The following is a 44,645-nucleotide window of genomic DNA, read 5'->3' on the forward strand; positions in this document are numbered from 1 at the left end:
GTCAGCCTCGGGGTGGGGGTCAGGATAGGCGCCGACGCGCTGGGTGAACTTGCCGGTTTCGGCCAAGGCCTCGATCAGCTCGATGGAATTGGCAAAGCCGTCGGGATGCGCCTCAAACCCGGCAGACCCTTTGGGCGGATCGCCACGCAGGGACACGATGTCAGTCACACCAGCCTCGGCAAAGCCATCGGCAATCGCGAGGGTTTCGGCACGGGTGGCGTTCACGCAGGTCAGATGTGCCGCCGTGCGCAGGCCGGAATGTTTGTGCAGCGTCGCAACCACATCACGGGTCAGATCACGGGTTGTGCCGCCCGCGCCATAGGTGACAGAGACAAAGCGCGGCGCCAGCGGTGACAGAACCTGCACCGCGTCCCAAAGGCGAAAGGTCGCCTCGATGTTTTTCGGAGGGAAAAATTCGAATGAAATCTCTGGGCGCTGCATGATGGACGAGTCCTGTGTTGAGTTGCCGCCCTTGTCGCACATACTGCATTGTGAGACAAACTCATAAATCTCAAGATCAACATGAGGCGGACACTGGTTTCCCATGCATATCGAATTCCGGCACCTCCGGACCATCAAGGCGATTCATGACGCGGGCGGTGTCGCGCGCGCAGCGGAGCAGCTGAACATCACGCAATCCGCGCTCAGCCATCAGATCAAGGGGCTGGAAGATCAGGCGGGGGTCGAGCTGTTTGTGCGGCGCTCAAAACCGATGAAACTGTCGGCTGCGGGCAAGCGCCTGTTGCGGCTGGCCGAACAGGTTCTGCCCCAGGTCGAGGCCTTGCAGGATGAATTTGAGGGGTTGCGGTCGGGCAAGGCAGGGCGGCTGCACATCGCCATCGAATGCCACGCCTGTTTCGAGTGGCTGTTCCCGGTGTTGGAAGGGTTTCGCAAGAAATTCGGCGATGTGGACGTGGACATCCGCCCCGGACTTGCCTTTGACGCGCTGCCCGCGTTGATGAAGGAAGAGGTGGATGTGGTGATCTCCTCTGACCCGGAGGATCTGGCGGGCGTGACCTTTGTGCCGCTGTTTGAGTACAGCCCGGTGTTTGTGGCCTCGGCTTCGCACCCGTTGGCGGAAAAGCCATTTATCGAGGCCGAGGATTTTCGCGGTCAAACCCTGATCACCTACCCGGTGGAACGGTCGCGATTGGATATTTTCAGCCAGCTTTTGACCCCCGCCAAGGTGGAACCGGCGGCGATTCGGCAGGTCGAACTGACGGCAGTGATCCTGCTGCTGGTCGCCTCGAACCGGGGGGTGTCAGTGTTGCCGGATTGGGTTGTGCGCGAGGTCAAATACAGTTCTGACTATGTGACGCGCCCGCTGACGGAACAGGGACTGACACGGCGGCTGTACGCGGCGGTGCGCACCGAAGACCTTGAAAAACCCTATATGCAATTGCTGGTCCGGCTGGCGGGCGAAGAGGCGCGACGCCTGCAAGAGGCGTGATCAGCAGCTTTCCCCGGCCTGCGCGCGGGCCAGATCCCAACGGTCGGCATAGGCCATGCCCGGCACAGGATTGTGCGGTGCGCTCATGACCTCGGCCGTTTTCTGGGCAAAGCAGGCGCAATTGACGCCGCTCAGGGTCGCCCGGCAAAACGCCGCCGGATCAGCCGGGGCCGACGCCGCGCCATAGGGCGGTGGCCCGCTGGGGGTCAGGCCGCCCTCTGTCAGCGGCGGCAACGTGCTGACCCCGGCCACCAGCAAGGCGACGGTGGCCAGAATCGCAGCATAGGTGATCCACTTGAACGGCATGTCGGTCTCCGGAAAAACCAACGCAATACGCAGGCCTGCCGTCAGGGTACAGCGATCAGCCCCGGCGGCGAAGCGCCGAGTCCTTCGGTTTTTCCACAAATGCCGTGGACACAGCGGGCGGGGGTGCAAGTCCGACATTACGTCCCCGCACCGCACGCGACCCGCCGGTCAGAGCAGTTGCAAATCCGCCGCCATGGAGCGCCCGTCGCGGCCTTCTCGCAGTTCAAAGCTGACCTTCTGGTTGTCCGCAAGCCCGGTCAAACCGGACCTTTCCACCGCAGAGATGTGGACAAAGACGTCTTGGCCGCCGTCGTCCGGTGCGATGAACCCAAATCCCTTGGTGGTGTTGAACCACTTCACGGTGCCCGTTGGCATGTGTCCCGTGCTCCTGTTCCTGTTCTTTCACACATCCCGACAAATCGGTCAGGACGGTCACATCCGGCGGTCAAGGTCGCGAAAACTGCACGCCCCCGACATCTGGCGGCCGAAAGTCACGCGTTCCAGACTAACGCGGATGGGTGGAATACCAGAGTCCCACCCTCGCATTTCGCCGAAAGGTGGCCTATCTCACCACAAATTGAGAGAAACTGCCAAAGGAATACGCATGATCATCTACGGGTTGAAGACCTGCGATACTTGCAGAAAGGCGCGCAAAGCCTTGCCGGGGGCGGCTTTTGTCGATGTCCGCGATGAGGGGCTGCCGGGCGACGTCTTGGACGACGCGATGGCGCAGTTCGGCGAAAAATTGCTCAACACACGGTCAGCAACTTGGCGTGGACTGGATGATGAGGCTCGCGCGTTGCTGCCCGCCGAGTTGATCAGGCGGCATCCGACGGTCATGAAGCGGCCTTTGGTCGTGGACGGGGCGCGCATGGTGCTGGGCTGGGACAAAGCTGCGCAGGCCGCACTGGGCGTGACGGGGCAGGAGACAGGAACATGAGAAATGCGGCATTGACGCTGGGCATCATCGCCGGTGTGATTGGCATGATCGTGGGTTTTTTCGGGTTCGGCTATACCGAATTGGTCAAGAATGTCGGCGAGGTCGAAGAGATGTTCGGCATGTTTGATGACCCGGCGACGGTGCGTACGGTGTCGATCCTTGCACCGCTTTTGGCCATCGCGGGTGGGGCCATGGCCAAGGCGCGCGCGCTGTGGGGCGGGTTGTTGCTGCTGGCCTCGGCGGCGGCGATGTTTCACGCCTTCGGGTTCAACGTCTTTACCATGTTTCCCATCGCCTTTGCCGGTCTGGCCGGGGTGCTGGCGCTGGCCGCGGGCAAACCGGACGAACCAAAGGCGCATTTCTGAGACGTGCCCTGACGAAGGAAAGATGGGGGCGCCCCTGGTTGCCATCGGCAACGGCGCCCAGTCCACCGTCCCCCTCAGACCACCGTGACGGCGCGCGGTCCCGCGTTAAGACCCAGTAGCCGGTCGATGGACAGCGCGCCTGCGCCCTTGATGACCAGAATGGCAAGGCCAAAGATCCAGAGCGTCCGCTCGTCAATCAGCTCATACCGCGTGTCGAAAAGTATTCCCGGTTTGCCGCCATGCCCGGTCACGTCGACAAAGGTCTGCACCACGACAAAGCCGATCATGCCCAATGCCGCCAGCCGGGTGAACAGCCCGATCACGATCAACAGCGGCAGCAGCCATTCGGTATAGGTTCCGGCATAGGCCACCAGATCATACACAAAGCCAAGCTTGGCCGTGTTATATCCCGCCGCCTCAAAGGCTTTTGGGAACATCTGCGCATAGGTGCCCGATTCCAGAGTGAAGAAATCAAAGATGCCTTCCTCTCCTTTGCGGTCCCAAACCTTGGTCCCGGCGGAATTCCAGTAGTAGCGCAACAAGGTCGCGGCAAAAACCAACCGCGCCAGCAGAGGGATCAGGTGATCGCCCATACGCTCGACAGGGGCAAAGATTGTGGCGTGAAGGGAGGTCAGGCGGTCCATGTCAGGTCTCCTCAAGCAGTGCAAAAGTCGGAAATCGCGCCCTGCTGCAACAGCAGCGTCAGGGTCGCGGGCAAGTCGAAATCGGCACCGGCAGACGTGACTGCCGCACCAAAGGTCAGCCCGCGCAACAGCGCGTCGACAAAATCCGCACCACCTTGCGGCAGCAGGTGCGGCGTGGGGTCATACTCAGCGCGGGTGATCAACACATCCTCGGCGCGCGCCTGTGGTTTCGGCTGATCCGGCCTCAGGGTGAACCGATAGACAGACAGAACCGGCCAACGCGACCGCACCACCTGCACCGAAGGCGCAAGGACCAGACGCGCTGCCATCAGCGCGGCCTCATCCAATAATGCCAACCGCCCGCTCTCAAAGACCGCCGCATCTGCGGCGTGATAGCTGCGCCGCATGGCCAGCTCTAACCGCGCCACATCACCCAGATAGCCGATGCCACGCAGCGCCTCGATCCCTTCAAGAAAGGCCGGAAAGCCCGCGCCATAGTGCATCATCAACGGTGTCACAGGCGGATCGCTGCGCAAATACATCCCCGCCGAGCGCGCAAAGTTCTCTGGCCCGATCAGCTTGGCAACCGCCGGAAAACCGGCCTCCAACGCCTCTCGCAACGCCACCGCCACGTTGTTTCGATACACATCATAGCGTCGGCCGGCGGGGCGGCCCGCACCATCGGTCAAACCGCCGGGGATCGCCACATCGGCGCGCAGCAATCCCATACGAAACGCCGCCTCAGCTGTGCTCGCCTCAGCCATTTGGACAGCCGCCGGGTTTCTTCTGTCCAAAAATATCCCGGGGGAGTCGACCGAAGGGAGACGGGGGCAGCGCCCCCTTGACGCGGTTCATCAAGCAACTCACGCCGACACCTGCGATAGAGCAACTTGGGCTCGCGCGGCCTCAGCCGCCAGAACGGACCAGTCGGGCACATCATTGTCCCATTCTATCAACAAAGGGTGCGGTCCCGACAGGTCCAGCACCTTATCCAGCAGCGCCCAAACCGGCTCGGCCACTTCGCGCCCGTGGCTGTCGATCAGCAGCGGCGCGCCAAAATCGTCCTCATCTTCGTCGTGCCCCGCCAAATGGATCTCGCCAACGGCGTCCATCGGGAAGGCGTCGATATACGCCTGCGGGCTGTCGCCAAGGTTCACCGCCGAGACGAAGACATTGTTGACGTCCAGCAGCAGGCCACAGCCGGTGCGGCGGACCACGTCGCGTAGGAAATCGGTCTCTGACATGGTGCTTTCGGCAAAGGTCAGATAGCTGGACGGATTTTCCAGCAGCATCTGCCGTCCCAATGTCTCTTGAACCTCATCGACGTGATCGCAGATGCGGTTCAGCGTGGCTGGCGTATAGGGCAAGGGCAGCAGGTCGTTCAGGAAATGGCTGTCATGGGTCGACCAGGCGAGGTGTTCGGAAAAGCTCGCCGGGTTCAGCCAGCCAACCAAATGCTTGAGCCGCGCCAGATGATCGGGGTCCAGCCGCTCGGGCCCGCCGATGGACAGGCCGACGCCGTGGACGGAAATCGGAAATCGGTCGGCCAGCGCGCGCAACTGTGCCAGCGGCCTGCCGCCATCGCCCATGTAATTCTCGGCGTGCACCTCAAGCCAGCCCACCGGGGCGGGATCGTTCAGGATGGCCGAATAGTGCTGCGGCTTGTAGCCGACACCGGGCAAGGGGGGGAGAGAGCTGGCTGAGTCGAACATTGGTTTTTGCATCCGCCATCAATAAGACGCGGGGCGAACGGTCCGCCCCGCGAAATAATATAAATCAGGCCTCGGGCAGATCGCGCTCAAGCGCCTCGAGCGAGCCCATCCGCGCGTCACCGTCTGCCATTGCGGGCAGTTCGATGTCGGCGCAGGTGCCGGCTTCGACGAGGGTCCAGGCGTTGCCTTGGTAGTCTACGGTCGAGGTGCCGGCGCAGGTGGTGCCGGGGCCTGCGGCGCAATCGTTTTCACCGGCGAGGCTGACGCCAAAGCATTTTTCCTGTTCCATGGCCTGAACGCCCGATGCGGACACTGCTGCGGCGACGATGCCAACAAGGGCGGCGGTCTTGAGAGTGGTGGACATGTGAAATTTCCTCCGGGTTTCTGATTTGAAACTTGTCCGAGGGCCGATCTGCCCTGCGGTGACACCAGAGTGCGCCGAGACTTGGTTTCGGACCATTCACGGGCCCGTGCATCACGGGGGCGTCAGGCCGCGTGTCGCGGGCGTGAACCTTCCAGTGCGGGAGGGTGCGATTTCGGCCCGGGAAAAGGGCGTATTGAAATGATTGTTGCGATTCAAACCATGCTGCAGGGCAGAATGTTACAGGTTTCCCGTCCGGTCCGGCGGGGCCGACACGGCGTATCACGCAATTTGTCAGGCTTGTAACGCAGCAGCCCGGCGTTTCCGTCGCAGGTTTTGCAAAAAAAGTCGGCCGCCCCGATTGGGACGGCCGGAATGGCTTTAATTTGGTGTCTGTGGATCAGTCGCGCAGGTCTGGCGCAGTTGCGTCCGCTGACAAAAGCGCCACGATCTCGTCCAGTGCCGCCACCTGCGTCTGCTTTTCGCCAAGGCGGCGGACGGTCACGGTGCGTTCTTCAACTTCGCGGTGGCCGACGGCAAGGATCACGGGCACCTTGCCGACCGAATGCTCACGCACCTTGTAGTTGATCTTTTCGTTGCGCACATCCGCCTCGGCGCGGACACCGGCGGCGGTTAGTTGGGCGACTACCTCTGCCACATAATCATCCGCCTCCGATGTGATCGAGGCCACAACGACCTGACGCGGGGCCAGCCAGAAGGGCAGCTTGCCGGCATGTTCCTCGATCAGGATGCCGATGAAGCGCTCGAAACTACCCAGCGTCGCGCGGTGCAACATGAAGGGCCGTGTCTTGTCGCCGCTTTGCGAGATGTAGGAGGCGCCCAGACGTTCCGGCAGGTTCGGGTCTACTTGGAAGGTGCCGCATTGCCAGACCCGCCCGATCGCGTCGGTCAGGTAGAAGTCCAGCTTGGGCCCGTAGAACGCGCCGTCGCCCGGTTCCAGCACATAGTCGCGGCCCACGGCCTTGATCGCGTTCTCCAGCGCGTTTTCAACATAGTCCCAGCTTTCCTCGGTGCCGACGCGCTTTTCAGGACGGGTGGCAAAGCGAATTTCGAACTCGGGGAAGCCCAGCTCGCGGTAGATGTCGGCGAGAAAGTCGATGAACCGCGCGCATTCCTCCTGAATCTGATCCTCGGTGCAGAAGATATGCGCATCGTCCTGCGTGAACCCGCGCACCCGCATGATGCCATGCAGCGCGCCCGAAGGCTCGAACCGCGAGCACGATCCGAATTCGGCCAGACGCAAGGGCAGGTCGCGATACGATTTCAGACCCTGATTGAACACCTGCACGTGGCAGGGACAGTTCATCGGCTTCAGCGCATTGATGCGGGTATGGCCCTTGTCCTTGACCACGGCGTCGTCGTTTTCACCGTCGCGGGATTCATCCACCTCGACGATGAACATGTGGTGCTGGTACTTGTCCCAGTGGCCAGAGGCCTCCCACAATTTACGGTCGACGACCTGCGGGGTGTTGATTTCCCGATAGCCACCTGCGCGCTGTTTGCGGCGCATGTAGTCCTGCAGCTGGGTGTAAATGGTCCAGCCGTTGGGATGCCAGAACACCTGACCGGGCGCCTCTTCCTGCATGTGGAACAGGTCCATCTCGCGGCCCAGCTTGCGGTGGTCGCGTTTGGCGGCCTCCTCCAGCATGTGCAGGTGCTTTTTCAGGTCTTCCTTGTTCTTAAAGGCGACGCCGTAGATCCGCTGTAGCATCTGGCGCTTGCTGTCGCCGCGCCAATAGGCCCCCGCCACGCTCATTAGTTTGAAGGCGTCGCCGGGAACCTGTCCGGTGTGTTGCAGGTGCGGGCCACGGCAGAGGTCTTGCCAGTGGCCGTGCCAATACATGCGCAGCGGCTCATCGCCGGGGATCGCCTCGATCAACTCGACTTTATAAGGTTCATTGTTGGCCTCGTAGAAGGCCACCGCGCGGGCGCGTTCCCAGATCTCGGTGGTGACGGGGTCGCGGCGGTTGATGATCTCTTTCATCTTCTTTTCGATCGCGCCGAGATCTTCGGGGGTGAACGGCTCTTCGCGGTCAAAGTCGTAGTACCAGCCGTTGTCGATCACCGGACCGATGGTGACTTTGACGCCGGGCCACAGTTCCTGCACCGCGCGCGCCATAATGTGCGCAAGGTCGTGCCGGATCAATTCCAGCGCGGGTGCCTCATCGGCCAAAGTGTTGATCGCGATATGTGCGTCAGCCTCGATCGGCCATTGCAGGTCCCAGTGCGCATCGCCCACGGTGGCGGAAATCGCCTTCTTGCCAAGCGATTTGGAAATGCTCGCAGCCACTTCGGCAGGGGTCACGCCCTTGTCGAAGTCACGTTTTGAGCCATCGGGAAAGGTCAGGGAAATCTGGGCCATCAGCCTCAACTCCTCGTCAGTTTGGCGCCCACGGAACGCCCGGTTGCGGGTTATGTTTTGCGGGCCTGCTTTTGCGCCTGTCGAGTGGAGCTGTCAAGCTGTGTCGGGTCCGGCGTCACAGCCCGGCTTTCAGGAAATGCTGGCGGATCTCTTCCAACACGTCGCCCGGGGTTTGGGGATCTTCTGCAAAGAACCAGTATTCGCCGTAGGGGTCGTGAATGGCGATCTCCCAGCCCCGCCAGGAAAAGGTGATCCACGCGTCGGTGACGGATTGAACGTTTGCCTTGCGCTTGACGTGTTTGAGACGCCACAGGCTGCGCCAAAGCTGGCCGGGCGATTTCACGATCGGTAGGGTCAGAAAGTTCCGCGACCCGTCGCGCATCCTGAAATCCGTCAGTGAGGTGTCCGGGTCCATCTGCCAGTGCCCTTCCGTGATTGTGGTGTAAGCGTAGCGCCGGGCGCAGCCCCGCTCAATGAGGGCTTTCATGACCTGACGGGCTCTGCCACTGTCTGGCCGGTCACACCCGGAGGGAACCATGCAGACATATCAAGAGATCCTGAACATCGCGGCGGACCGCAAGGGCGGTAAGGACGCGGTACTGGCGGATATGCCCAAGGTGCTGAGCGCGGATGATCTTGCCGCCATTCCGGACAACCTCTGGCTGGCGCAAATGGCGCGCGGGATTTTTCAGGCCGGGATCAGTTGGCAGGTTGTGGAAAACAAGTGGGTCGGCATCGAAGAGGCCTTCTACAACTTTGATGTCGGGCGTGTGGCCGTGATGTCCGAAGACTGGTTCGACGAATTGCTGGACGATCCGCGCATCGTGCGCAGCCCGCCCAAGGTCGAGGCGATCCAGCACAACGCCGCCTTTATTCAGGAGGTCGCCGCCGAGGCAGGCAGTTTCGGGCGCAAGATCGGCGATTGGCCGGCTGAGGATTTCGCCGGGCTGCTGGAGTGGTTGAAAAAGAACGGTTCGCGTCTGGGCGGGGCCACAGGAGCCTATGCGCTGCGGTATCTGGGCAAGGAAAGTTATGTGCTGTCGCCGTCCGTGGTGGCGCGGCTGGAGGCAGAGGGCGTGATCGACAAGGAGCCGACCTCGAAAAAGGCGATGGCGGCGGTGCAGGCTGCGTTCAATGCGTGGAAGGCGGAAAGTGGCGAGAGCCTGACGGTGATCAGCCGCGTATTGGCGCAAAGCATCGACGGCTAGAGGCACGCTCGCCCGACGGTTGCGGTGCGCAGCGATCCGGAGCCGATGTGCGCTGCGCTCTTGACGCGGAACTGGATGCGATTGGCCTTGCGGCCAAACGCTTATGCGCCGGTAACGCGCCAGATGATGTCACCCACATCATCCGCCATCAGGAGCGACTTCTTGTCCGCGCCGAGAGTTACGCCGACGGGGCGTCCGTAGGCGATCTTTTCATCGTCGGACAGGAAGCCGCTGAGAATGTCCCGCGGCGCACCGCTGGGTGCGCCGTTCTCAAAGGGTACAAAGATCAGCTTGTAGCCGCTCAGTTTGGAGCGGTTCCATGATCCGTGCTGCCCGATCACCATGCCGTCGCCGAATCCCGGCAGAGTTCCTGCTGGCATCCAGCACAGACCAAGCGACGCCGTATGCCCGCCCAATGCATAATCCGGCTTGATCGCGCGTGCGACCAATGCGGCGTCCTGTGTGACCCGGTCGTCTACCGTGTCTCCCCAATAGCAATAGGGCCAACCGTAGAAGCCGCCCTCTTGCACCGAGGTCAGGTAATCCGGCGGCGTTTCGTCCCCCAGTCCGTCGCGTTCGTTGACAACCGTCCAAAGCGCGCCGGTTGTCGGTTCCCACGCCATGCCGACCGCATTGCGCAGCCCCGAAGCAAAGATACGGGCTGCGCCGGTCTCGACATCCAGTTCCCAGATTGCGGCGCGCCCCTGTTCTGCCTCCATGCCCTGATCGCCGATATTCGACAACGACCCGACACCAGCGTAGATCTTGGTGCCATCGGGTGACACGATCAGGCTGCGGGTCCAGTGGCCATGCGGTTTGAAATCGACCAGCTTTTGCCCGGTCCCGGTCAGCGACGTCGCATCAGGCGTATAGTCAAAAACCACGATGCCATCGGTGTTGCCGAGGTAAAACCGGCTCCCGATCAGCGCCATGCCAAAGGGCTGGTTCTGGTTCTCGACAAACACCTCGCGGATTTCGGCCACCCCGTCGCCGTCTGCATCCCGCCACAGGGTCACGCGGTTGGCGCTGACGCCGATCGCCTTGGCCCGTCGCATTGTCGCCTGTGCCGCGTGGTCCATCAGTGTCTTGGGCGGCCCCGCCTGTTCTTTCGATTCCGCGACGAGGACATCGCCGTTCGGCAGGACCTCGATCCAACGGGGGTGCTCCAGTCCGGATGCAAAGGCGTTGACCTTGAGCCCGGGCGCGCAGGTGGGGACGTGGCCGTTTTTCCAGCCTTGGGCGACGGGCATTTTTAGCGTCATGATGCCCTGTTTGCGGGCATCGGGGATCTGCGGGCTGGCGCCCATGGCCTGATGTGACGGCGCGCCAACGCGACGCAGCAGCGCCACGGCCCCCCCCACCACAGCAGTCGCCTTTGCGATAAATTCCATGTCCGGCCTCCGTTCTGATCGATGACCATCCTTGCCAGTGTCCACGACACGCAACAACTGTTTTCCCGTACAGGGGCGGTGTGCCGTGCAAACTGTGCGCGACGTAGGTTCGGACATCTCGGGCAAAGTCGCGTGGCAGTTCTTTGTTCACATAACTGACAAGAACATCGCCCATAAGGCCGAGGCTCGTCAAAAAAGTTTGACCATTCGGTAAACGCTGCGCATCCTGTGGCAAAACACGATCCGAACAAAAACAGGGGAAGACCATGACCAAGACATTGCTAACCACGACCTGCCTCGCCCTACTGGGCCTGGCACAGGCGGCGTCGGCCGACACGCTTCGGCTGCTGACTTGGGGCGGCTATGCCCCCGACGAGGTCATCGAGATGTTTGAGGCCGAGACTGGCCACACCGTCGAAGTGACCAAATCCAACAACGAAGAAATGATTGCCAAGCTGCGTGCCACGGGCGGCGGCGGCTTTGACCTTGTGCAGCCTTCGCAGGACCGGGTCATGGGTCCGCAGATGGAATTCGGAATCTACAAACCCATTGATGTTTCCAAGCTGGACCAGTCCCTGTTCATCCCGTCGATGTTGATGGCCACCATGGCCAACACCACCGTTGGCGACGAGGTCTACGGTGTACCGCATGTCTGGGGCACCTCCGGTCTGGTGATGAACACTGCCTTGGCGGGTGAAGTGGTCAAGGACTACACCGACCTGTGTGATCCTGCTGTCGCGGGCAAGGTGTCCTACCGCCTGAAGCGTCCGACGCTGATCGGATTTGCCTTCGCAATGGGCGAAGATCCCTTTGCCGCCTACGGCGACGAAGAGAAGTACAAAGAGATCATGGGCAAGGTCGAGGCCAAGTTGACCGAGTGCAAGGCCAACGTCAAAACCTACTGGGGTGGCGGCGATGAACTGATGAACCTCGTGCGTTCGGGCGAAGTGACCGCGTCGATGGCATGGGACACCGGCGGCTGGAAGCTGAACGAAGACAACGCTGACATCACCTTTGTCGCGCCCGCATCGGGTGCGCTGGGCTGGATCGATACCTTTGTTCTGCCCGCCAAGGGGCAGGCCGATGATGCCGCCTATGCTTGGATCAACTTTGTGATGCAGCCGGAAATTGCGGCCAAAATCACGGCTGTGGCTGGCAACTTCACCGCTTCTGCCGGGGCGGATGAATTTGCCGAGGAAGCGCTGAAAGCCAAGTATCAGGCCAGCTTTCCGCAGGAGGCCATCGACAACATCAAGTGGTATCCGCCGGTTCCCGCCGGTCTGGAAGCCATCGAAGGTGACGTCCTAGACCGTGTCCAAGCCGCCAACTAATCACTTGTGACAGGGGCGGCATCGGTAGTCCCGGTGCCGCCCATTTCGTTTCGGACAGACCCTGAAACGCCTTGAACGGACCTCTGCATGACCCCTGATCTGGAATGCGCTGACCTGGTGAAGCAGTTCGGCCAAACAACAGCCGTAGACAACGTCTCTTTCTCGGTGCCGCCGGGTAGTTTCTTTTCGATCCTCGGACCGTCGGGCTGTGGCAAGACGACAATCATGCGGATGATCGCGGGGTTTCTTGATCCAACATCCGGCGACATTCGGATCAAGGGCGGATCGGTTCTGGACACGCCGCCCAACAAGCGCCCGGTGAACATGGTGTTCCAGCATCTGGCACTGTTCCCGATGATGACCATTGCGGAAAACATCGGTTATGGGTTGCGGCGGCAGAAGATGCCAAGGGATCAGATCGGCCGTAAGGTCGATGAGGCGCTGGACCGGATCGGCCTGCCGGGCATCGGCGGACGCAAGGTGGATGAACTGTCGGGCGGGCAAAAACAGCGCGTCGCCATCGCCCGCTGCATGGTTTTGGAGCCGGATGTCCTCTTGCTGGACGAGCCACTGGGCGCGCTGGATCTGAAGCTGCGCGAACATATGAAAGTGGAACTGAAGGCGCTTCAAGCGGCCTTTGATACCACGTTTGTCTATATCACCCATGACCAGTCCGAGGCGCTGGTGATGTCCGACCAGATCGCCGTGATGAACGCCGGACGGTTTGAGCAGGTCGGCACCGGGCAGGATCTGTACTATCGCCCGGACACGCCCTTTGTGGCCGGGTTCATCGGTGAAGCGAACCGCTGGAAAGGCCGGATTGAGCGCGCAGAAGGCTCTTCGCTGGAAATGCGCACAGAGACGGGTCTTGCGATGCGCGCGACGGCTACCGGCACCCTGGCCCCCGGCGACACCGCTGAGATTTTCGTGCGGCCCGAGTCGATTCGCCTTGCCGCCACTGCCGAGGCGCTCAGCGCCTTTGACAACCAGTTGCAAGGCACTGTCACCAGTATCTTGTTCAACGGCGCGGCCTCTCGGGTGCTGGTACAGGACAGCGTGGGCGAAACGCTGGAGGTCACCTTGCCCCAGTCGGGGGAGTTTGCGACCCTAAAGCGCGGTGACACGCTGCACATCGGTTGGGGGGCTGCGCAAGCCACCTGCTTTGCGGTGGCGGCCTGATGCGCCTGCATGCCCGGATCGGATTCATCTTGTTATTGACACCGCTGGTGTTGTGGCTGGGTATGCTGATCGTCATTCCGCATATCGACATGTTGCTGATCAGCTTGCGCGAACGTATCAGTTTTGGCGTCTATGAAACCAACCTGTCCCAGTACGAAAAGGCGCTGACAGAGCCGCTGTATCTTCGGACATTCTGGCGCACGGCCGTCATGTCGGTGCTGGCCACGGCCATCACGCTACTGATCGCCTTTCCTGTGGCCTACTACATCGCCAAGATGGCCAAGGGCCGGTTGCAACAGGTGCTGTTCATGCTGTGCCTGATCCCGTTCTACGTCTCTGAACTGGTGCGTACCTTTGGCTGGATGATCCTGCTGCGGGAAACCGGACTGATTTCGAACCTGTTGCAATGGGCCGGACTGGCGGACCAGCCGGTCGAGATGCTGTATAACGATGCGGCGATGATGGTCGGCCTTGTCTACACCTCCATGCTGTTCATGGTGGTGCCGCTGGTCACGACGTTGGAAAGTCTGGACGATAGCGTGATCGAAGCGGGCTATGATTTAGGTGGCAACGGTGTGTCCGTACTGCGCGAGATCATTATCCCCCACGCCATGCCGGGCATTGTTTCCGGCTGTATCGTGGTGTTCATGCTATCGTTGGGCAACTACCTGACGCCGACGATGCTGGGCGGCAAGGACAGCCTGTGGTTCACCGAGATGATCTATAACCAGTTCATCGTACGTTCGAACTGGGAGCTGGGGGCGACCTTTGGCTTTATGCTGCTGGTGCTGTCGTCGGTGATCGTCTGGGGCATGTTGCGCCTGACCGGCCGCACGCTGCAAGAAACGATGGGATAAGGTCATGATCCCCACAATTCCCCAGTCCCGCAGCTTTCGCCTGATCTACGGCAGTTACGTCCTGTTGTTCTTTCTCTACCTCGCGCTGCCGCTGACCGTTGTCGCAGTCTTTGCGTTCAACGACAGTCAGTTTCCCTCTCTTCCGTGGGAAGGGTTCACCTGGAACTGGTTCTTCGGCGATACCCGCCCACAGATCGGTGTCTTTCATGAACGCGGCATTCTGCGCGCGGTTGGCACTTCGGGTTTTGTTGCCGCTTGCGTGGCGGTGATGTCGGTGGCTGTTGGCACAACCAATGCTTTCCTTTTCAACCGCTATGAGTTCCGCGGCAAGGGCGCGCTGTATGTTCTGATGCTGCTGCCGCTGGTCGTCCCCGGCATCGTTCTGGGTATCTCGATCCTTGTGTTTTCCTCGACCCTTGCGAATGGTGTGTGGGATCTGGCGCAGATGGACATTCAGGCGCTGCGACCCGGCCTGTTGCTGGTGATCCTTGGCCAGTTCTCATTCATCACCACCATTGCCACGCTGGTCATCACCGCGCGTTTGCAAAAATTCGACCGCACATTGGAAGACGCGGCGCTGAACCTGGGCGCCACGCGCCTGACGGCGGTGCGGACCATCACCATCCCGTTTCTGATGCCCGCCATGATCGGCGCGGTCGTCGTGGCCTTTTTGATGAGCTTTGAGAACTTCAACACCACGCTGATGCTGGTGGGGTCGGATGCGCCACTGACGATTGCCATGTTCGACCGCCTGAAAGAGGGATCTACACCGTTGCTGAACGCGGTGTCGCTGTTGCTGATGTTGGGCTCATCGCTGTTGGCGCTTGTGGTGATCCTGTTCCAGCGCCGCTAGGCGTTAACGATCAGGCAGCTCGTCGTTATCTGTCCGGGGATATGACGATGTCCGTGCCCCAACCGCTGCACAGCGATGGCAGGTCGGGTGGCGGGGTGGCGTCGGTAAAGAAGACATCGACATCGGCGAGCGAGGCGATCCGTGCCGGTGCGCTGCGCGCGAATTTGGTGTGATCGGCCACAAGGTATGTCTTGCGCGACTGCCGCAGGATTGTCCGGCTGACACTGACCTCACGGATGTCGAAATCCAGCAGATCGCCGTCGCGGTCCAATGCGGAACAGCCGATGACCGCCAGATCGAACTTGAACTGCCGGATCGTCTCTGCCGCCAGATTGCCGATCAGGCCGCCATCGGAGCGGCGCAATTGCCCGCCGGTCACAAGGATTTCGCAGGTTGGGTTGGCGACCAGAATATTGGCGACGTTCATGTTGTTGGTCACCACCATGAGATGTTCATGATGCAGGAGTTCGCGCGCCACCGCTTCGGTCGAGGTGCCGATATTGAGGAACAGCGAAATGCCGTTCGGGATCTGCGCGGCGCAGGCCTGCGCGATGGATTGTTTGGCCCCGGCGTTCAGCGAGCGGCGCTCTTCGTACCCGATATTGGTGGTTCCCGAAGGCAGAACAGCGCCACCATGAACACGTTCCAGCCGTCCGGCTTCGGCTAGGTCGGTCAGATCGCGGCGGATGGTCTGGAGCGTGACGCCGAAATGTTCGGCCAGATCATCGACCGAAACCTTGCCATCGCGGCGGGCGATTTCAAGGATCTCGGGGTGACGGAAGGTTTGTGACATCAGTGAGTGGGGTCCGGCAGGTTACGGGCTTTCACGGCCTTGGCGAGAGATACGGTCCCGATACAGTCGCGGCCGCGGTTCAGGATGGCAACCAGAAACACAAACCCAAGGTCGCCGTGGTGCCAATTGTGCCGGATTCGCACATGGAAGAGGTGCGAAATGTTCGAGGGTGACGGAAAAGCGAAAGAAAACGAAAAAAATCATCTTGCGTCACGACGTGGCGAGAGTCATAAGTCTGGTACTGCGAACTTGGAGGAGATTCGCGTGGCAGACCCGACAAACAGCAGGACGCTCGATCTCTTCATCATTGGTGGGGGGATCAATGGGTGCGGCATCGCGCGGGACGCTGCGGGGCGTGGCGCAAGCGTAGCTCTGGCAGAGATGAGCGATCTGGCCTCTGCCACGTCGTCGTCTTCGACCAAGCTATTTCACGGTGGTTTGCGCTATCTCGAATACTTTGAATTCCGCCTTGTCCGCGAGGCGTTGATAGAACGCGAAGTCCTGCTGCGGGCCATGCCGCACATCAGTTGGCCTATGCGTTTTGTTCTTCCTTATCATAAAGATATGAGGTTCGAGTCAGATACGCCGACGTCCAAGCTGTTGAACGTGTTCATGCCCTGGATGAAAGGGCGCAGGCCCGCGTGGCTGATCCGTCTGGGCCTGTTCATGTATGACCACCTTGGGGGGCGCAAAATCCTGCCCGGCACCACGACCCTTGATCTGGTGGGCTCGCCAGAGGGGGCGCCCCTGCAGGATCGGTTTGCCAAGGCCTATGAGTATTCCGACTGCTGGGTAGAGGATTCCCGCCTTGTGGTGCTGAACGCCCGCGACGCCGAGTCTCGTGGTGCGCAGATCATGACCCGGACCAAGGTTTTGAACGCGTCCAGTGAAAACGGCCTTTGGCGCGTCGAAACGCAAAATACCGAAAGCGGTGAGAAGAAAGCCTTTCACGCCCGGATGCTGATCAATGCTGGCGGGCCTTGGGTGGGGGACATTATCCAGACCAAGGTGCGGCTGAATTCGCGCGAAGGTGTTCGGTTGGTGCGTGGCAGCCATATCGTGACCCGCAAGCTGTATGATCACGGCAAGTGTTATTTCTTTCAGGGCACCGACGGACGGATCATCTTTGCCATTCCTTATGAGACGGATTTCACCCTGATCGGGACCACTGATGCCGATCATGCCGACCCGTCGCAAAAACCCGAATGCACGCCAGAAGAGCAGGACTACCTGCTGAACTTCGCCAACCAGTATTTCAGTGAGCAGTTGGATCGTGACGACATCGTCTGGACCTATTCCGGGGTGCGTCCGCTGTATGACGACGGCGCTAGCAGTGCGACAGCGGCCACGCGGGACTACACGCTCAAGGTTGATACCAGCGGCGGTGCGCCCGTGTTGAACATTTTTGGCGGCAAGATCACCACCTATCGCCGCCTTGCAGAAAGCGCGCTGGAACTCGTGGGCGAGCATCTGGACATGAAAAAGGGCAAATGGACCGCGGGCGTCGCCTTGCCGGGCGGCGACTTTCCGGTGGACGGCGTTGCGGCGCTGGTCGCCGATCTCAAGGCGGGTTTTCCGTTCCTGACGGATTTCTGGGCCATCCGGCTGGTCCGCGCCTATGGTACACAGGCGGCAGGCATCCTTGGCGATGCAAGGGAGGCCGCCGATCTGGGGCAGGATTTCGGCGCGACCCTGACCGAGACAGAGATCACTTGGCTAATGAACAACGAATACGCGTGCACGGCACAGGACGTCGTTTGGCGGCGCAGCAAACTTGGCCTGCGACTGACGGACGACCAGATCGGCGTGCTGGACAACTGGATGGCGCGTCGTCGCCAATCCGCCGCTGCGGCCGCGGAATAAGGAGGAGGACGCGATGACGCTGGACCTGAGGGGCGTTTCAAAGATCGTTGACGGGGTGACGCATATCCACCCTACCGATCTTACGCTGGAGAACGGCACGATGAACGTGCTGCTGGGGCCGACCCTGTCGGGCAAGACATCCCTGATGCGTCTGATGGCGGGGCTGGATGCACCCAATACTGGGAAGGTATTCTGGCAGGGCGAGGACGTCACCGGGATGCGCGTTCAAGACCGAAAGGTCGCGATGGTGTATCAGCAGTTCATTAACTACCCGTCCATGACCGTTTACGAGAACATCGCGTCGCCGATGAAACTCATGGGCATCGACAAGGCCGAGATCGACCGCCGCGTGCGCGAAAGCGCCGAGTTGATGAAGCTGTCGCCGATGCTGGATCGCAAGCCGCTGGAATTGTCCGGAGGACAGCAGCAACGCTGCGCGCTGGCGCGCGCGCTGGTCAAGAACGCCGGTCTGGTGTTGTTGGATGAGCCGCTGGCCAACCTCGACTATAAGCTGCGTGAGGAGCTTCGGGTCGAGATCCCGAAGATCTTTGAGGCCTCCGGCGCGATCTTTGTCTATGCCACGACCGAGCCGGAAGAGGCGCTGCTGCTGGGAGGCAATACGGCGGCGTTGTGGGAAGGGCGGGTGACCCAGTTCGATCTGACACCGCGTGTTTATCGCCAGCCGGTGGATGCGACCACGGCGCGGGTGTTCAGCGATCCGCCGATGAACTTTCTGCCCATCTCCAAGACCGGAAACCGGATCATGTTCGGTGAAGGCCAGAGCGCCCAGGCGACCGGCAAGCTGGCTGAACTCGCGGATGGCCGCTATACGGCGGGGTTTCGTCCGAACCATCTTGAGATTGGCAAACACGCTGCCGACGCGATGGAGTTCAAATCCACTCTGAACGTGACAGAGCTGACCGGGTCGGAGACCTTTGTCCACCTCGACCACCACGGCGAACGCTGGGTCGGTCTGATCCACGGGGTTCACGACCTGACGCTGGGCGCAGAGCTGGCAGTCTGGCTGGACCCGCGCCACGTCTACATTTTCGGCGAAGACGGCAAGCTGGTTGCACCAGCCGCCTACGCGCTGGCCGCCTGAGGGGGAGCCGATGGCCAAGATCACACTCGACAACCTTGCACATTCCTATTTGCCCGCGCCGAAGTCAGAAGACGATTTCGCGCTGAAAGAGCTGAACCACGTCTGGGACGATGGCGCGGCCTATGCGCTGCTCGGCTCTTCCGGCTGTGGGAAATCCACGCTGCTCAACATCATCTCGGGGCTGCTGCATCCCAGTCAGGGACGTATCCTGTTTGGCGACAAGGACGTGACCGACGCGCCGACGGCGGAACGCAACATCGCGCAGGTGTTCCAGTTTCCGGTGGTCTACGACACTATGACGGTGCACGACAATCTGGCCTTTCCGCTGCGCAACCGGGGCCGGGATGAGTCCTATGTGGCGGAACGTGTGCAGGAAATCGCCCGCATGATCGGCATGGAGGAGATGCTGAGCAAAAAGGCGCGCGGCCTGACGGCGGATGCCAAGCAGAAGATCAGCCTTGGTCGCGGCATGGTTCGCAAGGACGTGAACGCGCTGCTGTTTGATGAACCGCTGACCGTGATCGACCCCCACATGAAGTGGGAGCTGCGCACACAGCTGAAAAAGCTGCACCATGATTTCGGCCACACCATGATTTACGTCACCCATGACCAGACAGAGGCGCTGACCTTTGCCGACAAGGTGGTGGTGATGTACGATGGCCGCGTTGTGCAGATCGGCACACCCGAAGAGTTGTTCGAACGGCCCGAACATACCTTTGTGGGCTATTTCATCGGCTCGCCCGGCATGAACGTAATCCCGGCGCAGGTTGACGGCAACAAGGCCATCATCAGTGGCGCGCATGTCGATCTGGCGCAGGCGTACCAGCCGCTTGACGGTAAGGTCGAGATCGGGGTGAGGCCGGAATTCGTGCGGCTGAGCCAGACCGAGGGCCTACCAGTCAAGGTCCGCCGGGTCGAGGACGTGGGCCGCCACAAGATCATCCGTGCCGAATTTTTCGGACATGACATCAATATCATCGCCGGCGAAGACGATCACATCAGTGCGGACATGAACCGTGTCGCCTTTGATGCCAATCACGTCAACGTCTACGCCAACGACTGGCGTGTTCAGGGAGCGGCTGCGTAATGGAAAAGACAGTCAACCAAAAGGCATGGTTCCTTGTGCTGCCGGTCTTGCTGTTGGTGGCCTTTTCGGCGGTGATCCCGCTGATGACGGTGGTCAATTATTCCGTTCAGGACACGTTCGGCCAGAACGTCTTCTTCTGGGAGGGGCTGACCTGGTTTGAGGAAATGCTGAGCTCGGAACGGATGTGGGATGCGCTGGGCCGTCAAATGATGTTCTCGCTTATCATCCTCGCGATTGAGGTGCCGCTGGGTATCTTCGTGGCGCTCAATATGCCCAAGTCGGGCTTTTGGTCATCCCTTTGCCTCGTGTTGATGTCGCTGCCGTTGCTGATCCCGTGGAACGTGGTCGGCACGATCTGGCAGATCTTTGGTCGCGTCGACATTGGCCTGCTGGGCTATACGCTGGACGCGCTGGGGATCAACTACAACTATACACAGGACACCGTGGCCGCGTGGATCACCATCGTTGTCATGGACGTCTGGCACTGGACCTCTCTGGTGGCGTTGCTTGCCTTTGCGGGCCTCAAATCGATCCCCGACGCCTATTATCAGGCGGCCAAGATCGATCAGGCCAGCCGCTGGAAGGTGTTCCGCTACATCGAACTGCCCAAGATGGCGGGTGTGCTGATGATCGCCATTCTGTTGCGGTTCATGGACAGCTTTATGATCTACACAGAGCCGTTCGTCGTCACCGGCGGTGGGCCGGGCAACGCAACCACCCTGTTGTCGATCGACCTTGTGAAGATGGCGTTGGGGCAGTTCGACCTTGGACCGGCGGCGGCGTTCTCGCTGATGTATTTCCTGGTGATCCTGCTGGTGAGTTGGGTGTTCTACACCGTGATGACCACCCTAGAAAAGCGGGACTCCTGAGCCATGGCGCATACCAATTACGATCTCTCGGGCGGGCTGGACATGTACACTAAAAAGAACCGCAAACCTTTGGTGAAATTCAACAGCCGCGCCGTGGTCATGACTCTGTACCTGCTGTTTCTGCTGTTGCCGATCTACTGGCTGCTGAACATGAGCCTGAAGACCAACACGGAGATCCTGAACTCCTTCACCCTTTGGCCGCGCGATCTGACCTTTGCGAACTACGCCACCATCCTCACCGATCCGGCGTGGTACATGGGCTATGTAAACTCGCTGATCTATGTGGTGATGAACACGGTGATTTCCCTGGCTGTGGCCCTGCCTGCGGCCTATGCCTTCAGCCGCTATCACTTTATGGGCGATAAGCACCTGTTCTTCTGGCTGCTGACCAACCGGATGGCGCCGCCTGCTGTTTTCGCCTTGCCGTTCTTTCAGCTGTATTCGTCGGTCGGCCTGTTCGATACGCATATCGCAGTGGCACTGGCGCATTGCCTATTCAATGTGCCGCTGGCGGTCTGGATCCTAGAGGGGTTCATGCGTGGGGTGCCCAAGGAAATCGACGAGACGGCTTATATCGACGGCTACGGATTTGGCCGGTTCTTCGTCAAGATCTTCATGCCGCTGATCGCCAGCGGCATCGGGGTCGCGGCCTTTTTCTGCTTTATGTTCTCATGGGTCGAACTGCTGCTGAGCCGCACGCTGACCACGGTTGACGCAAAGCCCATCGCCGCGATCATGACCCGCACACAGGGCGCCAGCGGCATCGACTGGGGCGTGCTGGCGGCGGCGGGCATCCTGACCATCGTGCCCGGCGCGCTCGTGATCTACTTTGTCCGCAACTACATCGCCAAGGGCTTTGCCCTCGGGCGGGTTTAATCCGGGAAAAGGGAGGACTTCCAATGGACTGGATGGCATGGACCTGGCCAACCGCGATCTTTTTCGCCGTCATCGCCACGCTGCTGATCACCTTCACCTTTCTGGCGATCAAGTTTCCGGAGACGCCCCGGACGGGCATTCTGCGGATTGAAACCACGCGGGGGGATCGCCTGTTCATCACGCTGCTCGGCTCGGCTTTTATTAATCTTGCCTGGCTTGGACTTGTGGGTGTGCAACAGCCGCTCGCTCTTGTCGTTTGCCTGATCTACGCCGCCGCGGTGTTCCGCTGGGTGTAGATCAGTCCGTGTGTCCGGGAAGGGAGGAGCCCGGCCACCGTACCGAACGTCCTCAACGAAAAATGGTACCAATGGGAGGATACCAATGAAACACAACCTCAGATCCACAACAGCGGCGCTGCTGATCCTTGCGGGTCCGGCATTCGCCGACATGGACGCGGCCCGCGCGTTCCTTGACGCGGAGATCGGCGATCTGTCGTCGCTTCCGCGCGCTGCGCAAGAGGCGGAGATGCAGTTCTTCGTCGACGCGGCCAAGCCCTTTGAGGGCATGGAAATCAAGGTCGTCTCAGAAACGATCACGACGCATGAGTATGAAGCGCAAGTTCTGGCACCGGCGTTCACTGCAATCACCGGCATCAAGGTCACGCATGACCTGATCGGCGAAGGCGACGTGGTCGAAAAGCTGCAAACGCAAATGCAGTCCGGTCAGAACATCTATGACGCCTACATCAACGACTCCGACCTGATCGGCACCCACTGGCGGTATCAGCAGGTGCGCAACCTGACCGACTGGATCGCAAACGAAGGCGCGGACGTGACCTCGCCGACGCTGGATCTCGACGATTTCATCGGCCTCAGCTTTACCACCGGACCGGATGACAAGGTCTACCAGTTGCCGACCCAGCAGTTCGCGAACCTCTACTGGTTCCGCTATGACTGGTTCAACGACGAAAAGAACAAGGCCGACTTCATGGACCAGTTCGGCTATGAGTTGGGCGTTCCGGTCAACTGGTCGGCCTATGAGGATATCGCCGAGTTCTTTACCGGTCGAGACCTCAGCCATATGGGCGTGGATGGCGACATCTTCGGCAACATGGACTACGGCAAGAAAGACCCTAGCCTGGGCTGGCGCTATACCGATGCGTGGATGTCCATGGCTGGCATGGGCGACGTGGGTGAACCCAACGGCCTGCCGGTCGATGAATGGGGCATTCGCGTCAACGACCAGAGCCAGCCTGTCGGCTCCTGTGTCGCGCGCGGCGGGGCCACTAACGCCCCGGCGGCGGTTTATGCCGTGACCAAGGCGATCGAGTGGCTGGAGAAATACACGCCGCCCGCTGCCGCAGGCATGACCTTCTCTGAGGCGGGTCCGATCCCGGCGCAGGGCAATATCGCCCAGCAGATGTTCTGGTACACTGCGTTCACCGCCGACACGGTCAAGCCCGGCCTGCCGGTCATGAACGAGGACGGCACGCCCAAGTGGCGCATGGCGCCCAGCCCGCACGGTGTCTACTGGAAAGAAGGCCAGAAGGTCGGCTATCAGGATGCCGGGTCGTGGACGCTGATGAAATCCACGCCCGAGGATCGTGCCAAGGCGGCTTGGCTCTATGCCCAGTTCGTCACCTCCAAAACCGTGGATGTGAAGAAGTCCCATGTGGGCCTGACCTTCATCCGCGAATCTACCGTGCAGCACGACAGCTTTACCGAGCGTGCGGACAAGCTGGGTGGCTTGGTCGAGTTCTACCGCTCGCCGGCCCGCGTGGCATGGTCGCCGACCGGCACCAACGTGCCTGACTACCCCAAGCTGGCGCAGCTGTGGTGGCAGAACATCGGCGATGCCATGTCTGGTGCCAAGACCCCGCAAGAGGCGTTGGATGCGCTGTGCGCGGACCAAGAGCGTGTGCTTGAGCGTCTGGAGCGCGCAGGCGTTCAAGGCGACATCGGTCCCAAGTTGAACGAAGAGCGTGACGCCGAATACTGGTTCGCCCAGCCCGGTGCGCCCTTTGCCAAGCTGGCCGAAGAAGACGAAGAGCCCAAGACCGTCAGCTACGATGAGCTGATCAAGTCCTGGCAATAAGCCTTCCTCCCCGGCCGGGGCCCTTCGGGGCCTCGGCCACCTTCTTCATTCATCATGACATGTCAGGCTCCTATTGGGGCACACCACACATCGCTCTGAGGAGACGCGGTCCATGACTCATGTTCTGGCCATTGATCAGGGAACCACATCCACCCGTGCGCTTATGTTTGATGGGTCCATGACGGTTGTTGGCAGCGCTCAGGAAGAATTCGATCAACATTTCCCCGCCAGCGGCTGGGTAGAGCACGACCCGGTCGATTTGTGGTCCACAACCGCCGCGACCTGTCGCGCCGCCATCGAAAAAGCCGGGATCAGTGCGGGGGACATCGCCGCCATCGGCATCACCAATCAGCGCGAAACGACACTGGTCTGGGACCGCAAGACTGGCAAACCCATTCACAACGCAATCGTCTGGCAGGATCGGCGCACTGCCTCCCTGTGCAAGGCGCTAAAGGATGACGGGTTCGAACCCGCCGTGACCGACCGCACCGGGTTGCTTCTGGATCCGTATTTCTCGGGGACAAAGCTGGCCTGGCTGCTGGACAACGTCGAAGGGGCTCGGGCGCGGGCAGAATCTGGAGACTTGGTGTTCGGTACTGTCGACAGCTGGCTGGTATGGAACCTGACCGGCGGGGCCGTGCATGTCACAGACGCCACCAACGCCGCCCGCACAATGCTGTTCGATATCCGAAAGGGGCGCTGGTCCCGGACAATCTGTGATCGCCTTGGCATTCCAATGGCGATGCTGCCAGAGGTCCGCGACTGCGCCGCTGACTTCGGAATGACCCGGCCGGATCTTTTTGGCCGTGCGATCCCGATCCTTGGCATCGCGGGCGACCAGCAGGCCGCCGCCATCGGGCAGGCCTGTTTCCAGCCCGGCATGATGAAATCGACCTATGGCACCGGGTGCTTTGCGCTGCTGAACACCGGCGACACGCCGGTGGTGTCGCAAAACCGACTTCTGACCACCATCGCCTATCAACTGGATGGCAGGCCAACCTATGCGCTTGAAGGGTCAATCTTTATCGCGGGGGCGGTGGTGCAATGGCTGCGCGACGGGTTGCGGATCATCCGTGACGCAAGTGAGACGCAGCCATTGGCCGAGGCGGCGGATGCCGGGCAAAACCTGATCTTGGTCCCCGCTTTTACCGGTTTGGGAGCGCCGTATTGGCAGCCCGATTGCCGGGGGGCCGTCTTTGGCTTGACCCGCAACTCTGGCCCGGCCGAATTGGCGCGCGCGGCGCTGGAAAGCGTGGGTTTCCAAACCCGCGACCTGCTGGCGGCGATGCAAGCCGACATGGGTAGCGCGGGTAAGGCGCTGGCGCGCCAAGCCCGTGCCGCTACGCTGCGTGTGGATGGCGGGATGAGCGCGTCAGACTGGGCCATGCAGTTTCTCGCCGATATTGTTGGTGCCCGTGTCGATCGTCCCTTGGTGCAGGAAACCACGGCCATGGGCGCGGCATGGCTTGCCGGACAAAGAGCGGGTCTTTACCCTGATCAGGCCGCGTTCGCAGCGCAATGGGCCTTGGACCGCAGCTTTGTGCCCGACATGCAGGAAGACAGCCGTCGCGCCAAATACGCGGCCTGGCAGCGGGCGGTTCAGGCGACGATGACGTTCTGAGTCTAGGTTGATGTCGGCCACCCGCATCGTTCGACCTGTCGCCTTGGAGCGCGCCTTTGCTGCTGCGGAAGGGCGGATAACGGACGGCCCCAGTTTCCAGAAAAGCGCTGGCCTCGGCAACGATGGGCATGTCCCGCAAGTGCGGGAAAGCCCCGAAATCCGCAAGGGGCAGGGATTTATCGCGGCGTCGGTTTCACCTACCAATTGCAGCGCCGTGACCAGATTGGAGCCAGAAAACGCCAACCGACGCTGAAAGATCGGAATGCTGATAATCTCGGCCTCTTGCGCCTCTGACCAGCCCGCCCCGTTGGGCAACCCGTTCCGCCAGACCGCCGATGGACAGGCCCTCTTGCATTTTAGTTCGTGTGGCACAGGGTGCCGATAGCGACAGGTTTTCGACCACAATCCTCAAGATCACAACAGGGCGATGTGGTACATAGTCAACCGCGCCGCGCAGGTCCTAACGTGACAGGCTGCGCACGTCGCACCCGGCCAACAGGATGCATCCTTGTTTGGGATCCCAACGGTGTTGGAGCAGCGCGAGGAGTGAGGACTTCCCAATGCCGCTGGATTCTGTCAGGCGCAGTTTCGTGCCGGCGGGGATGTCGAAAGTGACGCCTGTTGCGATTTCTCGCCGTTCTACCGGACGAACCAGGGTCAAACGACCTGTAGCGTCGCGGTGCCCATTTCGCCGCCCGAGGGCACCAGCTTCTCGCCGGTGCGCATCAGTGCCTCGGCGTCGTAAATGCCGATGTCGTCATTGGCTCCGGCCACATAAATCTTCTTGGCATCGGTTGAGATATTTATGACGCAATAGGTGCGCGGCAGGTCCACGCGTTGAGCAACTCTCTGGTGTCCACGTCATGTTGCGACAGTTGGGTGTAGACGCCGTACAGCAGGCCATCCGCGTTCGGATCGCGCACGCCACAGAACATCAACACGTCAAGCGAGGCAAAACCCTGTACCTCTGGTTCTCCGGTTTCCAGGTCGACCGCGGAATAGCCTTAGATGAAATCCGCAAGTTCTGTCTGCGTGTCGTCGCTGAAGACTGCGGCGGTGTACATCAGCATGAACCCAGCGTTCTGGATGCCTATGGGCCGAAAGGCCAAAACAGTCGGCGGGCTGTGCAGGGGGCGGTCCCCAGCTGGATTGGGGAATGGCGACCTCTCGTGTGCCGGTTGCGGGGTCCATGTCGTAGATCTCATGCGCGCCGATATCGATCGTGCCGTCATCGCCGGTCTACATCACGGTTGACCGGCGCGGGCAGGATAAGTGCGGACCGGCTCTGTCTCTAACCCGCCACTGGCGGCGTAGACTGCGAATTCCGGCTCCACTACCTTATTGCAGTCGATCAGCTTTTTGGTGGGGGAGTTTTCTGACCCATCCGCTGCGACTGCCAAAGAGCCGATGGACCGGCGCGAGATCTCGTCCGTGGGCCGGGCGACGTAGAACACCTTTTCACAGGTTTTGATGTCGATCCCGATCACCTCCTGCCAGCGGTTGACCGGCACATAGGCCGGATTGTCGTCAGGTGTCATCTGGATCAAGCTCGGGCTCATTTCCGTGCCCTTAGGGCGCTCCTTGATCACGGCAGGTTCGGACGTGTCAAAAACATAGAGGTTGCCGGGTTCGGCCACGACGACTAGCAGATCCTTCGCGGCGGCGGGTGCGGTCGCCACATAAAGAGCGGTTAGTGGAAATGCGTGTGTCGTCATGCGCCTCATGTGTTCGAGGCTATGGAGAAGACGGTGCCAAGTGCACGCCAGTCGTCACCGTCACCCGTGCTCTCGCCGGGCGCGCTTTGTGGCGTGACAGCAGCATCCGTGCCTTGGCGGCAACCGCGTCGTAGGATCCTTTGCCGCCGATCGTCTTGTGGTTGAGGTCATGCAGCGTCCTTGGTCTGTCCATCGACACGGTCAGGCCAAAACAATGATCGTCCAGACAGTCTGCCAACGATTCCGTAAGCAGTGTTACGTCGGTGGTCAGGGTGCAGCGCCCTTCCTTGCCGAGTGCCGCAAAACGCGGCTTTGCGTGGGCGACCATGTCGCGGATCAGTGGCATGTTCGACAGCGGCTCACCGCCAAACAAGACGATGTTATAGGCTTTGTGGTTCGGGCTTTCGTTCAGCAACAGATCGATCGACTGCTCCGCCGAGTCAAAGGCCGTTTTACGCCCGGCGCCGGGGGTATCAAGATCCTCCTTGTCGCAGTAGGTGCAAGCTAGATTGCAGCTGGTGGTCACGTTCGTTCGGGATGATCGTAAACAGCGGAAAGTTCTCGATCTTGATGTCGAGGCGTTCCGCCTTGGCCGGGCTGGCGTCGGTGAGGATGTCCAGGTCCAGCAGTCGCTGCTCCTGTGCGGCAAGGCCGCGATCACCACGCCGTGACGCTATCAGGTAAGGCTAGCCTGTCGATCTCCGAAATTGCCGACCGTCTGGGATACTCCGAGGCCAGTCGTTTTGACCGGGCGTTTCGCCGTTGCTACGGCAAGGCTCCCAACGCCAAAAGATGGTCATGTAGTCCGGACGGGGGTTGACGCCCTATAGGTTTAGACCAAGCATTCGACGATGTTGGTTGTTTCCGCAAACTGCGCCATTCATGCCGTAGGGCGTGGAGCACGCCATGTGCAAAGCTGAGGGGGGGGATGATGAGCCAGCCAGACAATTTCCGAAAAATCCAGACACAGGGCGTGCACCATATCACGCTGATCGGTGCAGACAGGCAGACCTCGATCGATTTCTGGGAAGGGGTGTTGGGGATGCCGTTCGTCTTTGACCAGCCGAATCTGGATGACCCGAACGAAGGGCATCTGTACTTCGATCCGGGTGACGGGCGCTTGATCACGATCTTCACCAATGAAAACCGTAAGGCTGATGCCAAAGCGGTGCCCGAAGCGACAGGGTCGCTGCATCATCTTGCGCTGAACGTCAGCCAAGCCAGCTTTTGGCAGGTGGCGGCGCGGCTGGACGCGCGTGGTGTATCGCATTCGGGTCCGGTGGACCGGGGGTTTATGGATTCGATCTATTTCCGCGATCCGCTGGGCCTTCGCCTTGAATTGGCAAGCTATCGGTTTGAGCCGCCAGAGGGCTGTCGCCATGCGGATGTGATGATCGAGGCGCACCGCATCCGAGTCGGACGCGGCGACCACCACATTGATCGGGAGCATTTGGCCGACGCCATCGAGTTGCTGGTCGAGCGGCGACAGCAGTCCTTGTCGACTGACCGAGACGCCAAGAATCCATATTAAGACCGCGGTCCGCGTTCGAATTCGGGCGGGGCGGCACAGGTTGCGATAGCCTCTGACAGGGCGGCAAGCCCACGTTCCAGTGCGGCGCGATCCTCAGGAGACATGGCGCGCAGGATCTCGTTTGACCGTGCTTCGACTTGTGGCAAGGCATCCGCGAACAGGGCGCGCCCGCGTTTGGTGCAGGCGTATACTTTCAACCGCCTGTCGTTCGGGGCGATGTTGCGCGTGATCAGCCCCTTGTCCTCCAACTTTTGTGAGGCGCGGCTAACCTGGACGCGGTCCAGCGTGGACCGGCGGCTGAGGTCGCGCGAGGTGACCTCTGCCTCGCCAGCCAGCAGAAACAGTAGCCGCCATTCTTCGCGGCTGAGGCCGTAACCACGCCCGTACACGTTGGCTAGATTGCGCGAAAACCCTTCGGCCGCCACTGCAAGGCGGTAAGGGAAAAAGGTTTCCAACGGTCGGGTCAGTTTGTCCATTGGGGCGCGGCCAGGTTTATCGGTCGGGTTTCGACGCGGCCTTTAGCGCCGCGCTGATGATCTGCGTGTCACCGATCTGGTTGGCAAGGATCAGGATCAGGCGCGCGTTGAGGGCGGCGCTTTCGTCCTCGCTCAATCCGTCATGGGCAGCGATTAATTCGGCGTAGAAATCATCGGGCCGGTCAAGGTTCGGGGTCAGTGTCAGATCTGCCATGTCTTACTCCAGTCCAATCGCGTGGCGCAGGGCCGCGCGGGTGGCGGCCTCGTCATAGTGATCCCAGCGCGCGGTCACATGCTGGTCGGGCCGGATCAGATAGACGCCCGAGGTGACCTGTCCCAGATAGCGGTCTGCCAGAACGCCGCTGGCCGTGCCGGAGGTCGTCAGGGCGACCCGGCGCAGAGCGATGCCTGCTTCTTCCAATTCGTCTGGGGCCAGTTCGTCTATGGTCAGAAGGACAAACCCGCCGCCCAGTTTATCCAGAAGATAGCCGTCCTCTAGCGGCGCATCAGGGCAGGGGCTGCCGGGGCGGGTGCGCGAGGGTCCACCGGGCAGGGCATCGGCCCCGTTCAGCGGACCGTTGTCATAGACACAAGGCACCGAAAGGCGGCCCGAATTGACCAGAGGGCGAGCAAATTCAAACTGTTCCGCCAGATCCAGCACCGCGTTGCGGAAGATATGGCTGATCTTCGATTTCGGCGTGATAAAATCCGTCGCCCTTGTGGAGTTCAGGATGTTCTCATCCGCGCCAAAGACGCGCTCGGCGTCGTAGGTGTCTAGCAGCGCATCCGGCGCCTTGCCGTCGATCACCAGACCCAGCTTCCAGCCAAGGTTATCGACGTCCTGCATTCCGGAATTCGCGCCGCGCGCCCCAAAGGGCGACACCTGATGCGCCGCATCTCCGGCAAAGAGCACGCGACCATGGCGGAATTTCTTCATTCGGCGACATTGGAACGTATAGATCGAGGTCCAGACGATCTCATAGTCGACCTCACCCAGCATGGCGTCCAGCCGGGCGCGGACGTTTTCCTCTTGCAGTTCGGTCTTGCGGTCGATGTCCCAGCCGATCTGGAAATCCACCCGCCAGACGCCATCGGGTTGCTTGTGCAGCAGGGTCGAGGCACCGGATTTGAAGTGCGGTTCAAACCAGAACCACCGCTCGGTCGGGAATTCCGTGTTCACCATTTTGATGTCGGCGATGAGAAAGCTGTCCTCAAAGACGCGGCCCTCAAAATCCAGCCCCATCATGCCGCGCAGCGGGCTGGAGGCACCATCACATCCGATCAGCCAGTCGGCCTCGATGGTGTACGGCCCCTCGGGTGTGGTGATCTCTAGCGTGACGTGATCGTCGTGGGGGCTGACATTGTCGACGCGGTTCTTGCCGCGCAACTCGATCGGCGCGCCATTGGCCTGCGCTTCACGAACGCGCTCGACAAGGAAGCGTTCGAAATAGGGCTGTTGCAGGTTGATGAAGGCCGGGAACTTGTGGCCTTCCTCTGGCAGCAGGTTGAACTCAAACACCTTGCGGTCGTCGTGGAACACCTTGCCAAGATTCCAGACCACGCCCTTGTCCAGCATCGGTTTGCCGCAGCCATAGCGGTCGGCGATTTCCAGACTGCGCTTGGCGAAACAGATTGCGCGGCTGCCCATGCCAATGCCCTCGTGGTCGTCCAGCACGACAACCGGGATGCCCTGAAGACCAAGGTCCAGCGCTGTGGCAATCCCGATGGGCCCGCCGCCCATGACGACAACCGGGTGCCGGACGGGGGTGTCTGCGTCCTGATCGGCGGTGCGTTCGTAAGGGTAGAGTTTGAAAGCCAATTGGTAACGGTCGTGGAGCATTTCCTGATCCTCTCAGAAGTCGCGCTGATTGCCGGGACGAATGTCGACCAGGGGCATCGGTCCGGGATACCGAATCCATTGCGGGTGATAGCTGTCGAGGCGGATGTCAGCGAAGTTCGTCAATTCGGACTGCACCACCCTGTCAAGATTTCCGCCACCAAAGGCCTGTTCTTGGTGTTTGCAAAACAGCGATCCGTCGAAGGGAAAGAACTCTGGCAGGCCGTTGCTCCGCGAAATTTGGAAACTGGCCGTAAACGCCTGGAAATCGCTCAATGTGTCGGTTTCTCTGGGAAGGTCGGCATACCAGCGCCAGGCATTCCAGCATGCGGTATTGGTCGCCGCAGAGGACATCGGCGGCACATCATAACCATATAGCTGAAGGCCATAGGCATTGAGATGATCAATCCGTTGGACGTAGTGGAAATCATCGCCTGTGTGGTTGAACATCCGTGTCAGAACGTCTTGGGACATCCGGAGTTTTCTGGCGTCCTGTGAAATCATGCCCATCGCCTGAATTGCGATGCCATACGCCCTCTGAACGTCGTCGCGCGTGAATTGGCCCTCTGGCAATACCAATCCAGGCGCATGAAAACCAAGTCGCGACGTCGGATGCACATAGCGGCTGGACTTCCAGCCTTGGCCAGACCTGGTGTCAAGGTTGCCACCCATGAAAGCTACTGCACAGGCTGACAGGTACTCAGCGCCCGGATCGACTCGGGTCGTCACTGCATTGTCGTAGATCACATGGGCCATTACGATGGCCTCGGCAAAGGAACCGCCCGGGCTTTCCAGACACAAGACAATCTGACTGTCGGTTTGGGGGGACGGGAAGTTGTCCACCTTGGCGATTTCGGTTTGGAGGAGCTCCAAAAGTTCGTTGGCATCGCCGGACTGGATTTGTCCACTCACCTTCAGGCTGCATCCCAAGGCAGGGTCCGTCTGGATTGGGCCAACTCTTTCAATGGTTGCCGCATGGGCCGTGCCTGCAGTCATCAGGCTGATCAGCGTCGCGCCGAAAATCTTGTACATACCGGCTCCTCCGTTCCGGTGGTGGGAAAGGTGCGCGGAATACGCGCACCTAAATGTGTTTATCCCTGCAAACTTGCCCACATGTCCTTGTCGCGCTGGGCGGTCCAGACGCGCGGCGTGTCGATGCCGCGGGCCTCGTCATAGGCGCGGGCGACGTTGAAGGGCAGGCAATGTTCGTAGATCGCATAGTCCGAGAATTTCGGGTCACATTCGGCGCGACAGGCGTCCCATGCCTCTTTCAGCGACCCGCCACGGGCGACAACCTTTGCCACCGGCTTGTAGGTCGAGTTCACGAAATCCGCTGTTGCCGCTATGGCCTTGGCAACCATTTCCTCGCCGACCAGCGCATCACCGCGTCCCGGTGCGATGCTCTTGGGTTCAAACATGGCGATATTGGCCAGCGTGTCTTCCCAGTCGCCGAAATGGCCGTCGCCGCAATAGCAGGCAGAGTGGTATTCGACGATATCGCCGGTGAACATGACCTCTTGATCGGGCACCCAGACCACCGCGTCACCCGCCGTATGGGCGCGACCCAGATGCATGATGTCGACGCGGCGGTTGCCAAGGTAGACGGTCATCGAGTCCGAAAACGTGGTGGTTGGCCACGTCAGGCCGGGGATTTCCTCATGGCCCTGAAACAGGCGCGGAAAGCGGTCGAATTCGCTGTCCCAGTCTTCTTGCCCGCGTTCGGCCACCATCGACCGGGCCACGTCGGACATGATGATTTCCCGCGCGCCATAGGCCGACGCGCCCAACACGCGGACCGCGTGGTAATGGGTCAACACAAGGTGGCTGATCGGCTTGTCGGTGACGCTGCGCACATGCTCCATCACCTTGCGGGCCAGACGCGGGGTGGCCTGCGCCTCGACGATCATCACGCTGTCGTCGCCGATGATAACGCCGGTGTTGGGGTCGCCTTCGGCGGTAAAGGCGTACAGACCCTCACCTACCTTGGTAAAGCTGGTCTTTTTCTCTTCCATGTCTCCGGCGGATGCAAAAGCCTTTGTCATGTGATCCCTTTCAAGTCTCTGGACGCAGTCGCGTCTTTGTGATTCCAATGCAGGTCATGACCTATGGCCTGAAACCCGCGCTTATCTTTCTGTTCATCACCGCCGCGATGGCGACGGTGCTGTTGTTCATGGGGCGTGATCTTATCTGCCCCTGTGGCTACGTTTCGTTCTGGACCGGTCCGGGTGCGCCGCCACGTGAAGGTAGCCAGCATCTGTTCGATCTCTACTCGCCCAGTCACCTGATCCACGGGTTGCTGTTTTTCGGCGTGCTCGCGCTGGTGGCCCGACGTCTCAGTATAAACATCCGTTTTGCCATCGCGCTGATCGTTGAGGCAGGGTGGGAGATCCTTGAAAACACCCCTTTGGTGATTGAACGCTATCGCGCGGTGACGGTCTCGCTCGACTACAACGGCGATAGCGTGATCAACTCTATCTTCGACGTGATCGCGATGGTTGTCGGTTTCTATCTCGCGCGCGTTTTGCCAGTTTGGGTCAGCGTAGCCATCGTGATCGGCCTTGAGGTTCTGACCGCGTTCCTGATCCGCGATGGTCTGGCCCTGAATATCCTGATGCTGTTCTGGCCGCTGGAATCGGTCCTTCAGTGGCAGCAGGGCGGATAATAGGGTCATTTCCGGCCCCCATACGGATCGTCTAGCGCGGGCAGCACCGTGCCGGTGCAGTCGCCAAAGCCGATTTTGTATCCATCGCCCTTGGCCGCCCCGCGCAGGGTCAGCGTATCGCCGTCCTCTAGAAAGCTGCGCCGCTCGCCGCTGTCTAGCGTGACCGGCTCTTTGCCGCCCCAGCTGAGTTCCAGTAATGCGCCGCGCGCATTCTTGTCCGGGCCAGAGATGGTGCCTGAGCCTAGCAAATCGCCGACCGACATCGGGCAGCCGCTGGTGGTGTGATGCGCCAGTTGCTGAGCGGAGGAATAGTACATCTCTTTGTAGTTCGTCTGCGCGATCACCGTCTCGGGCTTGCCCTCGGGCGCTAGGCCCACCTCTAGATCAATATCGTATAGCATCGGGCCGGGCTCTTTCAGATAATCCAGCAGCACGCGCTCACGGTCTGGTGTTGACACGCGGAATGGCTCCAACGCGGCTTTGGGCACGATCCACGGGCTGATCGAGGTCGCGGTCGCCTTGGCCTGAAACGGGCCAAGCGGCTGGTATTCCCACGCCTGAATGTCGCGCGCCGACCAGTCGTTCAGCAGCACATAGCCAAAGATCATCGCGTCGGCCTCACCCACTGTGACCGGCCCTTCGGAGGGGGTGCCGACGATGGCGCCCATTTCCAGTTCCAGATCAAAGCGCGCGCAGGGTGCAAAGCGGGGTAAGTCGTCATCCGGCCCCTTCAACTGGCCCCATGGACGGCGCACATCGCTTCCAGAGACGACAACCGACGACGCCCGCCCGTTGTATCCAATCGGTATCGACAGCCAGTTCGGCGGCAGCGCGTTTTCCGCGCCCCGAAACATGGTGCCGACATTGGTGGCGTGGTATTTGGAAGCGTAGAAGTCAGTGTATTCGGCTACCATGAAGGGCATCAGCATCTTTGCGTCCGTCCGCGGAACAAGAAAGGCTGTCATTGCCTCCGCATCCGTTGCACCTTCGGCCAGAATTTCGGTCACGGTCGTGCGAAAAGCAGCCCAAGCGGCGGCGCCCAGCGACATGAACTCTGTCCAGTCGCCGAAGGCAAAAACCGCGTCCTCATCATCCATCTGGACCAGCCCGTCAGCCTCCAGCGCGGTGACGTCCAGAATCATGTCGCCGATGGCCACACCGCAATGCGCCTCTCCGTCGTCGGCAAGAAAGCTGCCGTAGGGCAGGTTGTTCAGCGGGAAATCGGTATCGGCGGAGTTTGCACTCTCCACCCAAGATCTGAGAAGCGGCATTCAGGAGGCTCCGGTCGTCTGGTGTTTCTATGTGTGGACCGGGGGTGGCCCCCCTTCGTCCCTTACTTTTTGCCCGGCGTGCCGTCGAATTTCTTCTCAAGGCTGTCCCAGCAGTCGATATAGTCGTCCTGCAACGGGGCCTCTTGTCCGGCGAATTGCGTCAGGTGCTGCGGGAACCGGGTTTCGAACATGAAGGACATTGTGTTGTCCAGCTTGTCCGGGCCAAGGTTGGCGTTCGACGCCCCCTCAAAGGCATTCCGGTCCGGCCCGTGGGGTAGCATCATATTGTGCAGGCTCATCCCGCCGGGGACAAATCCCTGCGGTTTGGCATCGTACTGGCCGTAGATGTTGCCCATCAGTTCAGACATGATGTTCTTGTGATACCACGGCGGGCGGAAGGTGTTTTCCGCCACCATCCAGCGTTCGCGGAACAGAACGAAGTCGATGTTCGCGGTCCCCGGCACGCCCGACGGCGCGGTCAGCACGGTAAAGATCGACGGATCGGGATGGTCGAACAGGATCGCGCCGACCGGGCAGTAGGTGCGCAGATCGTATTTGAAGGGCGCATAGTTTCCGTGCCATGCGACCACATCCAGCGGGCTTTGTTCGATCTGCGTTTCATGGAACTGTCCGCACCACTTGATCGTCAGGGTCGAGGGCACTTCGCGGTCCTCATAGGCCGCGACGGGGGCCTTAAAATCGCGCGGGTTGGCCATGCAGTTCGCACCAATCGGGCCGCGACCCGGCAGTTCGAATTTCTGGCCGTAGTTCTCACAGACGAAACCGCGGCACGGCCCCTCCAGCACCTCGACCCGGTAGACCAGACCGCGCGGCAGGATGGCGATTTCCTTGGGTTCGACGTCGATGATGCCCAGCTCGGTGCAAAAGCGCAGACGGCCCTCCTGTGGAACCACCAGCAATTCGCTGTCGGCGGAAAAGAAATAGGCGTCCTGCATCGACTCGGTGATCAAGTAGATATGGCTGGCCATGCCCACTTGAGTATTCACGTCGCCTGCGGTGGTCATGGTGCGCATACCCGTCAGCCAAGTCAGGCCCGCATCGGAATGCGGCACCGGATCCCAGCGGTACTGGCCAAGGCTGATGACGTCGGGCTCTACATTGGGCGCGGATTTCCAGTAGGGCAGGTCGATCTTGGTGTAGCGCACGGAGTGTTTGACCGAGGGGCGGATGCGGTAGCACCATGTTCGTTCCGGCCGAACATCGGTAAAGGCGGTTCCGGACAGCTGTTCGCCGTAGAGCCCGTATTCGCACTTTTGCGGGCTGTTCATGCCCTGCGGAAGTGCACCGGGCAGGGCCTCTGTCTCAAAATCATTCGCCCAACCAGGCATGTATCCTTCATGGGTGCCGGTGGTGCTGGTTGCGCGGATCATGCCCTGCGGTAGGTCGTGACGGGTCATACTGTTCCTCCCAGATGTCGGTCTGAACCGGATTCGGACTCACAGGCAATATTCATTGCATTTGCAATGAAGTCAAGTTTATCGTTGCATCTGAAACGAGAAGGCGGCCCCGTTGTTTGCTTGTCAGGGAGTAAAAGCATGATCCGATTGTTCGACTACTGGCGTTCGACGGCCAGCTACCGGGTGCGTATCGCACTGGAACTCGCCGGGCTGGAGTGGGAAAGCGTGCCGGTAAACCTGATCGACGGCGCACAACGCGCGCCTGAGCATCTGGAGCGCAACCCCCAAGGGCTGGTGCCGGTGCTGGAGATTGACGGGCTGCGGTTGACGCAATCTTTGGCGATCATCGAGTATCTGGATGAAACGCGGTCGTTAGGGCTGCTTCCCGCCGATCCCGTCGGGCGGGCGCGGGTACGGGCGATGGCGCAGGCGATTGCGATCGATATCCATCCGGTCTGCAATCTGAGGGTGGCGAAACATGCCGTCACGCTCTCTGACGGTGTGATCACAGTGGAAGGTTGGATGCGGGCCATTATCTGGCCGGGACTGGAAGCGGTCGAAAAGATGGTGGGAGGAGGCGTTTTTTGCCTCGACGACAAGCTGAGCCTTGCCGATCTCTGTCTGGTTCCGCAGGTGTACAATGCGCGTCGCTGGGGCGTGGATCTTGCCGCGATGCCGAGGATTCGGCGGGTCGATGCAGCTCTGGCGAGCCTGCCAGCCTTTGTGGCGGCACACCCGGATCAGACGTCGCGATAGAGTTGTCCCTGTTGTGGGGGCATTGGCGGGTGTCCGCCTGACTATCGGGCCACATCCTGATTTCTTCGGGGCCGAGCCATTTGGCTGCACCGGACAGGACGGGTCGACCGAACAGGCGAATCCCTCTAGCGTTCTGACTGACGAAGTTGTTTGAGGGTATTGTGGAGGGTTCGGCAATGACACGGGTCCGGTTCCTGCACATCGCGCGGTTTGGTCTTTGTCTGCTGGGGGTTCTGACGCTCGGCGGGGCCGCATCGGCGCAGGGACTGCCAGTTTTTGAGGGAACTGAGTTTGACCGGCTGGTGATGGAGGCGCCGGCCCGTGTGGTCGCGCGAAACCGTGCCAGGATCAAGGACAGCATCGGCAAGCCGATCATCCGATATACCAAGGCTACTCCCGCACGCCAGGCGGCGCGGGGCGTGGGGCAAGTTCGACTGAAAGTGACGTCCGATGCCGGAGCGTTTGTCGTGGTCTGCACGGGATTCATGGTTGCGCCAACCTTGATCCTGACGGCGCACCGCTGCGGACCGGGGCTATTGGATGACCCTGCATTGGTCACCCGCAAGCCAACCGGGTTTGACCGCATAGACTTTATCACCGGGTATGATGCGCCCCGTGAAGAGGATCAGGGGACGCGCTTTCCCGTCGAGATCACACCGGTCGAGGCGGACGCTGCAACAGGTTATGTTTTTTTTCGCGTGAAGGAAGGCGTCGGAACGGCGCTGCCCCTGTCCAGAGACCCGCTGCCGTCATCCGGGACACCTTTGATGATCCTAACGCATCCGCTTGGGGAGTCGCTGTATGTGGTGCGTGACGGATGTGATCTGCGTGGATCGGGCGAGCCGGGGGGGAGGGTGTCACATGGGTGCATGACGTTGCCGGGCAGCGCCGGAGCGCCCGTGCTGGACATGCACGGCCGTGTGGTCGCCATGCACCTTGAGGAACGAGGGCAAGGCGGGCGCGGTGTGGCCTTGGCCCACCTCATTGCGCAGTCCACCTTGCTGCGGGCCGTGTCAGAGGGCGAAACCTGTGTCGGGGCATCGGCGGTGCGCTGCGGTTTGTCGCCACTTGCCGATGCGCCCAAGCCGGAGGCGGCATCACGCGATCCGCTGGCCGGGGCACCGGCCACCTTCTCGGACCCTGGGCCACAGCAGCGCGACACAGACGGTGCCGAGGCAAAAGGCGATCCGGCAGCTGCTTTTCCTGTTGGCATCTCAGACGCCGGACCCGCGATCTATGGGATAACCTTGCCCTATTTGCCGCCCGGCACCGGCGTAGAATTGGTGTCCGGGCCTGTAGGCGATCTGATCAAGCCCGAAACACTGCTGACCGCCGGGACCGCCGAGTATGCCGCAACTGTTGCACCGCTTGGAGACCGCCACGCGGCCTTGTCACTCTGGCGGACGGCAGGGGGAACGCTGGCGGCGCGGCGCTACATTGACCCCGGCGTAGAGGTCATCGCGCTCAGCCCGGATGGTCAGCACCTCGCCCTTGTCCGGAAGAATGGTCCAGATAATGCCCGGTTGGTCGAGGTTTTCACGCTGCCCGCATTGAGGCCGTTGAGCTCCATCTCGTTGGACACCAAGGGTCCGGTCCGCGCTTTGGCGTTTTCATCCGATTCAACATGGCTGGCGGTTGCGCAAGCTGGCCAAGCGTCGGGCGTTTCGGTTTTGCAGGTCGATACGGGCGCGCAAAAGTGGCGTAGGTCCACCGACGAACCCGTCAGCGCGCTAAGGTACAGCCCCGACGGGGGGACACTGGCCTTTGCGATGTCCGGGTCGGTTGCGATGCATGTCGCGGAGACTGGCGTGTTTCTGCGGGAAATGGACTTCGCTGATGAAGAGCTTGTCGAGATCTCGGGACTGGCGTTCACCCGCGACGGCGGCGGGTTGATCGCCGGAGCAAAGAATACATCCGGTTTGCGCTGGCATGTAGACACGGGCGCGCTGGCCGAACGGATCGGCCCTGCGCTGGGCGGGCAGTTGCTGGGGTTGACTGCGGCGGGCGATGCCGCAGTGTTCGTGGCGAAGTCCGGCACCGCCATTCAGGTTTTCGACCTCGAAGGGGGAAACCTGCTGCGGAACATGGATAAGTACAGGTTTGCAGATGTGGCGCTGACACCCGATGGCACCCGCCTGATCGGCCATGTCGGAGGGGCGGCACCGGGACTGATCCTTGTCGATCCGGACAGTGAGGCGACCCGCGCCACTCTGCAACGAGCCGGCGATTTCGTATCTGGGCTGGCCTTCAGCCCGGACAGCACACGGCTGGCGGTGGCCGGGTCCGGTTGGCCCGCCGATAGCGCCGAACAGCAGTTGCAGATCTGGTCGTGGCAGGATGGCCAGGTGACATTTGCCAGCGATGGTTACGGCGCAAATGGGTCGGTCGCGATGGCGTGGCGGTCAGACGGGGCGGCACTGGCCACGCAAGGAGCGGGTGTTGCACTACGCCTGCATGACTTCACCACAGATGAGCGCGCGCCAGCACTGGGCGAAGCCTCGGATGCGGTCACGCTGGCCTTTGGTGAGAAAGGCGCATCACTGATCCGAGTCGGACAGGACGGTCCAGTGGATTTGCTGAACGCACATACCGGCGCGTTGCTCCGCTCGTGGCCCGGTGCATTTGCCGCCTTGTCGCCCAGCGGCACGGAATTGGCGGTTGGACGCAATGGGCCAATGCCTGAAATCATCCTTGCGGACCCCGCCACGGGCGCGGAGCGAGTGGAGCTGGAGATGCCATTTGCCCGCATTGGATCACTGGCCTATCGCGGCGAGGTCGCAGAAATCGTCGGCCTTGTGCAGGCAACTGACGACCCTGAAACTTGGAGCCTGGCGTTATGGAGCAGTGAAGACGGCCAGTTGCTGCGCCGGTTCGGACAGTTGGACCGCACGCCGCGCGCCATGGTCGTCAGCCCGGACGGACGCTTTGTTGCCGTGGCTGAAGAGGGGCGCGGGCACATCCTACTGTGGGACATCGCGGTGGATCGCTTTTTGTGGCGGCTGGAAACGGGCGGCGCCGAGGTGAGGGCGCTGGCATTCGCGCCGGACGGGTTGCGAATTGCGGCGGGGCTTGCGCCTGCTGGCGTGGTGCTGTGGGACATGATCGACGGGCAGGTCAAGGCGCGGCTGGCGCCGTTTGCACAAGGGACACTGGCGCAGGTGGGCGCGACGCTATTCCTGTCAGATCCAGCCTTGCTTGACCGGGTGGCGATCCGCCTGCCGGATGGGGTGTTGATGCCCGCGCTGCAGGTGATGCGTGAAGGCTTGCCGGATTTCGTGCCAGCCGGTTTGTCGCTGCCTGACCAAGTTGCCGACTTGCTGGACCGATTGCGTGCAGGTGACGCGGATGCTCGGCTCTTGCTGGTCGAGGGGCGTGGGCTGGCCTTTGATCTGGAATTTCGCCGCGAGGTGCAGCGCCAGCTCAAGTCAGCTGAGTTCTATTCCGGCGCTATTGATGGCGACATCGGTCGCGGCAGTCGTCGCGCGCTGGAATTGTTCGCAGCGGTTGAATGACCGGACTGCGATCCGCCCGGATCGTTTACTGCATTGCGTCCGACAGCCGGTCATTGCCGCTGGTAGAGGCGGGCAGGTCGCTGATGGCCACATTGCGCGAGTCCGAGACAGTCTGAGACAACCGCTTATCCCGCTGCCAATCAGCGAAAGCGCCGGTATCGTGTAGCAAACTCATGACTTCTGCATATAGGTCGTCCATGTTCGCCCCCGAGGATCGTCCAGGGAATGGCTATCCCGCTGCCGTAAAGGCCGGGTTAAGAACGATGCTGAAATGCGGCTACTGGCTGTTCGCAGAATCCCGGCGACAACATGGGCGCAGTGGCCACATGGTGCATTTCCTCTGCAAGGGCGCGCAGGGATTTCGCTGTCTCATGAAAGCCTTGCGCCTCGCAGCGTGACGCAGAAAGGACGGCGCGTTCGATCAGATCATCAGGGTACATGTTGCTTCCTTACCGCTCGATTTTTTTCATCAAAATGACACTTTCTTCTTAACGGCGTATTAATTTGGCAGCGCCTTGGAGAATTATTGCCGCTGCAGACTCGTTCCTGAACCGCCGAAGCCCGCGTAGGTCGCGGCGTCGAAGCCCTTCATTGGGGAACACCTGCTCTGTTGCGGATTTTGATATGTGTACGCACCTTTTTCTTGACGTAAAATGACACGTCGGAAATGATATGCCTACATACGAAAATTTCCAGGGCCGTCATGCGCGCAAAACGGGCATGCGGCCTCTGAGGGGCTGGGGTCGGAAAATGGACGCGAGTCGAGCGACAGATAGAAGGGACATGAGCCATGACGGATCTGCCTATCATCATCGCGGGCGGTGGCATCGGCGGGCTGGCAGCGGCCTGCGGGCTGGCACGCAAGGGGCAACGCTGTGTTGTGGTCGAACAGGCCCAGCGGTTGGGCGAAATCGGCGCGGGTATCCAAATCGGGCCAAATGCCTTTCACTGCTTTGACTATTTGGGCATTGGCGATCAGGCGCGGGCCTGTGCAGTCTACATTGATCAGTTGCGCCTGATGGATGCCCAGACTGCCGAAGACATCACCTCGATTCCTCTGGATGGCCCGTTCCGTGCATACTACGGCAACCCCTATGCCGTGGTGCATCGTGCGGATTTGCATGGCGTCCTGATGAAATACTGTGAGGAGAGCCCGCTGATCGACCTGCGGACCGATCACCGGGCTCTGGGTTACGCGCAGGACGGCAACAGTGCCAGTTTGCTGTTGGACGGACGTGCCCCGATCCGGGGTCGTCTGTTGATCGGGGCCGACGGTCTGCGTTCGGCCATCCGCGCGCAGATGGTGGGCGATGGAGAACCGCGCGTCTCTGGGCACACCACCTATCGTAGTGTCATCCCGACCGAGCAAATGCCCGAAGATCTGCGCTGGAACGCTGCGACGCTGTGGGCGGGCCCCAAGTGCCATATCGTGCATTACCCGCTGAAGGGCGGAAAAGTCTATAATCTGGTCGTGACCTATCATCGTGATGTTCAGGAAGCGATTGCAGGACGTCCCGTGCCACGCGAAGAGGTGGCGCAGGGGGTTGAGCACATCCATCCCAAGGCGCGGCAGGTCATTGAGCACGGCGACAACTGGAAGCTATGGGTTCTGTGCGACCGTGAGCCGATCTCGAACTGGGTGGACGGACGTGTGGCCTTGCTGGGCGATGCGGCGCACCCGATGCTACAATACTTCGCTCAGGGTGCCTGCATGGCGATGGAGGATGCGGTGGCGCTGTCGCATTGTGTCGCGCAGTTTGGCGCGTCGGCTGAGGGCACGCTGCAAAGATATCAGGACATGCGCCGCGTGCGCACCGCTCGGGTTCAGATGAACTCGCGGCTGATTGGCGAGTACATTTATCACCCCGATGACGCCAAGGCGGCGGTGCGCAACAGCATCATGCGCGGAATGAGCCCGGACGACTGGTATAGACAATTGAATTGGCTCTACGGGACGAACGGACTGGAAAGCGGCGAGTCCGCTGGCACCGCCGATCCATGATCCGTATTGTGAATCAACCACCCGCGCTGAGTCTTGGGGCCCACTGGCGCGCCAGCGTCGCTTTGGTGGGCGGTAAGATGCGCAACTGCTCGGTACTTTGCGGCGTTGGATGATGTGTAGCTTTTTCCTGTGCCGCGCCGCCCGCGCAGCCGGATGCAGCCCGACGAGGGAGGAGACCCATGACCCAGGATCTTGATCACTACAACGTCGCCCACGGCATGTCGCCCGAGGATACACCCGAACTGCGCGCGCTGTATCAGGGGTTCAAGGAAAACCACCTGAACCCGCTCTGGACCCAGACTGGCGACCTGATGCCCATGCATCCGAAACCTCAGGCAGTGCCGCATGTCTGGAGATGGGCGGATCTGCTGCCTCTGGCAGAGAAATCGGGGGAGTTGGTGCCGGTGGGCCGGGGCGGCGAGCGGCGTGCCATCGGGCTGGCCAATCCTGGGTTGGGGGGCAAAGCCTATGTTTCGCCCACACTCTGGGCGGCGATCCAGTATCTTGGTCCACGAGAGACCGCGCCGGAACATCGCCATGCGCAGAACGCCTTTCGGTTTGTTGTTGAGGGAGAGGGGGTTTGGACCGTGGTTGACGGTGACCCGGTGCGCATGTCGCGGGGCGATCTGCTGCTGACACCCGGTTGGCGGTTCCATGGCCATCATAATGACCGCGACGCGCCGATGGCCTGGATCGACGGGTTGGACATTCCGTTTAGTCAGCAGATGGATGTCGGATTTTTCGAGTTTGGATCGGATCGGGTGACGGACTATGCCACGCCCAATTATTCGCGCGGCGAACGGCTGTGGTGCCATCCCGGTTTACGACCGCTGTCGCAGTTGCAGGACACCGTGGCCTCACCCATCGGGGCCTATCGGTGGGAACACACGGACCGTGCGTTGACGGAACAGTTGTTACTGGAGGACGAAGGCCAGCCCGCGACTGTCGAGCAAGGGCACGCCGCGATCCGCTATGTGAACCCGACGACGGGCGGCGACGTGATGCCGACAATCCGGTGTGAATTTCACCGACTGCGCGCGGGCGCGCAGACACCGGTTCGGCGCGAGGTCGGATCGACTGTCTTTCAGGTATTCGAGGGACAGGGGGCGGTGGTGATGGGGGACGTGCGCCACCCTCTGGAAAAAGGCGACATTTTCGTGATCCCGTCCTGGGTGCCATGGTCGCTGGAGGCAGAGACGCTGTTTGATCTGTTCCGCTTTTCCGATGCGCCGATCATGGAGCGGTTGAACTTTATGCGCACGATGGTCGACGGCGGATGAACCCGACGGACGACGCGCCGCGGGTAGCGCTTAGAGCGCGGCAAGGGGCAGGCGCTCGATATGATGCGCCATCCGCGCCTGCCGGAGATCTGCTACTTGCGCGCCGCGGCACCGCCTATTTCGCGCGCAAGCTGGGGGAATTGACGGATGCCGGTCTGGCAGAGCCATCGTTGCGCGCGGGCGACAGCAAGGCCCGGGTGGTCGCAACAGTTGGCTATCACGCACGGTCCTTAGCGGAGAGACTGGCCAGACTGCGGGTCGGGGCCGACCAACCGCCCGCGCTGTCAGAGGATGCGCGGCAGGCGGTAATTGCACAGGGGGCGACGCTGCCGGCGCGGGCCTTGCGCAGCCTTGTGCACCACGCGGCCTTCCACCTAGACGTGGAATGGCGCGATTTAACCGACGCGGATTGGGAGATGCGCGTGCCTCTGGTAGGAGGTGAGACGGTTTTGGCATGCGCGACGCCGCCTCTGCGGGCGCGTGCCGTGTGGCAAGCCGCGCTTGATCTGGGGAACGGCGGTCGGCTCGCCGATGTTCCGGCAAAAATACGCGCCGCGCCTTGACGCTTGCGCCCCGCAGCAGGGGGGGCGCGACCTGCCTTGCTATTCCCGAGGTCGGGACCGGCGGATGATCCCGGCCACAACGGGCGCGCCGACGATCACAAGCACGATGCGCGTCAGGTGGTGTGTGATGACGTACCCAAGGTCGGCACCGGTGACGATGGCAAGCACTGTCATTTCGGCCTGACCGCCCGGCGCGAAGGCCAGAAAGGCGTTGATCGGGCGGCCAAGACCAATCGCAGTCACCAGACCAGCAAACCCGGCCGCCAGAACAGCCAGCACTATGACATAGGCAACACCTGCCGCGACCACACGGGTCAATTCACCCCAAGTGACGCCG

At 61.0% G+C, this 44,645-nt stretch carries 50 protein-coding genes (2 of these 50 only partly in view); 25 read left to right on the forward strand and 25 right to left on the reverse strand.

Annotated features, from left to right (window positions below; genetic code table 11):
• A protein-coding gene (locus ANTHELSMS3_RS11630) for a methylenetetrahydrofolate reductase (RefSeq protein WP_094037081.1) crosses the window boundary here: on the reverse strand, positions 1–441 show its 5' portion. The gene continues 429 nt to the left of window position 1, outside the view; the window shows 441 of its 870 coding nt (coding positions 1–441); it begins with the start codon at positions 439–441; its stop codon lies beyond the left edge, outside the window.
• A gap of 103 nt (positions 442–544) precedes the next feature.
• Between ANTHELSMS3_RS11630 and ANTHELSMS3_RS11635 the strand changes: the two genes are divergently transcribed.
• Positions 545–1,450, forward strand: coding sequence for a LysR family transcriptional regulator (locus ANTHELSMS3_RS11635; protein WP_094035006.1), 906 nt, complete (start codon positions 545–547; stop codon positions 1,448–1,450).
• Here ANTHELSMS3_RS11635 and ANTHELSMS3_RS11640 read toward each other — a convergent pair whose 3' ends face one another.
• Both ANTHELSMS3_RS11640 and ANTHELSMS3_RS11645 read right to left on the reverse strand, forming a co-directional pair.
• Positions 1,451–1,756 (reverse strand): hypothetical protein, encoded by a 306-nt coding sequence (locus ANTHELSMS3_RS11640; protein WP_094035007.1) that lies wholly within the window; start codon positions 1,754–1,756, stop codon positions 1,451–1,453.
• Between the two features lie 168 nt (positions 1,757–1,924).
• The gene (locus tag ANTHELSMS3_RS11645; protein ID WP_094035008.1) at positions 1,925–2,131 is read right to left on the reverse strand and encodes a cold-shock protein; all 207 of its coding nucleotides are present in this window, start codon (positions 2,129–2,131) and stop codon (positions 1,925–1,927) included.
• A 229-nt stretch (positions 2,132–2,360) separates the two neighbouring features.
• Between ANTHELSMS3_RS11645 and ANTHELSMS3_RS11650 the strand changes: the two genes are divergently transcribed.
• Together ANTHELSMS3_RS11650 and ANTHELSMS3_RS11655 are read left to right on the forward strand one after the other, a co-directional pair.
• Positions 2,361–2,696 (forward strand): ArsC/Spx/MgsR family protein, encoded by a 336-nt coding sequence (locus tag ANTHELSMS3_RS11650; protein ID WP_094035009.1) that lies wholly within the window; start codon positions 2,361–2,363, stop codon positions 2,694–2,696.
• Positions 2,693–3,061, forward strand: coding sequence for a hypothetical protein (locus tag ANTHELSMS3_RS11655; protein WP_089278822.1), 369 nt, complete (start codon positions 2,693–2,695; stop codon positions 3,059–3,061). The genes ANTHELSMS3_RS11650 and ANTHELSMS3_RS11655 overlap by 4 nt, the downstream gene beginning before the upstream one ends.
• A 74-nt stretch (positions 3,062–3,135) precedes the next feature.
• On the opposite strand, the gene ANTHELSMS3_RS11660 is transcribed toward ANTHELSMS3_RS11655, so the two are convergent.
• The 6 genes from ANTHELSMS3_RS11660 to ANTHELSMS3_RS11685 form a co-directional block, all read right to left on the reverse strand.
• A complete protein-coding gene (locus ANTHELSMS3_RS11660; protein WP_094035010.1) occupies positions 3,136–3,705 on the reverse strand; it encodes a DoxX family protein in 570 nt (189 codons plus the stop codon).
• Positions 3,706–3,716: 11 nt separating this feature from the next.
• Positions 3,717–4,469 (reverse strand): HvfC/BufC N-terminal domain-containing protein, encoded by a 753-nt coding sequence (locus ANTHELSMS3_RS11665; RefSeq protein ID WP_094035011.1) that lies wholly within the window; start codon positions 4,467–4,469, stop codon positions 3,717–3,719.
• A 99-nt stretch (positions 4,470–4,568) separates the two neighbouring features.
• Positions 4,569–5,417 carry an MNIO family bufferin maturase gene (bufB, locus tag ANTHELSMS3_RS11670; RefSeq protein WP_094035012.1) on the reverse strand — a complete coding sequence of 283 codons (849 nt, stop codon included), beginning with the start codon at positions 5,415–5,417 and terminating at the stop codon, positions 4,569–4,571.
• Between the two features lie 64 nt (positions 5,418–5,481).
• Positions 5,482–5,781 (reverse strand): BufA1 family periplasmic bufferin-type metallophore, encoded by a 300-nt coding sequence (locus ANTHELSMS3_RS11675; protein ID WP_094035013.1) that lies wholly within the window; start codon positions 5,779–5,781, stop codon positions 5,482–5,484.
• A gap of 397 nt (positions 5,782–6,178) precedes the next feature.
• Positions 6,179–8,161 carry a threonine--tRNA ligase gene (thrS, locus tag ANTHELSMS3_RS11680; protein WP_094035014.1) on the reverse strand — a complete coding sequence of 661 codons (1,983 nt, stop codon included), beginning with the start codon at positions 8,159–8,161 and terminating at the stop codon, positions 6,179–6,181.
• Between the two features lie 115 nt (positions 8,162–8,276).
• On the reverse strand, positions 8,277–8,648 hold the full coding sequence (locus tag ANTHELSMS3_RS11685) for a hypothetical protein (RefSeq protein ID WP_094035015.1): 372 nt from the start codon (positions 8,646–8,648) through the stop codon (positions 8,277–8,279).
• A gap of 49 nt (positions 8,649–8,697) precedes the next feature.
• Between ANTHELSMS3_RS11685 and ANTHELSMS3_RS11690 the strand changes: the two genes are divergently transcribed.
• Positions 8,698–9,369 (forward strand): DNA-3-methyladenine glycosylase I, encoded by a 672-nt coding sequence (locus ANTHELSMS3_RS11690; RefSeq protein ID WP_094035016.1) that lies wholly within the window; start codon positions 8,698–8,700, stop codon positions 9,367–9,369.
• 101 nt (positions 9,370–9,470) lie between these two features.
• On the opposite strand, the gene ANTHELSMS3_RS11695 is transcribed toward ANTHELSMS3_RS11690, so the two are convergent.
• Positions 9,471–10,760: a PQQ-dependent sugar dehydrogenase gene (locus ANTHELSMS3_RS11695; protein ID WP_094035017.1), complete on the reverse strand. Its 1,290-nt coding sequence runs from the start codon at positions 10,758–10,760 to the stop codon at positions 9,471–9,473.
• Between the two features lie 266 nt (positions 10,761–11,026).
• Between ANTHELSMS3_RS11695 and ANTHELSMS3_RS11700 the strand changes: the two genes are divergently transcribed.
• From ANTHELSMS3_RS11700 to ANTHELSMS3_RS11715, 4 genes are all read left to right on the forward strand, one after another.
• On the forward strand, positions 11,027–12,091 hold the full coding sequence (locus ANTHELSMS3_RS11700; RefSeq protein WP_094035018.1) for an extracellular solute-binding protein: 1,065 nt from the start codon (positions 11,027–11,029) through the stop codon (positions 12,089–12,091).
• Between the two features lie 87 nt (positions 12,092–12,178).
• Positions 12,179–13,270 carry an ABC transporter ATP-binding protein gene (locus tag ANTHELSMS3_RS11705; protein WP_094035019.1) on the forward strand — a complete coding sequence of 364 codons (1,092 nt, stop codon included), beginning with the start codon at positions 12,179–12,181 and terminating at the stop codon, positions 13,268–13,270.
• Positions 13,270–14,127: an ABC transporter permease gene (locus ANTHELSMS3_RS11710; protein WP_094035020.1), complete on the forward strand. Its 858-nt coding sequence runs from the start codon at positions 13,270–13,272 to the stop codon at positions 14,125–14,127. The genes ANTHELSMS3_RS11705 and ANTHELSMS3_RS11710 overlap by 1 nt, the downstream gene beginning before the upstream one ends.
• A gap of 4 nt (positions 14,128–14,131) precedes the next feature.
• Positions 14,132–14,980 carry an ABC transporter permease gene (locus tag ANTHELSMS3_RS11715; protein WP_094035021.1) on the forward strand — a complete coding sequence of 283 codons (849 nt, stop codon included), beginning with the start codon at positions 14,132–14,134 and terminating at the stop codon, positions 14,978–14,980.
• Between the two features lie 25 nt (positions 14,981–15,005).
• On the opposite strand, the gene ANTHELSMS3_RS11720 is transcribed toward ANTHELSMS3_RS11715, so the two are convergent.
• Positions 15,006–15,773, reverse strand: coding sequence for a DeoR/GlpR family DNA-binding transcription regulator (locus ANTHELSMS3_RS11720; protein WP_094035022.1), 768 nt, complete (start codon positions 15,771–15,773; stop codon positions 15,006–15,008).
• Positions 15,774–16,037: 264 nt separating this feature from the next.
• Between ANTHELSMS3_RS11720 and glpD the strand changes: the two genes are divergently transcribed.
• The 8 genes from glpD to glpK all read left to right on the forward strand — a co-directional run bounded on the left by glpD (position 16,038) and on the right by glpK (position 25,285).
• Positions 16,038–17,636: a glycerol-3-phosphate dehydrogenase gene (gene glpD, locus ANTHELSMS3_RS11725; RefSeq protein WP_254694720.1), complete on the forward strand. Its 1,599-nt coding sequence runs from the start codon at positions 16,038–16,040 to the stop codon at positions 17,634–17,636.
• A 13-nt stretch (positions 17,637–17,649) separates the two neighbouring features.
• Positions 17,650–18,738 (forward strand): ABC transporter ATP-binding protein, encoded by a 1,089-nt coding sequence (locus ANTHELSMS3_RS11730; RefSeq protein WP_094035024.1) that lies wholly within the window; start codon positions 17,650–17,652, stop codon positions 18,736–18,738.
• 10 nt (positions 18,739–18,748) lie between these two features.
• Complete coding sequence (locus ANTHELSMS3_RS11735) at positions 18,749–19,825, forward strand: ABC transporter ATP-binding protein (protein ID WP_094035025.1); 1,077 nt, start codon at positions 18,749–18,751, stop codon at positions 19,823–19,825.
• On the forward strand, positions 19,825–20,694 hold the full coding sequence (locus ANTHELSMS3_RS11740; RefSeq protein ID WP_094035026.1) for a carbohydrate ABC transporter permease: 870 nt from the start codon (positions 19,825–19,827) through the stop codon (positions 20,692–20,694). The genes ANTHELSMS3_RS11735 and ANTHELSMS3_RS11740 overlap by 1 nt, the downstream gene beginning before the upstream one ends.
• A gap of 42 nt (positions 20,695–20,736) precedes the next feature.
• Positions 20,737–21,570 (forward strand): carbohydrate ABC transporter permease, encoded by an 834-nt coding sequence (locus ANTHELSMS3_RS11745; RefSeq protein WP_094037082.1) that lies wholly within the window; start codon positions 20,737–20,739, stop codon positions 21,568–21,570.
• Between the two features lie 23 nt (positions 21,571–21,593).
• Positions 21,594–21,866: a DUF2160 domain-containing protein gene (locus ANTHELSMS3_RS11750; protein WP_094035027.1), complete on the forward strand. Its 273-nt coding sequence runs from the start codon at positions 21,594–21,596 to the stop codon at positions 21,864–21,866.
• An 85-nt stretch (positions 21,867–21,951) separates the two neighbouring features.
• Complete coding sequence (locus ANTHELSMS3_RS11755) at positions 21,952–23,664, forward strand: ABC transporter substrate-binding protein (RefSeq protein WP_094035028.1); 1,713 nt, start codon at positions 21,952–21,954, stop codon at positions 23,662–23,664.
• 112 nt (positions 23,665–23,776) lie between these two features.
• On the forward strand, positions 23,777–25,285 hold the full coding sequence (glpK, locus tag ANTHELSMS3_RS11760; RefSeq protein WP_094035029.1) for a glycerol kinase GlpK: 1,509 nt from the start codon (positions 23,777–23,779) through the stop codon (positions 25,283–25,285).
• A 460-nt stretch (positions 25,286–25,745) separates the two neighbouring features.
• Here the strand turns inward: glpK and ANTHELSMS3_RS26470 are convergent, their stop codons facing one another.
• The 4 genes from ANTHELSMS3_RS26470 to ANTHELSMS3_RS11775 form a co-directional block, all read right to left on the reverse strand.
• On the reverse strand, positions 25,746–25,946 hold the full coding sequence (locus tag ANTHELSMS3_RS26470; protein ID WP_094035030.1) for an ATP-binding cassette domain-containing protein: 201 nt from the start codon (positions 25,944–25,946) through the stop codon (positions 25,746–25,748).
• Positions 25,943–26,119, reverse strand: a complete 177-nt coding sequence (locus ANTHELSMS3_RS25990; protein WP_254694721.1) for a hypothetical protein — start codon at positions 26,117–26,119, stop codon at positions 25,943–25,945. Before ANTHELSMS3_RS25990 ends, ANTHELSMS3_RS26470 begins: the two co-directional genes overlap by 4 nt.
• 410 nt (positions 26,120–26,529) lie before the next feature.
• Entirely contained in the window at positions 26,530–27,000 is a 471-nt protein-coding gene (locus ANTHELSMS3_RS25995) for a hypothetical protein (RefSeq protein ID WP_254694722.1), read from the reverse strand.
• Between the two features lie 19 nt (positions 27,001–27,019).
• Positions 27,020–27,526 carry a radical SAM protein gene (locus ANTHELSMS3_RS11775; protein WP_254694723.1) on the reverse strand — a complete coding sequence of 169 codons (507 nt, stop codon included), beginning with the start codon at positions 27,524–27,526 and terminating at the stop codon, positions 27,020–27,022.
• On the opposite strand from ANTHELSMS3_RS11775, the gene ANTHELSMS3_RS26000 reads away from it, so the two are divergent.
• From ANTHELSMS3_RS26000 to ANTHELSMS3_RS11785, 3 genes are all read left to right on the forward strand, one after another.
• A complete protein-coding gene (locus tag ANTHELSMS3_RS26000; RefSeq protein WP_254694724.1) occupies positions 27,510–27,671 on the forward strand; it encodes a hypothetical protein in 162 nt (53 codons plus the stop codon). The genes ANTHELSMS3_RS11775 and ANTHELSMS3_RS26000 overlap by 17 nt on opposite strands.
• Positions 27,668–27,820: a helix-turn-helix domain-containing protein gene (locus ANTHELSMS3_RS26475; protein ID WP_157733487.1), complete on the forward strand. Its 153-nt coding sequence runs from the start codon at positions 27,668–27,670 to the stop codon at positions 27,818–27,820. The genes ANTHELSMS3_RS26000 and ANTHELSMS3_RS26475 overlap by 4 nt, the downstream gene beginning before the upstream one ends.
• A 108-nt stretch (positions 27,821–27,928) precedes the next feature.
• Positions 27,929–28,531: a VOC family protein gene (locus tag ANTHELSMS3_RS11785; protein ID WP_439098644.1), complete on the forward strand. Its 603-nt coding sequence runs from the start codon at positions 27,929–27,931 to the stop codon at positions 28,529–28,531.
• On the opposite strand, the gene ANTHELSMS3_RS11790 is transcribed toward ANTHELSMS3_RS11785, so the two are convergent.
• From ANTHELSMS3_RS11790 to ANTHELSMS3_RS11810, 5 genes are read right to left on the reverse strand one after another with little or no spacing between them, the layout of a single operon-like run.
• The gene (locus ANTHELSMS3_RS11790; RefSeq protein ID WP_094035032.1) at positions 28,528–29,007 is read right to left on the reverse strand and encodes a MarR family winged helix-turn-helix transcriptional regulator; all 480 of its coding nucleotides are present in this window, start codon (positions 29,005–29,007) and stop codon (positions 28,528–28,530) included. The two genes, ANTHELSMS3_RS11785 and ANTHELSMS3_RS11790, sit on opposite strands and share 4 nt — an antisense overlap.
• A gap of 16 nt (positions 29,008–29,023) precedes the next feature.
• On the reverse strand, positions 29,024–29,221 hold the full coding sequence (locus ANTHELSMS3_RS11795; RefSeq protein WP_094035033.1) for a DUF2783 domain-containing protein: 198 nt from the start codon (positions 29,219–29,221) through the stop codon (positions 29,024–29,026).
• A 3-nt stretch (positions 29,222–29,224) separates the two neighbouring features.
• Positions 29,225–30,847, reverse strand: a complete 1,623-nt coding sequence (locus tag ANTHELSMS3_RS11800; RefSeq protein WP_094035034.1) for an FAD-dependent oxidoreductase — start codon at positions 30,845–30,847, stop codon at positions 29,225–29,227.
• Between the two features lie 12 nt (positions 30,848–30,859).
• Entirely contained in the window at positions 30,860–31,957 is a 1,098-nt protein-coding gene (locus ANTHELSMS3_RS11805; protein ID WP_157733488.1) for a hypothetical protein, read from the reverse strand.
• Positions 31,936–32,886 (reverse strand): MBL fold metallo-hydrolase, encoded by a 951-nt coding sequence (locus ANTHELSMS3_RS11810; RefSeq protein WP_094035036.1) that lies wholly within the window; start codon positions 32,884–32,886, stop codon positions 31,936–31,938. The genes ANTHELSMS3_RS11805 and ANTHELSMS3_RS11810 overlap by 22 nt, the downstream gene beginning before the upstream one ends.
• A 47-nt stretch (positions 32,887–32,933) precedes the next feature.
• Here ANTHELSMS3_RS11810 and ANTHELSMS3_RS11815 point away from each other — a divergent pair, with 47 nt between their 5' ends.
• Positions 32,934–33,506, forward strand: a complete 573-nt coding sequence (locus tag ANTHELSMS3_RS11815) for a DUF2585 family protein (protein WP_368074418.1) — start codon at positions 32,934–32,936, stop codon at positions 33,504–33,506.
• A gap of 5 nt (positions 33,507–33,511) precedes the next feature.
• Here ANTHELSMS3_RS11815 and fahA read toward each other — a convergent pair whose 3' ends face one another.
• Both fahA and hmgA read right to left on the reverse strand, forming a co-directional pair.
• The gene (fahA, locus tag ANTHELSMS3_RS11820; RefSeq protein WP_094035037.1) at positions 33,512–34,777 is read right to left on the reverse strand and encodes a fumarylacetoacetase; all 1,266 of its coding nucleotides are present in this window, start codon (positions 34,775–34,777) and stop codon (positions 33,512–33,514) included.
• Between the two features lie 62 nt (positions 34,778–34,839).
• Positions 34,840–36,195, reverse strand: a complete 1,356-nt coding sequence (gene hmgA / locus ANTHELSMS3_RS11825) for a homogentisate 1,2-dioxygenase (protein WP_094035038.1) — start codon at positions 36,193–36,195, stop codon at positions 34,840–34,842.
• 138 nt (positions 36,196–36,333) lie between these two features.
• Between hmgA and maiA the strand changes: the two genes are divergently transcribed.
• Both maiA and ANTHELSMS3_RS11835 read left to right on the forward strand, forming a co-directional pair.
• Positions 36,334–36,951, forward strand: coding sequence for a maleylacetoacetate isomerase (maiA, locus tag ANTHELSMS3_RS11830; RefSeq protein WP_094035039.1), 618 nt, complete (start codon positions 36,334–36,336; stop codon positions 36,949–36,951).
• 176 nt (positions 36,952–37,127) lie between these two features.
• Positions 37,128–40,463, forward strand: a complete 3,336-nt coding sequence (locus ANTHELSMS3_RS11835) for a trypsin-like peptidase domain-containing protein (RefSeq protein WP_094035040.1) — start codon at positions 37,128–37,130, stop codon at positions 40,461–40,463.
• A gap of 25 nt (positions 40,464–40,488) precedes the next feature.
• Here ANTHELSMS3_RS11835 and ANTHELSMS3_RS25530 read toward each other — a convergent pair whose 3' ends face one another.
• Positions 40,489–40,662 carry a hypothetical protein gene (locus ANTHELSMS3_RS25530; protein WP_157733489.1) on the reverse strand — a complete coding sequence of 58 codons (174 nt, stop codon included), beginning with the start codon at positions 40,660–40,662 and terminating at the stop codon, positions 40,489–40,491.
• A 55-nt stretch (positions 40,663–40,717) separates the two neighbouring features.
• Positions 40,718–40,903, reverse strand: coding sequence for a hypothetical protein (locus tag ANTHELSMS3_RS25800; protein ID WP_094035041.1), 186 nt, complete (start codon positions 40,901–40,903; stop codon positions 40,718–40,720).
• Positions 40,904–41,253: 350 nt separating this feature from the next.
• Here ANTHELSMS3_RS25800 and ANTHELSMS3_RS11845 point away from each other — a divergent pair, with 350 nt between their 5' ends.
• The 3 genes from ANTHELSMS3_RS11845 to ANTHELSMS3_RS11855 all read left to right on the forward strand — a co-directional run bounded on the left by ANTHELSMS3_RS11845 (position 41,254) and on the right by ANTHELSMS3_RS11855 (position 44,308).
• Positions 41,254–42,465 carry a 3-hydroxybenzoate 6-monooxygenase gene (locus ANTHELSMS3_RS11845; RefSeq protein WP_094035042.1) on the forward strand — a complete coding sequence of 404 codons (1,212 nt, stop codon included), beginning with the start codon at positions 41,254–41,256 and terminating at the stop codon, positions 42,463–42,465.
• A 179-nt stretch (positions 42,466–42,644) separates the two neighbouring features.
• A complete protein-coding gene (locus ANTHELSMS3_RS11850) occupies positions 42,645–43,745 on the forward strand; it encodes a cupin domain-containing protein (protein ID WP_094035043.1) in 1,101 nt (366 codons plus the stop codon).
• Positions 43,742–44,308, forward strand: coding sequence for a maleylpyruvate isomerase N-terminal domain-containing protein (locus tag ANTHELSMS3_RS11855; protein ID WP_094035044.1), 567 nt, complete (start codon positions 43,742–43,744; stop codon positions 44,306–44,308). The genes ANTHELSMS3_RS11850 and ANTHELSMS3_RS11855 overlap by 4 nt, the downstream gene beginning before the upstream one ends.
• A 39-nt stretch (positions 44,309–44,347) precedes the next feature.
• On the opposite strand, the gene ANTHELSMS3_RS11860 is transcribed toward ANTHELSMS3_RS11855, so the two are convergent.
• Positions 44,348–44,645, reverse strand: the 3' portion of a protein-coding gene (locus ANTHELSMS3_RS11860; RefSeq protein ID WP_254694725.1) for an AbrB family transcriptional regulator. It continues 764 nt past the right edge of the window; 298 of the gene's 1,062 nt are visible here — the last part of the coding sequence; its start codon lies off the right edge, out of view — the gene reads right to left on this strand; its stop codon occupies positions 44,348–44,350.

The sequence above is a fragment of the Antarctobacter heliothermus genome, assembly GCF_002237555.1.
Lineage (GTDB): Bacteria > Pseudomonadota > Alphaproteobacteria > Rhodobacterales > Rhodobacteraceae > Antarctobacter > Antarctobacter heliothermus_B.

Excerpts from the sequence above, each read along its gene's own strand:
- ANTHELSMS3_RS11635 (WP_094035006.1), top strand. The coding sequence starts at position 545 with ATGCATATCGAATTCCGGCACCTCCGGACCATCAAGGCGATTCATGAC.
- ANTHELSMS3_RS11640 (WP_094035007.1), bottom strand. The coding sequence starts at position 1,756 with ATGCCGTTCAAGTGGATCACCTATGCTGCGATTCTGGCCACCGTCGCC.
- ANTHELSMS3_RS11645 (WP_094035008.1), bottom strand. The coding sequence starts at position 2,131 with ATGCCAACGGGCACCGTGAAGTGGTTCAACACCACCAAGGGATTTGGG.
- ANTHELSMS3_RS11650 (WP_094035009.1), top strand. The coding sequence starts at position 2,361 with ATGATCATCTACGGGTTGAAGACCTGCGATACTTGCAGAAAGGCGCGC.
- ANTHELSMS3_RS11655 (WP_089278822.1), top strand. The coding sequence starts at position 2,693 with ATGAGAAATGCGGCATTGACGCTGGGCATCATCGCCGGTGTGATTGGC.
- ANTHELSMS3_RS11660 (WP_094035010.1), bottom strand. The coding sequence starts at position 3,705 with ATGGACCGCCTGACCTCCCTTCACGCCACAATCTTTGCCCCTGTCGAG.
- ANTHELSMS3_RS11665 (WP_094035011.1), bottom strand. The coding sequence starts at position 4,469 with ATGGCTGAGGCGAGCACAGCTGAGGCGGCGTTTCGTATGGGATTGCTG.
- bufB (WP_094035012.1), bottom strand. The coding sequence starts at position 5,417 with ATGTTCGACTCAGCCAGCTCTCTCCCCCCCTTGCCCGGTGTCGGCTAC.
- ANTHELSMS3_RS11675 (WP_094035013.1), bottom strand. The coding sequence starts at position 5,781 with ATGTCCACCACTCTCAAGACCGCCGCCCTTGTTGGCATCGTCGCCGCA.
- thrS (WP_094035014.1), bottom strand. The coding sequence starts at position 8,161 with ATGGCCCAGATTTCCCTGACCTTTCCCGATGGCTCAAAACGTGACTTC.
- ANTHELSMS3_RS11685 (WP_094035015.1), bottom strand. The coding sequence starts at position 8,648 with ATGAAAGCCCTCATTGAGCGGGGCTGCGCCCGGCGCTACGCTTACACC.
- ANTHELSMS3_RS11690 (WP_094035016.1), top strand. The coding sequence starts at position 8,698 with ATGCAGACATATCAAGAGATCCTGAACATCGCGGCGGACCGCAAGGGC.
- ANTHELSMS3_RS11695 (WP_094035017.1), bottom strand. The coding sequence starts at position 10,760 with ATGGAATTTATCGCAAAGGCGACTGCTGTGGTGGGGGGGGCCGTGGCG.
- ANTHELSMS3_RS11700 (WP_094035018.1), top strand. The coding sequence starts at position 11,027 with ATGACCAAGACATTGCTAACCACGACCTGCCTCGCCCTACTGGGCCTG.
- ANTHELSMS3_RS11705 (WP_094035019.1), top strand. The coding sequence starts at position 12,179 with ATGACCCCTGATCTGGAATGCGCTGACCTGGTGAAGCAGTTCGGCCAA.
- ANTHELSMS3_RS11710 (WP_094035020.1), top strand. The coding sequence starts at position 13,270 with ATGCGCCTGCATGCCCGGATCGGATTCATCTTGTTATTGACACCGCTG.
- ANTHELSMS3_RS11715 (WP_094035021.1), top strand. The coding sequence starts at position 14,132 with ATGATCCCCACAATTCCCCAGTCCCGCAGCTTTCGCCTGATCTACGGC.
- ANTHELSMS3_RS11720 (WP_094035022.1), bottom strand. The coding sequence starts at position 15,773 with ATGTCACAAACCTTCCGTCACCCCGAGATCCTTGAAATCGCCCGCCGC.
- ANTHELSMS3_RS11730 (WP_094035024.1), top strand. The coding sequence starts at position 17,650 with ATGACGCTGGACCTGAGGGGCGTTTCAAAGATCGTTGACGGGGTGACG.
- ANTHELSMS3_RS11735 (WP_094035025.1), top strand. The coding sequence starts at position 18,749 with ATGGCCAAGATCACACTCGACAACCTTGCACATTCCTATTTGCCCGCG.
- ANTHELSMS3_RS11740 (WP_094035026.1), top strand. The coding sequence starts at position 19,825 with ATGGAAAAGACAGTCAACCAAAAGGCATGGTTCCTTGTGCTGCCGGTC.
- ANTHELSMS3_RS11745 (WP_094037082.1), top strand. The coding sequence starts at position 20,737 with ATGTACACTAAAAAGAACCGCAAACCTTTGGTGAAATTCAACAGCCGC.
- ANTHELSMS3_RS11750 (WP_094035027.1), top strand. The coding sequence starts at position 21,594 with ATGGACTGGATGGCATGGACCTGGCCAACCGCGATCTTTTTCGCCGTC.
- ANTHELSMS3_RS11755 (WP_094035028.1), top strand. The coding sequence starts at position 21,952 with ATGAAACACAACCTCAGATCCACAACAGCGGCGCTGCTGATCCTTGCG.
- glpK (WP_094035029.1), top strand. The coding sequence starts at position 23,777 with ATGACTCATGTTCTGGCCATTGATCAGGGAACCACATCCACCCGTGCG.
- ANTHELSMS3_RS25995 (WP_254694722.1), bottom strand. The coding sequence starts at position 27,000 with ATGACGACACACGCATTTCCACTAACCGCTCTTTATGTGGCGACCGCA.
- ANTHELSMS3_RS11785 (WP_439098644.1), top strand. The coding sequence starts at position 27,929 with ATGATGAGCCAGCCAGACAATTTCCGAAAAATCCAGACACAGGGCGTG.
- ANTHELSMS3_RS11790 (WP_094035032.1), bottom strand. The coding sequence starts at position 29,007 with ATGGACAAACTGACCCGACCGTTGGAAACCTTTTTCCCTTACCGCCTT.
- ANTHELSMS3_RS11795 (WP_094035033.1), bottom strand. The coding sequence starts at position 29,221 with ATGGCAGATCTGACACTGACCCCGAACCTTGACCGGCCCGATGATTTC.
- ANTHELSMS3_RS11800 (WP_094035034.1), bottom strand. The coding sequence starts at position 30,847 with ATGCTCCACGACCGTTACCAATTGGCTTTCAAACTCTACCCTTACGAA.
- ANTHELSMS3_RS11810 (WP_094035036.1), bottom strand. The coding sequence starts at position 32,886 with ATGACAAAGGCTTTTGCATCCGCCGGAGACATGGAAGAGAAAAAGACC.
- ANTHELSMS3_RS11815 (WP_368074418.1), top strand. The coding sequence starts at position 32,934 with ATGCAGGTCATGACCTATGGCCTGAAACCCGCGCTTATCTTTCTGTTC.
- fahA (WP_094035037.1), bottom strand. The coding sequence starts at position 34,777 with ATGCCGCTTCTCAGATCTTGGGTGGAGAGTGCAAACTCCGCCGATACC.
- hmgA (WP_094035038.1), bottom strand. The coding sequence starts at position 36,195 with ATGACCCGTCACGACCTACCGCAGGGCATGATCCGCGCAACCAGCACC.
- maiA (WP_094035039.1), top strand. The coding sequence starts at position 36,334 with ATGATCCGATTGTTCGACTACTGGCGTTCGACGGCCAGCTACCGGGTG.
- ANTHELSMS3_RS11835 (WP_094035040.1), top strand. The coding sequence starts at position 37,128 with ATGACACGGGTCCGGTTCCTGCACATCGCGCGGTTTGGTCTTTGTCTG.
- ANTHELSMS3_RS25530 (WP_157733489.1), bottom strand. The coding sequence starts at position 40,662 with ATGGACGACCTATATGCAGAAGTCATGAGTTTGCTACACGATACCGGC.
- ANTHELSMS3_RS25800 (WP_094035041.1), bottom strand. The coding sequence starts at position 40,903 with ATGTACCCTGATGATCTGATCGAACGCGCCGTCCTTTCTGCGTCACGC.
- ANTHELSMS3_RS11845 (WP_094035042.1), top strand. The coding sequence starts at position 41,254 with ATGACGGATCTGCCTATCATCATCGCGGGCGGTGGCATCGGCGGGCTG.
- ANTHELSMS3_RS11850 (WP_094035043.1), top strand. The coding sequence starts at position 42,645 with ATGACCCAGGATCTTGATCACTACAACGTCGCCCACGGCATGTCGCCC.
- ANTHELSMS3_RS11855 (WP_094035044.1), top strand. The coding sequence starts at position 43,742 with ATGAACCCGACGGACGACGCGCCGCGGGTAGCGCTTAGAGCGCGGCAA.